Here is a 47,241-nt window from a genome sequence, read left to right on the forward strand (position 1 = left end):
CCGCAAGGTGCTGGGCTCCTTCCTCTTCTCCGGCGACGACGTCGACAAGCCGGCCGGGGTGCTCTCCGGCGGCGAGAAGACCCGTCTGGCGCTGGCCACCCTCGTCGTCTCCTCCGCCAACGTGCTGCTGCTGGACGAGCCCACCAACAACCTCGACCCCGCCAGCCGCGAGGAGATCCTCGGCGCCCTGCGCACCTACAAGGGCGCGGTCGTGCTGGTCACGCACGACGAGGGCGCCGTCGCGGCGCTGGAGCCGGAGCGGATCATCCTGCTGCCGGACGGCGTGGAGGACCTGTGGGGCCCGGACTACGCCGACCTGGTGGCGCTGGCCTGACCGGCGCCGCCGGGCCCGCCCGGCACCCCGTGCCCTCGTCTTGATCGGTCGCCTCCCGATCATTCGGCCGAGTCGTGATCCATCATCTGAGTGAGGGCGGCTCGTACCCCCGCGCCACCGGACGCTCCGGCGCACGCGCTGTGCGAGGTGCGGGGCGCCGTTTGCGCCGGCCGCGCGGGGGGCCCGTCTGACCTGCCCGTTCGCCGCACCACCCGTACGGCCGTACGAGCCGGAAACGAATCGAATCCCCTGTTCCGGGCGCTGTCGTGGCCCGATTGCGCGGCGGTTTCCGCCGGCGGACTTCGGATCGACCTTGCCGAATGGGTGGCCATGACGCGCCCTAGGGGTGATCATGAGAGACAAGAGGCGCATCTCCCATGAGGAGGCACGGGTGGCCGAGACTCTGAAGAAGGGCAGCCGGGTGACCGGCGCCGCGCGCGAAAAGCTCGCGGCAGACCTGAAGAGGAAGTACGACTCCGGTGCGAGCATCAGGGCGCTGGCCGAAGAGACCGGCCGCTCCTACGGCTTCGTCCACCGGATGCTCACGGAATCCGGCGTGGTCCTGCGCGGCCGCGGCGGAGCAACGCGCGGCAAGAAGGCCGCCTCGGTCTGACGCCGCGCATCCCGCAGCAAGCGAGCACAGCAGTCAGGACAGCCCACCCGGTCGGCCGACCGGCCGCCCGGGTGGTTACTGTGCAGTCACCATTACGCGACTGCGGCCCATCCGGAGGCCCTCATGACTGCCCGCACCACCCTGCTCGACCAGGACGGCGTACAGCTCACCGTTGACGACGCGGTTGCCACCGTCACGCTCACCAACCCCGCCAAGCGCAACGTCCAGTCGCCCGCGCTGTGGCGGGCGCTGACCGAGGCGGGCCGGCTGCTGCCGGGCACCGTGCGGGTCGTGGTGCTCAGGTCGCAGGGCGCGTCCTTCTCCGCCGGGCTGGACCGTCAGGCCTTCACGCCCGAAGGCTTCGACGGCGAGCCGTCCTTCCTGGACCTCGCGCGCGGCACGGATGCGGCGCTCGACGCCGAAATCGCCGCCTACCAGGAGGCGTTCACCTGGTGGCGGCGCCCGGACATCGTCTCCATAGCCGCCGTCCAGGGCCACGCCGTCGGCGCCGGCTTCCAGCTCGCCCTCGCCTGCGACCTGCGCCTGTGCGCCGAGGACGCCCAGTTCGCGATGCGCGAGACCAGCCTGGGCCTGGTGCCCGACCTCACCGGCACCCACCCGCTCGTCGGCCTGGTGGGCTATGCGCGCGCCCTGGAGATCTGCGCCACCGGGCGCTTCGTCCACGCGGCGGAGGCCGAGCGCATCGGCCTGGCCAACGTCGTCGTCCCGCTCGACGAGCTCGCCGCCGCCACCGACGACCTGACCGCCGCCCTGCTCGCGGCCCCGCGCGACGCCGTCGTGGAGACCAAGGCCCTGCTGCGCGGCGCCCTCGACCGCACGTACGACGAGCAGCGCGTGGCCGAGCGCGCGGCGCAGGCGCGCCGGCTGCGCGACCTGGCGGGCCTCGGCGAATAGCGCCTCCTTCCGCCCGGGCGGGGTGTAGCAACCCCGCCTAAGGTGGCAGAAGGACTGGAGGAGGATCGAAATGACCGACACCAGCGACCAGAGCCACCCGGGCCGCCCCGCCGCCGTGACGGGCCGCGGCGGCAAGGAACTGCCCGCCCCCGCCGAGCGGGGGCGCACCACGATCGCCGACGGCGTCGTGGAGAAGATCGCCGGCCTGGCGGCCCGCGACGTGCTGGGCGTCCATGCCCTCGGCAGCGGCCTGAGCCGCTCCTTCGGCGCCGTGCGCGACCGCGTCCCCGGCAGCAGGTCGGCCACCCGCGGCGTGAAGGCCGAGGTCGGCGAGGTGCAGACGGCCCTCGACCTGGAGATCGTCGTCGAGTACGGCGTCGCCATCGCCGACGTGGCCCGCGCCGTGCGGGAGAACGTCGTCACCGCCGTGGAACGCATGACCGGGCTGGAGGTCGTCGAGGTCAACATCGCCGTCACCGACGTCAAGCTGCCCGACGAGGACGAGGAAGAGCCCGAGCCGCGGATCCAGTGAGGAGCATGTGATGAGCATGGCCGTGGCCGGCCTCGCCGCCGGCATGGCGCTCGGCTTCGCCGGGTACTTCGGCGGGTTCGGCGCCTTCCTGCTGGTCGGCTCGCTGGGCGCGATCGGCTTCGTCGCCGGCCGCTGCTTCGACGGCGACCTCGAACCGGGGGAGTTCGCGCGCCTGCTGCGCCCCCGCGACCGCGACGGACGCGGGAGGTAGCCGGTGGCCGCACCACGCCCGGTGGAGCCCGCCGACCGCGGGGCCACCCGGATCGCCGACCGCGTCGTCGCCAAGATCGCCGGCCAGGCGGCGCGCGAAGCGCTCACCGGCACCCTGCCCGACGACCACGAACCGCCCTACGCCGCCGTCGACGTGCACGACGGCACCGCCCGCGTCCGCGTCGCCGTCGAGCTCGACTACCCCGCCGACATCGCCGCCCGCTGCCGGGACGTGCGCGCCCGCATCGTCGAAAGGGTCCGCACCCTGGCGGGCATGGAGGTGCCCGAAGTGGCGGTCACCGTCGAACGGCTGCACTCCGTCCACACCTCGCGCACCACCGGGGAGCGGGTGCGATGAGCCGTGGCGACCGGCGCCCGTGGTCCGCCCGCAGGCTGCCCGCGGCCCTGCTCGCCGCCGCGCTCCTGGCCGCCGCCGGCCTGCTGCTCTACGACACCGCCGCCGTACGGGCCGGCCACCCGGCCATGGCCTGGCGCCGCACCCTCGCCCACGACCTGGCCACCGTGCACCTGCGCAACCCCTGGATCGTCACCGGCGCCGTGGCCTGCATCCTCGCCGGCGGCTGGCTGATCGCGCTCGCCCTGACCCCCGGCATGCGCCGCCTGCTGCCGATGCGGCACGACGACGCCGACGTACACTCCGTGCTCGAACGCCGCGCCGCGGCCCTGGCGCTGCGCGACCGCGCCCTGGAGGTGCCCGGCGTGCGCTCGGTGCGCGTCGACGTCGGGCGCCGGGTCGTGCGGGCCCGTGCCGAGGCCCACTTCCGCGACCTGGACGAGGTGCGCACCGACGTCAACTCCGCCCTCGCCGACGGCGTCCGCGCCCTGGGCCTGGTGCGCGAACCCTCCCTGTCCGTGCACGTCCGCCGGCCGCCGAAGGGGTGAGCCCACGGTGCTCAGGACCGTCAACCGGGTACTGCTCGCCCTCGCCGGACTGCTGCTGCTGGCCCTGGGCGCCGCCGTCCTCGTCGGGGCGCTCGACCTGCAACGGCGCTGGGCCGTCCGGCTGCCGGCGGCCTGGCCCTTCGACGGGCCCGACGACGTCCTGCTCACCCGGGCACAGCGGCAGCGGTGGCGGGGACGGTCGTGGTGGTGGCCGGCGGTTCTGGCCGCCCTGGCCGTCACCGTGCTGCTCGCCCTGTGGTGGCTCTGGTCCCAGGGCCGCCGCCGGCGGCTGCGGGAGGTGGCCGTCGTCAGCGGCGGCGGCGAGGTCGACGTCGTGCGCGGCCGGGCCCTGGAGGAGGCCATGGAGGCGGAGGCCGAGGCGCTCGACGGCGTGGACCGGGCCCTCGTCGCCCTGTCGGGACGGCGCACGGCACCGCAGGTGCGCATCGCGGTGGTGCTGGGGGCGCGGGCGGCGCCGGCGGACGCGCTGGCCCGGCTGACCGGCGAAGTGCTGCGGCACGCACGGGCCTCGGCGGGGCTGGGCCGCCTGCCCGCGGAGATCCGCCTCCGCGCGGTGCGGCGCCGCGCGGAGCGGGTGGGGTAGGGGCTGACGCCCCGTCAGGGGCGCGGCCCTTCGTCTGCGGGTGCGTCGTGGCTCGCCGGCCGCCCCCCGCTTACGGGGCGCCGATGGAGCGCGCAGCGCCCCATCAGGGGCGCGGGGAACTGCGCGAGCGGCCAGTGACGGCCCGCAGCCGACACGCCACCCCGGGGGCCGACTGCGGGCGCGTCGTGGCTTGTCGTGCCCACGCGGCGGCAGCCGCAGATCGGCACCGCCCCGCGCCCCTACGGGGCGCCGTGGTGGCGCGTGACGAAGAGCCGCCGCGGACGTCCTAGAACCCGTGCCGGGCCCCGCCGTCCACCGACAGGACGACTCCCGTCACGTACGACGCCGCCGGGGAGAGCAGGAAGGCCGCCGCGCGGCCGAATTCCTCGGGGGTGCCGTAGCGGCCGAGGGGGATCTCCGCCTCGCGGCGCGCCTTCGTCGCCTCGGCGTCGCCCGACAGGGCGTCCAGTTCCTTCAGCCGGTCGGTCGCGATGCGGCCCGGGGCGAGGCCGATCACGCGGATGCCGCGGGGGCCCAGTTCGCGGGAGAGGGACTTGGCGAAGCCGGCCAGGCCCGGGCGCAGGCCGTTGGAGATGGTCAGGCCCGGAATCGGTTCGTGGACGGAGCCCGAGAGGACGAAGCCGATCACGCCGCCCTCGTCCAGTTCCGCCGCGGCCGCCCGGGCCAGTCGTACGGCGCCGAGGAAGACGGAGTCGAACGCGGCCCGCCACTGGTCGTCGTCGTTGCCGAGGGCCGTGCCGGGCGGCGGGCCGCCGACGCTGACGAGGACGCCGTCGAGCCGTCCGAAGTGCTCGCGCGCCGCGCTCAGCAGCCGCTCGGCCGCCGTGGGGTCGGCGTTGTCCGCGCCGATGCCGATCGCGCCGGGGCCGAGCTCCCGTGCCGCCGCCGCGGCGGTGTCCGCGTCGCGGCCGGAGAGCACCACGCGGGCGCCGTCGGCGGTCAATTCGCGTGCGGTGGCGTGGCCGAGGCCGCGGCTGGCTCCGGTCAGGACGTACACCCGGTCCTTCAGTCCAAGATCCATGCCCTCAGTGTGCCGGTCCGGCGCCGTCGAGCAACAAGGCGGTGCCCACGAGGCCGATGTGGCTGAATGCCTGCGGGAAGTTGCCCAGCTGCCGGCCGGCGCCCGGGGCGTACTCCTCGGCCAGCAGGCCGACGTCGTTGCGCACGGCCAGAAGCCGCTCGAAGAGGGCGCGGGCCTCCTTGGGGCGCCCGGTCAGGTGCAGCGCGTCGGCCAGCCAGAAGGAGCAGGCCAGGAAGGTGCCTTCGGTGCCGGAGATGCCGTCCACCGCCGCATGGGCGAGGCCGTCGCCGTAGCGGCGCACGAAGCCGTCGTCGGTGAGCTCGCGCCGTACCGCGTCGACGGTGGACAGGACGCGCGGGTCGTCGGGCGGCAGGAAGCCGGTGCGGGGGATGAGCAGGGTGGCGGCGTCCAGTTCGGTGGAGCCGTAGGACTGGACGAAGGCGCCGCGCCCGGCGTCGTAGCCCTTCTCGCACACCTCGCGGTGGATCTCCTCGCGCAGGGCCCGCCAGCCGTCCAGGTCGCCGTCCAGGTCCGCGTCGGCCTCCAGCGTGCGCACCGCGCGGTCGGCGGCGACCCAGGCCATGACCTTGGAGTGCACGAAGTGCCGGCGCGGGCCGCGCACCTCCCACAGGCCGGCGTCGGGCTCGCGCCAGTGCTCGCGCAGGAAGTCCAGGAAGCAGCGCTGGATGTTCCAGGCGTGCGGCTTGGCGCGCAGCCCGCCCTCGCGGGCGGCGTGCAGCGAGTCGACGACCTCGCCGTAGACGTCGAGCTGCAGCTGGGAGACGGCGCCGTTGCCGGTGCGTACGGGGTAGGAGCGTTCGTAGCCGGCCAGCCAGGGCAGCTCGGTCTCCGGCAGCCGGCGCTCGCCCGCCAGCCCGTACATCGTCTGCAGGTCGGCGGGGTCGCCGGCGACGGCCCGCACCAGCCAGTCGCGCCAGGCGCGGGCCTCGTCCTCGTAGCCGAGGGCGAGCAGCGAGTTCAGGGTGAGGGTGGAGTCGCGCAGCCAGCAGTAGCGGTAGTCCCAGTTGCGTACGCCGCCGATCTCCTCGGGCAGGGAGGTGGTGGGGGCCGCGACGATGCCGCCGGTGGGGGCGTAGGTGAGGGCCTTGAGGGTGAGCAGCGAGCGGACGACGGCCTCGCGGTAGGGCCCGCGGTAGCGGCAGCGGCCGGCCCAGGCGCGCCAGTCGGCGAGGCTGTGGTCGAGGGCCTCGTGGGGGTCGATGAGGGCGGGCCGGGGTTCGTGGGAGGGGTGCCAGGTCAGGACGAAGGCGATCTTCTCCCCGGCGCCGACCGTGAACTCCGAGCGGGTGCTGCGGCCCTCGCCGCGGGTGGGCACCTCCGGTTCGCTGCGCAGCCAGGTGGAGTCGGGGCCGGCGACGGCGACGCGGTGTCCGTCGGTACGGCGCACCCAGGGCACGATGGCGCCGTAGTCGAAGCGCAGCCGCAGCACGCCGAGCATCTCGACGCGGCCGCTGAGGCCCTCGACGATGCGCACCAGGTCGGGGGCGCGGTCGCGCTGCGGCATGAAGTCGGTGACTTTCACGGCGCCGTCGGCGGTCTCCCACACGGACTCGAGGACGAGGGAGTCCTCCAGGTAGGCGCGCCGGGTGCAGGCGCCGGCGCCGGCGGGGGCCAGGCGCCAGTGGCCGTTGTCCTCGTCGCCGAGGAGGGCGGCGAAGCAGGCGGGGGAGTCGAAGCGGGGCAGGCAGAGCCAGTCGATCGAGCCGTCGCGGCCGACGAGGGCCGCGGTCTGGAGGTCGCCGATGAGCGCGTAGTCCTCGATGAGTGCTGCCACGCGTGGCGTCTTCCCAGCTGGGAGGGTGGTTACTCCGTGCCGGGGGCTGTCCGGGCGACCGGTTCGGGTGCGCCGGGCTGCGCGGTCGTCTCCTGCTGTGCGGCCTGCGCGGCCCGGTCGCGGCGCTCACGGCGCACGAGCACGACCCAGCCGACGGGCACGAACGCGGTGAACAGCCACCACTGGATCGCGTACGCCATGTGGTTGCCGATGCTGCTGTGGTCCGGGTCGGGCACGACCTGGGGCTGGCCGGCGGCGGTGGGGGAGATCAGCTCCAGGTAGCCACCGAGCAGGCTGCGGTGCAGCGTGGCGGCCTGGCGCTCGCTGTTGATCCGCATGATCATGCGGGGCGGCAGGCCCTTGGTGTCCTTGATGCCGCTGCTGGCCGTCTCGTCGGCGCGCAGCCGGCCGGTCACGGTGATCGTCCCGGCCGGGGGCGCGGGAACCTCGGGGAACGTCAGCTGACCCGCGTCGGCCGGGATCCAGCCGCGGTTGACCAGCACCGCGCGGCCGTCGGCCAGCACGAGGGGGGTGATGACCATGTAGCCGGACTTGCCGGAGGCGTCCGTGCGGTAGCGGGCGACGACCTCGCCCTTGGCGTCGTAGGTGCCGGTCGCGGTGACCCGGCGCCAGACGGCGTCCTGCGGCACGTCGCGGCCCGGGGCGGTCAGCTCGGTGACCGGCACCGGGGGCCGCGTGAGGCTGCGGGCGATGTGGTCGTTGCGTGCCACCCGGGCCTCGTGGCGATGCAGCTGCCAGAAGCCCAGTCTGATCATCGCCGGGATCAGGGCGAGCCCCACGAGGGTGAGGATCACCCACTGCCGGGTCAGCAGGAAGCGGTACACGCATTTGACGGTACCTGGTGGGATTCGCACCCCGGCCGGTGGGTGCCGCTTGCCGGTCAGACCCGGCTCTCGGCGGGGACCACATGGGACAGGAGCTGGACGAAGGCCGCCTCGTCGATCACGGGGGTGCCGAAGGTGCGGGCCTTGGTGACCTTGGAGGTGGGGGAGTCGGGGTCGTTGGTGACCAGCACGCTGGTCAGCCGGGAGATGCTCGTCGCCACGTGCAGCCCGGCCTCCACGGCCCGGTCCTCCAGCAGCTCGCGGTCGATGGAGGTGTCGCCGGAGAACGCCACCCGCATGCCCTGAATGAGCTGTTCGCCCGGTTTGTAATGGCCGGGGTTGGGATACGGGCACGCCGGACGCTTGCGGCTCGCCCGCCACGTCGAGCGGAACGACGGCTGATAACCGGCCCTCGGCGACGGGACCGGCGCCGGCGAGTCCGACCACTCCGTCAGCGGCTGGCAGGCCAGCAGCGGCAGCCGCAGCCCGCTCTCGGCCGCCCGGTGCAGACTCGGCCGGAACGCCTCCGCCAGCACCCGGGCGTCGTCCAGCGCGTGGTGGGCGCGCTCCTGCACCACGCCGTAGTGCGCGGCGAGCGACTCCAGCTTGTGGTTGGGCAGCGGCAGCCCGAGCTCCTTCGACAGCGCGATCGTGCACAGCCGTTGGCGCACCGGCGCGGCCGAGCGCGCCCGGGCGTACTCGCGGGCGATCATCGACCAGTCGAAGGCCGCGTTGTGCGCCACCAGCACCCGGCCCGCGAGCCGCTCCGCGAACGCGCCGGCGATCTCCGCGAACAGCGGCGCACCCTCCAGGACTTCGGAGGTCAGACCGTGGATCCACACCGGCCCCGGATCGCGCTCGGGGTTGACCAGCGTGTACCACCGGTCCTCGACCCGGCCCCGGGCGTCCAGCTGGTAGACCGCCGCCGACACTATCCGGTCGTCCCGGGCGAGCCCGGTGGTCTCCACGTCGACGACCGCGTACCCCTCGGGATAGGCGGCCGGCCACGGGTCGGGCAGGGGTGTGTCGGTGCGGTCGTCGAGCATGGTCCAAGAGCTTAAGGGCCCGCACTGACAGCGCGGGATCCGGCCGTGCCGAGCGACACCTTCAGGCCAGTGCCGACAGCAGCTCCCCGGCCGTCACCCGCACCGTGCCCTCGCACCCGTCGACGGCGCCCGGCAGCAGCCGGTAGACCGTACCGGTCGCCTTGCGCACGCCCACCGACCCTTCCAGCAGGGCGACGAAGGCGTGCCGGCCCTCGATCGCCGCCGCGGCCAGCTCGTGGGCGTCCCCCACCGGCTCGCAGAAGTCCGGGGGCGCCAGCGCGCGCAGCCGCGCCGCGAAGGCACCGGCGCCCTCGCCCGCCCGGCGCCCGTACCGCCACAGCTCGGCGGCCCCGCCCGGCACGCGCCGGAGCACCGCGACCTCGCCCGCCCGGGCGGCCGCGTGCCAGCAGCCCAGCTCCCACAGGCTCACCCGGGCACCGGAGGAGAAGTAGCCGGTCAGCTCGCGGCCCAGCACGCCCATCGCATTGCCGTGCCGGCCCACGCTGTGCAGGCCGCTGTCACCCGGAAGGTGGACATCGGTCCACAGGGCTCGCCCCTCCGCCAGGTCGACGACCATCGGCACGCAGGCCCGCGACCGCCCGGTCAGATCGAAGCGCTGCCGCACCGTGCGCGGATCGTACGACGCGCCCCGCGCCCCCGTGCCCGGCAGCGTCATGAACCCGGCGAAGGCGTCCGGCAGCTCCTCGAAGGGAATGTTGTTGTAGCTGAAGACCACCGGCACCGCGTAGCGCACGTCCGCCTCCAGCAGGGCGAGCACGTCCAGGTCGACGTACTCGGTCGCGCCGTCGGGCGCCGGCGCGGAGGTGAGGTCGCCGGAGTGCACCGCGGCGTCCTGCCGGAACCGCAGCTTCGTGTAGTCGCACAGCCCGACGCCGTTCCACTCCTCGTCGAAGAAGGCCACCGACAGGTCGAGGTCCACCCGCTCGCCCGCGGGCTCCATCCAGTGCAGGAACAGCCGCAGCACGTCCCCCTCGGGCAGGCCCAGGGTGCTGCCGCGCGGCACCGCCACCAGGGAGGCGGCCGCCGAGTGCTCGGCGAAGGGCACGGCCAGGTCGGCCAGGCCGGAGTCCAGCAGCGCCACCTCGAACGGCGGGGCGGCCGACAGCCGCCGCAGCGCCTCCGCCTCCAGCAGCGCGCACACCCGCTCCACGACCGGCGCGGCCAGCGGCTCGCGCAGGTCCTCCACCGCGTGCACGCGCGTCACCGTGCCGCGGGGGAAGAACACCCGGCGCGCCGATGGCAGGTGCCGGCCCCGCAGGGCGCCCAGCGCTCCCAGCAGTGCCCCCGCTCCCACCGTGGGCAACCCCTGCTCCAGCGCCTCGGCCACCTCCGGCGCGAGCTCGCCGCCGCCGTACAGCCGCAGCACGTGGTCCAGGCGCCGCACCAGCTCGCCGGGCCGCTGCCGCAGCAGCGCCACGGCCGCTGCCGGATCGCCGGCGCGCAGCGCCTCCTCGACCCGCCCCGCCCAGGTGCGCGGCACGATCCGCGTACGGCCGTCGGGCGCCGCCCGCAGCGCCACCGCCTCCGGGTGCCGCTGTGCCGTCGCGAGCAGCGCGCGGGCCAGCGGGCCGGTGCCGCAGACGTCCGTGTCGCGCAGGGCCGCGAAGGCCAGGGCCGCCCGCGGGTGGCGCGCGTGCTGCTCGAAGGGGTGCAGCAGCTCGGCGGCGCGCCGCCACGCGGCCCGGTGCCGCAGCAGGTCCTCGACGAGCGAGGCGGGCTCCAACCCCTCCAGCACGCCCAGCAGTTCGCGCCGCAGCCCGCGCGGCAGACCGCGCTGGCGCGGGGGCTGCAGCAGGTCCGCCTCGCCGCCGGACCACACGCACAGCAGCCGCAGCACGTCGGTGGCGGTCGTCAGCCGCAGCGGCAGCAGCTCGCGCACCGCCGCCACGGTCGCCGGGCCGCCGTCGCGCAGCAGCGTGCCGAGCACCAGTGCCTTGGTCTCGCGCACCGGGACGTCCTGCGGCAGCCATGCGAGGCCGCCGGGCTCGGCGTGCGCCAGCAGCACCTTGAGGTCGTCCCGGTCCTGCGGCGACAGCGGCGTGGTACGGGCCAGCAGCGCGGCCAGCTCCCGGGCGGCGTCCGCGGTGCGCGAGGTCCCCAGCACCAGCAGCTTCAGCGGGCCCGGGGACGGCACGCCCGCGTCCGCCACCGGGCGCGACGGTCGCAGGAAGGGATCGTCGCGGTCGATGCGCCGGTGGCACAGCGGGCACCCGGCGTAATCCGCGCCGTCCCAGCAGGAACGGCACACCAGGTGCGCACACGGCGCGACGGGGTGCACCCGCCCGACCGTCCCGCACAGCACGCACGGCTGGTCCGGCCGCTGCAGCAGCAGGGTGAAGACACGGTCGACGTACAGCGCGAACGTCTCGTGCGGCACCGAGGCGGGGAAGTCGCGGAACAGCGGCATGTGCGTACGGTCCGCCCCCAGCTGCGCGTCGAGCGCGCGCAGCAGGCCGCGTCCGGTGTCGGCCAGTGCCTCGGCCCCGGCGCCCGCCAGCGCCGAGCGCAGCGGCTCGGTCAGCGCGTGCCCGCGCGCGAGCAGCTCGGCCTCCAGGGCCGTCAGTCCCGCGGCCATGCGCGGGTCGCCGGCGGCCGGGCCCGTCGCCGGCTCGTGGTCGATGTGGACGATCTGGGCGCGGCGCAGCAGAACGGCCTGGAGCGTGGACACGAAGAACCCCCCGGAGAAAGCGAAGCGGGGGCGGGAAGTGGGCGCGCTCGTTTCTGTGGAGGAAAGGGAGAAGGAAGCACACCGCGGAGCCGCCCCCGCACCACGATTCTAGGAGCCCGCCGATCACGGTCGCGAACGGTTTTCCCCGGCTCTCCCCGCCCCGGCGACCGCCGGTAACAAAGATTCGGTACCCGGGGGTAACAACCCCTAGCGACAAGGCCGTCGGCGTGCTTATGGTGCGCCCATGCCGCACCTACCCGACGTGGTCCTGTGGTCCATACCCGCCTTCGTCGTGCTCACCGCGCTGGAAGCGGTGAGCTACCGGATCCATCCCGACGACCGCCTGGAGGGATACGCGGCCAAGGACGCGGCGACCAGCATCGGCATGGGGCTCGGCAGCCTCGTCTTCGACGCCCTGTGGAAGATCCCGATCGTCGCGCTCTACACGGCCCTGTACGAACTGACCCCGCTGCGCGTGCCCGTCCTGTGGTGGACGCTCCCGCTGATGCTGCTCGCGCAGGACTTCTTCTACTACTGGTCGCACCGCGGCCACCATGTGGTGCGCATCCTGTGGGCCTGCCACGTGGTGCACCACTCCAGCAGGAAGTTCAACCTCACCACCGCCCTGCGCCAGCCGTGGACGTCGCTGACCGTGTGGCCGTTCTACGTGCCCATGGTGCTCGCCGGCGTGCACCCGGCGGCGTTGGCGTTCTGCTCCTCGGTCAACCTCGTCTACCAGTTCTGGGTGCACACCGAGCGCGTCGGCAAGCTGCCCGGGCCGCTGGAGTTCGTCCTCAACACGCCCTCGCACCACCGCGTCCACCACGCCTCCCAGGGCGGCTACCTCGACCGCAACTTCGGCGGCATCCTCATCGTCTGGGACCGGATGTTCGGCTCCTTCGTGCCGGAGGGCGAACGCCCCGTCTACGGACTGACGAAGAACATCGCCACCTACAACCCGCTGCGCGTGGCCACCCACGAGTACGCCGCGATCGCCCGCGACGTGCGGGCCGCCCGCAGCTGGCGCGAGCGCGCCGGCCGCGTCTTCCGCGGCCCCGGCTGGCAGCCGGGGCCACCGGCCGCCGAGCCCGCCGTGCACGCCGAGCGCCCGGCGGCCGTGCAGCCCGGACGGGCCGCGTGAGGGCCGCCCGGGCCGTGCCGGCGGCCTTCGGCGCCGTCGCCGCGGCCCACCTCGGCGCGCTGCTCGCCCACGCCACGACCCTCGCCCACCTGACCAAACCGGCCCTGATGCCGCTGCTGGCCGCCGCCGTGCTGCTGCACGGCGGCTCCCGCCTGCTCGCCGCGGCCCTGCTGTGCGGCTGCGCCGGCGACGTCCTGCTGCAGGCCGACGGCCGTACGCCGTTCCTGCTGGGCATGGCGGCCTTCGCCGCGGGGCACCTGTGCTACCTCGCCCTGTTCGCCCGGCACGGCACGCCGAGCGGCAGCCGTACGTACCGGCTCGCCGCCGCGTACGCCGCCGCCTGGCTCGCCACGGTGGCCCTGCTGTGGCCCGGCCTGGAGGCCGGCATGCGGCTGCCCGTCGTCCTGTACAGCCTGCTGCTGACCGCCATGGCCCTGGCCGCGACCCGGGCCGGGGCGTGGGCCGCGGCCGGCGGAGTGCTCTTCCTCGTCTCCGACTCGCTGCTGGCCGGCACGCTCGCCGGCTGGCCGCAGGCGCCTGCCGCCCAGTTCTGGGTCATGCTCACCTACGCCGCCGCCCAGGCCCTGCTCGCCTACGGCGTGCACCGGTGCGTCGCGGCGGCGGGGGCCGGCCGGCAGCGGCCGGCCCCCGCGCGGGCGGCGGTCAGTCCGTGACGGCCGCCAGGGCGTCGACGATGCCGTAGCCGTAGAAGCTGTTGACGTGCTTGGTGCCGGTGCACGCGGCCTTCCACTTGCCCGTGCCGTCCGGGTCGTAGCCGGCGGCGGGGCAGCCCGGGTTCTTCGCCTGGGCCTTCAGGAGCCACTGGATCTCCTGCGGGCTGGAGCCCGGGTGGGCGCTCTTGAGCAGCGCCGCCACGCCCGCCACGTGCGGGCTGGCCATCGAGGTGCCCTGCAGGAAGCCCCAGTCGCCGCCGGGCAGGGTGGACAGGATCCGGCCGTCCTTGGCGGGCAGTTCGGGTATCTGCAGCGAGTCGCCGCCGGGGGCGGCGACGTCGATCGCGTTCAGACCGTAGTTGGAGTAGAAGGACTTCCCGGACTTCACCCCGGTCGCGGCGACGGTGACCACGCCGGGCAGGGAGGCGGGCACGTCCAGGCACTGCCGCGGGTCCACCTTGCGCGGCACCGGCTTGGAGTCGTTGGGGCTGGAGGCGTCGTCCAGCTGCGGCGCCGCGAGGTCCAGGTTGGAGTTGCCGGCGGCGGCGACGTTGACCACGCCCTTGTCCTGCGCGTACTTGGCGGCCCGGCCGACCGCCTCGGCTATCGCCTTCTGGTCGCCGTCGTCGGGGCAGTTGAACAGCCACGGGTCGACGTAGTAGCTGTTGTTCGTCACCGACACGCCGTGGTCGGCGGCGAAGACGAACGCGCACACCACGCTCTCCGCGTAGAAGAAGGCGTTCTTGTCGGGCGTGCTCACCTTGATGCCGGATACCTTCACACCAGGAGCAACACCGGAGACGCCCAGACCGTTGCGGGCCGCGGCGATCGTCCCGGCGACGTGCGTGCCGTGGTAGTCGTCGGCCGGGTTGTGCGGGCGCCAGGCGCCCGGGCTCGTGTCGGCCTTGCCGGACACGCAGCTCGCGGACTGCCCGGCGGAGAAGTTCGGGGCCAGGTCGGGGTGGGTGTCGTCCACGCCGGTGTCGATGACGGCGACGGTGACCTTCCTGCTGCCCGCGTTCACCTTCGCGGCCTTGTCGGCGCCTATCGCGCCCAGGTCCCACTGCAGGCCCTCCAGCGGCTCCTTGCCGGCCGCCAGCGACCGGGCGGCGGCCCCCTTCTCCTCCTTCGACAGCTTCAGCCGCTCGGGCTTGCCGTAGTCGGTGGTGGCCGCCGAGGTGATGGGCGCGGTGCGGGTGGCGCCCGCCGAGGACACCCCGGCCACCGACCGCATGGCCTTGGCGAATCCGGCGTCGCGGGAGTGGACGACGATGACGCCGATGCGGTCGTAGGACACCACGATGCTGCCGCCCGCCTTCGCGACGGCCTTCTTCACCCGGGCCAGCGTGCCCCGGTCCGTGGCCGTGTTCACCACGTACGACAGCAGCGGTCCCGTCGCGGTCGCGGCGGCGGAAGGGGAGGCGGGGGCCTGCGGGGCGGCGCTGGCCGCGCCGGGCAGGAAGCCGAGGGAGGCGGTGAGCGCCAGTCCGAGCGGGGCGGCGAGGAGCGCCTGCCGCCGTCTGAGACGCAGATGAGCCATGGCCATGAAGGTCTCCACATCATCCGGGAATCCGCCCGCCGCACAGATGTGCGGGGGCGGTCGCGCATGACGAGTGAAGCTAGCGCCGATCAGCGGCGGCGGGCAATGAATTCACCGAGACTGGGGGGCGCCCCTCCGGCTGATCCGGCCGTCAACCCCGCGCTTGCCCACGGCCGTCCGCAGAGGGACGGCACAACGCCGCCCCCCTGTCGCATACTGCGGTGTCACCCTACGATGCGTGATCCGAGTCACAAGATCCCGGCTCGCGCCCCCATCCAAACCTCGTCAGGAGAGGCCGTGGACCCAGAAGAGGCCGTGGGTGCCCCACCCAGCGCACCCCAGGGGCCGGACGAGCCGCCCCGCGCCGCCATTCCCGCCCAGCCCGACACCTTCGCCGACCTCCAGCGCAGCGCCGAATTCGGGGAACTGCGCCGGGCGCACCGCTCCTTCGCCTTCCCGCTGACCATTGCCTTCGTCAGCTGGTACCTGCTGTACGTCCTGCTGTCCAACTACGCGGGCGGCTTCATGGACACCATCGTGCTCGGCAACATCAACGTCGCCTTCGTCCTCGGCCTGGCCCAGTTCCTGACCACCTTCCTGATCGCCTGGTGGTACGCCCGGCACGCCGCAGCACGCATCGATCCCAAGGCGGAGGCCCTCAAGGCCCGGCTGGAGGCGGGGGAATGAGCACCGAAGCCACCCAACTGCTCGCCGCCGGCGGCGCGGGCGAACACCGCACCCTGATCATCACCCTCTTCTCCGTCTTCGTCGCCGTGACCCTCGGCATCACCGTCTGGGCCGGCCGGCAGACCAAGGACGCCACCGACTTCTACGCCGGCGGCCGCTCCTTCACCGGCTTCCAGAACGGACTGGCGATCTCCGGCGACTACATGTCCGCCGCGTCCTTCCTGGGCATCGCCGGCGCCATCTCGCTCTACGGCTACGACGGCTTCCTGTACTCCATCGGCTTCCTCGTCGCCTGGCTGGTCGCCCTGCTGCTCGTCGCCGAGCCGCTGCGCAACTCCGGCCGGTTCACGATGGCCGACGTCCTCGCCCACCGGCTCGAACAGCGGCCGGTGCGCACCGCGGCCGGCACCTCCACCATCGTCGTGTCGATCTTCTACCTGCTCGCCCAGATGGTCGGCGCCGGTGCCCTGGTGGCCCTGCTGCTCGGCGCCACCGGCGAGGGCTCCCGGCGCTGGATCATCGTCCTGGTCGGCCTGGTGATGGTGCTGTACGTGACCATCGGCGGCATGAAGGGCACCACCTGGGTGCAGATCGTCAAGGCCGTCCTGCTCATCGCGGGCACCGTGCTGATCACCGTGCTCGTCCTGACCAAGTTCCACTGGAACCTCTCCACCCTGCTCGGCCGCGCCGCCGAGGCCAGCGGCAAGGGCCGGGCCTTCCTGGAACCGGGCCTGCAGTACGGCAAGGACGGCACCTCCAAGCTCAACTTCATCTCCCTGGGCCTGGCCCTGGTCCTGGGCACCGCCGGACTGCCGCACATCCTCATCCGCTTCTACACCGTCCCCACCGCCCGGGCCGCCCGGACGTCGGTGAACTGGGCCATCGGCATCATCGGCGCCTTCTACCTGATGACCATCGCCCTCGGCTTCGGCGCCGCCGCCCTCGTCGGTCCCAAGGCCATCACCGCCTCCAACGAGTCCGGCAACACCGCCGCCCCGCTGCTCGCCCAGGAGATCGGCGGGGGAGCGGGCTCCACCGGCGGGGCCGTCCTGCTGGCGGTGATCTCGGCGGTCGCCTTCGCCACCATCCTCGCCGTGGTCGCCGGCCTGACCCTGGCCTCCTCCGCGTCCTTCGCCCACGACCTGTGGGCCAACGTCATCCGCAAGGGGCGCACCGGCGAGAAGGAGGAGATCCTCACCGCCAAGCTCGCCGCCGTCGTCATCGGCGCGATCTCGATCGCGCTGGGCATCTTCGCCCACCGCCTCAACGCCGCCGCCCTGGTGGCCCTCGCCTTCGCCGTCGCCGCCTCGGCCAACCTGCCGACGATCCTCTACAGCCTGTTCTGGAAGCGCTTCACCACCCGGGGCGCGCTGTGGTCGATCTACGGCGGGCTGATCTCCTCCGTCACCCTGGTGATCTTCTCCCCGGTCGTCTCCGGCAACGCCAAGGCGCTCTTCCCCGGCCTGAGCTTCGACTACTTCCCGCTCGGCAACCCGGGCCTGGTCTCCATCCCGCTCGGTTTCCTCCTCGGCTGGGCCGGCTCCCTGGCCTCGAAGCCGGCACCGGACCAGGACAAGCGGTACGCGGAGCTGGAGGTGCGCTCCCTGACGGGCTACGGAGCCCACTGAGCCCCCTCCCGGCGCCCCCTCCCGCGGCCGATCGCGTACGCTGCGATGCGGCGGTTCCACTGTCCAGTCCGCGGGAGGGGGCGTTCGCCGTGCTCATCGACACCTACGGCCGCGTCGCGACGGACCTGCGCGTCTCCCTGACCGACCGCTGCAACCTGCGCTGCACGTACTGCATGCCCGCCGAGGGCCTCGCCTGGCTGCCCAGGCCCGAGCTCCTCACCGACGACGAGATCGTCCGCCTCGTCCACGTCGCCGTCACCCGTCTTGGCGTGCGCGACGTCCGCTTCACCGGCGGGGAACCCCTGCTGCGGCCCGGGCTGGTCGACATCGTCGCCCGCTGCGCCGCCCTCGCCCCCCGGCCCCGGCTGTCGCTGACCACCAACGGCATCGGCCTCGCCCGCACCGCGGCCGCCCTGCGCGCCGCCGGCCTGGACCGGGTCAACGTCTCCCTCGACACCCTGCGCCCGGACGTCTTCGCCACCCTCACCCGGCGCAAGCGCCACCAGGACGTCCTCGACGGCCTCGCCGCCGCCCACGCCGCGGGACTCACCCCCGTCAAGGTCAACGCCGTCCTGATGCGCGGACACAACGACGACGAGGCACCCGAACTGCTGGCCTGGGCCCTGGAGCACGGCTACGAGCTGCGCTTCATCGAACAGATGCCGCTGGACGCCCAGCACGGCTGGCAGCGGGACGGCATGATCACCGCCGAGGAGATCCTCGCCGGCCTGCGCACCCGCTTCGCGCTCACCCCCGAGCCGGACGACGCCCGCGGCTCCGCCCCCGCCGAACGCTGGCTCGTCGACGGCGGCCCGGCCCGCGTGGGCGTCATCGCCTCGGTCACCCGCCCCTTCTGCTCCGCCTGCGACCGGACGCGGCTGACGGCGGACGGGCAGGTGCGCACCTGCCTGTTCGCGCGCGAGGAGTCCGACCTGCGCGGAGCGCTGCGGGCGGGGGCGACGGACGAGGAACTGGCCGGGCTCTGGCGTACGGCGACGCGGGGCAAGAAGGCGGGCTCGGGCCTGGACGACCCGTCCTTCCTCCAGCCGGCCCGGCCCATGTCGGCGATCGGCGGATAAGCCTTGAGGCCGGATGAGCCTTGAGGCCGGGGTCTCAGTCGCCCGCGGGGGCCTGCCGCTCCCACTCCTCCAGCGTCACGACGTCCTTCAAGAACCCCCGCACCGCCAGGAACTGCGACAGGTGCTCGCGGTGCTCCTCGCACGCCAACCACGTCTTGCGCCGCTCGGGCGTGTGCAGCTTGGGGTTGTTCCACGCCAGCACCCACACCGCCGCCTCGCGGCAGCCCTTCGCGGAACAGATCACAGCGGGATGCGCAGCGGGACTCGAAGCAGGATTCGGGGAGTTCACGCCCCGACCTTAACGCGGGACCGCGTGGACACGGCGACGCCGGGCAGCCACGGGGGGAGCCGCCCGGCGTCGGTCTGTCGCTCCGACGGGGGATGCGGAGCGCCTACGAAGTATGTCACGGGGGGCCCGGAACGGGGCACCGATCCACATGATTGATCTGAGGTTTTCTTGAGCTTGTCACACCGCTCCCCCGCCCCTCGCGACGCCTCCCGCCGGCCGCCGACGGTCAGCGCTGGTCGCGGCCTTGATCGCGGCCGGGTGTCTCGCCGGCTTCCGCGACCGGTTCCGCAGGAGCCCCTGCCGGCGTCGCCGGTCCCGTCGTGAGCACCGGCCGGCTCGGCCCGCCGATGAACGCCTTCGGCAGCGAAGGGGCATTCTCCCGGCCGGCGTTGGCGATGACGACGGCCACGTAGGGCAGCAGCGCACCGAGGACCAGCGTCCCGATCGCCACATGGCGCTCCACGTTCCACAGCACCACCGTGAGGATCACGGAGATCGTGCGGATGCCCATCGAGATGACGTACCGGCGCTGGCGGCCGCGCACGTCCTCCGCCAGGCCCTGCCGGGCGCCGGTGATCCGGAAGACTTCGCCTCCACCGTGCTTCCGCATCACGTTCCACCACCCGATTGCCGTGCCGACGCCCCTCGGGCCGCTACGGGATCCACGTTACGCCGCGCCTGTGCCGGGTACGAGACCGGGTCGCCCGCCGCAGGCTCGTGCACGGGCGCTCGACGTGCACATACGGCGTACGGATGGCTCCGACGTGCGCCGTAGGGGGCAACGCCCCACAATGGCGGAGCACGGCACATCGCTCCGTACGAGGAGGCGAAATGAGCTGGTTGTGGGCGATCATCGTGGGACTGGTCCTGGGCCTGATCGCCAAGGCGATCCTGCCGGGCAAACAGCACATCCCCCTGTTGCTGACGATCATCTGCGGTCTGATCGGCGGCCTGCTCGGCAACTGGGCCGCAGCCGCGCTGGGGGTGCACCACACCAAGGGCATCGACTGGATCAGGCACGCACTCCAACTCATCGGCGCTGTGATCATCGTCGGCATCGGTGACCGCCTGTGGGTCGGCCTCAAGGGAGACCGCCAACGAGCGTGACGCACGAGGCGGCCGGTGCGCACATCGCGCACCGGCCGCCTCGTCGTGCCGTCAGGACGGACAGCGCCTACAGGCCGCGCAGCTCCGCGATCCTGCGGCCGGCCTTGAGGTAGACCCCGTCCACCGTGCGCCCGGCCAGCAGCTCCCGGGCCACCTCGCCCAGCGGCCGCAGCGCCTCCGCCTCGGCCAGCACCACGGCCTCCTGGCCCTCGGCCGTCTGGAGGACCAGCCGCAGACCGTTCTGCTTGGCCACCCGGCGCGCGGCCGAGGCGCTCGGCTGGAAGCCCAGCACCTTGCTCAGCACCGCCGTCGCCGGCTCCGCGCCGTGCTCGGCGAGGTCGACCACCGGCGTCTCGACGTCACCGAAGCTCTTCTTGGAGAACTGCGCCACGAACCCGGCCCGCGCCGCCATCGCCGCCTCCACGCCGTACAGCGCGGCCACGACCTCGCCCGCGAGGACCTTCTTCAGGTCCATCGGGTGCAGCGCCTTGTCCTCCAGGCGGGAGAGCACGAGTGCGATCTCCTCGTCCGTCCACTCCGTCCACGCCTTGAGGTAGGGCTCCATCAGCCGGTCCGGCACCGACATGATCTTGCCGAAGACGTCGTCGGCCGGCGCCGACAGGCCCACGTAGTTGCCCTTGGACTTCGACATCTTCGCGCCGGTGCCGTCCGTGCCCTCGATCAGCGGCATCGTGACCACCAGCTGCGGCGTCTGCCGGTGCACCTCCATGAGCTTGCGGCCCATCTGCAGGTTCAGCAGCTGGTCGGCACCGCCGAGCTCGACGTCGCACTCCAGCGCCACCGAGTCCAGCGCCTGCGCGATGGGGTAGAGCATCTCCGTCATCGTCAGGCCCGAACCGGCCGCCAGCCGGTTGCGGAAGTCCTCGCGCTGCAGCAGCTGCGAGACCGGCACCTGCGCCAGGACGCCCAGCAGCTCCGGGAAGGTGTACGGCGCCAGCCACTCGCTGTTCTGCCGGAAGCTGACCTTCTCGAAGTCGAAGAACGGCCGCACCTGGTCCCGGTAGGAGGCCAGGTTCCGCGCGATGTCGTCGTCCGTCAGCGGCGGACGCTCCGCCGTACGACCCGTCGGGTCACCGATCTTCGCCGTGAAGTCACCGATCAGCAGGGTGACGTCGTGGCCCATCCGCTGGAACCGGCTGAGGATGATCATCGGCACGGCGTGCCCCAGGTGCACGTCCGTGCCCGTCGGGTCGATGCCCAGCTTGATCCGCAGGCCCCTGCCCTCGGCGCGGCGCGCCTCGATGCGGTCGGCCAGCTTGCTCACACCCGGCAGCACCTCGACCGCACGCCCGGCGATCAGCTCCGCCTGGTCCTTCGGCGACAGGTCGGACAGGTCCAGATAGCGCCTCGCCTTCGTCTCCGTGAGCAGCTGCTCCACGGCCGAATCGGTGGAGAGGTCCTGCGCCAGCAGGGCGCTGACGCGTGCGACGGAGTCGCCGAGGCGTGTCATCGTGGCGTTCCTGTAGAGGGTTGTCGGACAAAGGACAGGGCCGAGTCTAATTTGCCGGGCGGCCCGGCCGCCCGGCAGTTCTTCCCCGGCCGCTACACGCCCCGGCTCACCGAGCTCATGTTGAAGTCGGGGACGCGCAGCGCCGGCATCGCCGCCCGGGTGAAGTAGTCCCCCCACTCGCGCGGCAGCGTCCGCTCCGTACGGCCCGCCTCCGTCGCCCGCGAGAGCAGCGAGACCGGGGACTCGTTGAAACGGAAGTTGTTGACCTCCGCCACGACCTCCCCCTTCTCCACCAGGTACACCCCGTCCCGGGTCAGGCCCGTCAGCAGCAGCGACGCCGGATCCACCTCGCGGATGTACCACAGGCACGTCAGCAGCAGCACCGGCCCGTCATGGCCACTGGCCGCCACCATCTCCGCCAGCGACCGGGTGCCGCCCGCGTCCAGCACCAGGTTGTCCGTGTACGGCCGGACGGGCAGGCCCGTCAGCCCGGCACTGTGCCGCGTGGTGAGCAGATGGGTGAGCACCCCGTCGCGGATCCAGTCCGTGGCGGCGATGGGCAGACCGTTGTCGAACACCGACGCGTCGTCCCCCGAGGCCCCCGTGAGCACGAACGGCGCACACTGCAGGCCCGGCGCCTGCGGGTCGCTGCGCAGCGTCATCGGCAGCTCCGACAGACGCTCCCCGACCCGGGTACCACCACCGGCCCGCGAGAAGACCGTACGGCCCTCGGCCGCGTCCCGCGCCGAGGCGGACCACTGCTGGTACACCAGCAGATCGGCCACCGCCGTCGGCGGCAGCAGCGTCTCGTACCGCCCCGCCGGCAGCTCGATGCGCCGCCGCGCCCAGCCCAGCCGCTCCGCCAGCTCGGCGTCCAACGCCAGCGGATCGACATCGGTGAAGTCCCGCGTGGCCTGCCCCGCCCACGCGCTGCGCGTACGGTCCGGGCTCTTGGCGTTGAGCTCCAGCGTGCCCGTCGGCTGGTCGTGGCGCAGCCGCAACCCCGCGGAGGTGCCCAGATAGCTGGAGACCACCTCGTGGCGGGCGAAGCCGTACAGCTCCCGCTGCGCCGCCCGCGCCCGGGCGAAGGACTCGCCCAGCGCCGGCGCGAAGGCGTCGAAGACGGCCGAGGACGTCTCGGCGGGCGCCTGCGTGAACGCCGCGTCCTGCGGCACCCCCGTCACCAGCGGCTGCGCGTCCTCCGCCGGCCCGGCCTCCCGCGCCGCCGCCTCCGCCGCCCGCACCAGCGGCTCCAGCTCGTCCACGGTGACCGCCGACCGCGACACGACCCCCGAGGCCGTGCCCTCGGCCCCGTCGACGGTCGCCACGACCGTCACGCTCCGCCCCCGGGTGACCCCGTTGGTCGTCAGGGCGTTGCCGGCCCACCGCAGATTGGCGGTCGACCGCTCCTCGGCGATGACGACGCACCCGTCGGCGCGCGACAGCTCCAGCGCGCGCTCGACGATCTCGTGGGGCTTGTGCTGGCGAGGGCTCACTGACCGGCCTCCTGGGTGGTGTTGAGGATGTTCACGTTCCGGAACAGGGCGGACGGGCACCCGTGGGACACCGAGGCGACCTGCCCCGGCTGGGCCTTTCCGCAGTTGAAAGCCCCTCCGAGCACATACGTCTGCGGGCCGCCGACCGCCTCCATGGAGCCCCAGAACTCCGGGGTGATCCCCTGGTACGCGAAGTCGCGAATCTGACCCGCGAGGCGGCCGTTGCGGATCGCGTAGGCCCGCTGACCCGTGAACTGGAAGTTGTACCTCTGCATGTCGATGCTCCACGACCGGTCGCCGACCACGTAGATGCCCCGGTCCACGCCCGCGATCAGCTCCTGCGTCGACGGCCCGTCGGGGGCCGGCCGGAGGGAGACGTTGGCCATGCGCTGGACGGGGACGTGGGCGGGGGAGTCGGCGTAGGCGCAGCCGTTGGAGCGGCCGAGGTTCATGAGGCGGGCGATGCGGCGGTCGGTCTGGTAGCCCACCAGGACGCCGTCGCGCACCAGATCCCAGGACTGGGCGGCCACGCCCTCGTCGTCGTAGCCGATGGTCGCCAGGCCGTGCTCGGCCGTGCGGTCGCCCGTCACGTTCATGATCTCCGAGCCGTACTTCAGCGTGCCCAGCAGGTCCGGCGTCGCGAACGAGGTGCCCGCGTAGGCGGCCTCGTAGCCCAGGGCCCGGTCGAGCTCGGTGGCGTGGCCGATGGACTCGTGGATCGTCAGCCACAGATTGGACGGGTCGATCACCAGGTCGTACGCGCCCGGCTCCACGCTCGGTGCGCGCATCTTCTCCGCCAGCAGCGAGGGCATCTGCGCGAGCTCCGCGTCCCAGTCCCAGCCGCCGGCGCCGGTCAGGTACTCCCAGCCGCGGCCGGCGGGCGGGGCGAGGGTGCGCAGGGAGTCGAAGCCGCCGCCGTCCTCGTCGACGGCGACGGCGGTCACCTGCGGGTGCAGCCGCACCCGCTGCTGCGTGGTGACCGTGCCCGCCGAGTCGGCGTAGAACTTGTTCTCGTGGACGGTCAGCAGCGACGCGTCCACGTGCGCGACGCCCTCCGCGCCCAGCAGCCGCTCGCTCCAGTCGGCCAGCAGCCCGCTCTTCTCGCCGTCCGGCACCTCGAACGGATCGATGTCGTACGAGGAGACCCAGGTGCGCTCGGAGTGCACCGGCTCCTCGGCCAGCTCCACCCTCTCGTCGGACCCGGCGGCCGCGATGACCTTCGCCGACAGCTTCGCCATGGCCACCGCCTGCGACGCCACGCGCGCGGCCGCGTCCATCGTCAGCTCCACGCCCGAGGCGAACCCCCAGGTCCCGTTGTGCACCACCCGTACCGCGTAGCCCAGGTCCGTGGCGTCGGAGGAACCCGCCGGCCGGGCGTCCCGCAGCCGCCACGAGGCGCTGCGCACCCGCTCGAGACGGAAGTCCGCGTGCTGGGCGCCCAGCGCCCGCGCCCGCGCGAGCGCCGCGTCGGCCAGGGGGCGCAGCGGCAGCGCGAGGAAGGACGGATCGATCTCATGCGGCACGGTCCACGCTCCTTATCGGTGTGATTGCAGTGAACGATGCCGTTAAGGTGTCGTGGCCTGCAACGTCACCCACCCGGCCGCCCACCCGCGCGGCCCCCGGAAGGAAGCCCCACCGTGCCCGCGACGACACCCGACCGGACGGCCCTGCGGGGCGACTGCGGCAACTGCTTCGGGCTGTGCTGCGTGGCCCTGCCCTTCGCCGCCTCCGCGGACTTCGCCGTGGACAAGCCCGCCGGCAAGCCCTGCACGAACCTGCAGCAGGACTTCGGCTGCGGCATCCACGCCCGGCTGCGCGAGAAGGGCTTCACCGGCTGCACCGTCTACGACTGCTTCGGCGCCGGGCAGAAGGTCTCGCAGGTCACCTTCGGCGGCCGCGACTGGCGCGGCAACCCCGAACTGCGGCAGCCGATGTTCGAGGCGTTCCCCGTGATGCGCCACCTCCACGAGCTGCTGTCGTACCTCACCGAGGCGCTGGCCCTGCCGCAGGCCCGGCCCCTGCACGCCGAGCTGCGCACGGCGCTGGAGGAGACCGAGCGCCTGACCCTGGGCACCCCCGAGGAGCTCGCCGCCCTCGACCTCGCGGCCCACCGCGAGGGCGTCAGCGCCCTGCTGCTGCGCACCAGCGAACTCGTACGCTCCGCGGCCGGCCGCAAAACCCGCAACCACCGCGGCGCCGACCTCATGGGCGCCCGGCTGAAGCGGGCCGACCTGCGCGGGGCCAACCTGCGCGGCGCCTACCTCATCGCCGCCGACCTCGGCGGGGCCGACCTGCGCGGCGCCGACCTCATCGGCGCGGACCTGCGGGATGCGAACCTCGCCGGCGCCGACCTGACCGGCGCCCTGTTCCTGACCCAGCCGCAGGTCCACGCCGCCCGCGGCGACGCGGCCACCAAGCTGCCCGCGGGCCTGACCAGGCCCGCCCACTGGACGCCCGCGGGTCGCTGACCTCGGGCTGCTTCCTGCAGAGATTTTCTGTAGAGATCCAACAGCGACCGCCGGTTCCCCCTGTCGCAGGTCGCTTCTCGCTTCGGCGACCTCTACCGATACGTTCGGTGTAGTCCGCCAGGATCCAGGGATACGACAACGGAAGGGTGATCCTTTGAGCCGCTCGGTTCTCGTCACCGGAGGTAACCGGGGCATCGGCCTCGCCATCGCCCGAGCCTTCGCCGACGCCGGCGACAAGGTCGCCTTCACCTACCGCTCCGGGGAGCCGCCGGCCGAGCTCGTGGACCTCGGCTGCCTGCCCGTGAAGTGCGACATCACCGATCCTGAGCAGGTCGAGCAGGCCTACAAGGAGATCGAGGAGAAGCAGGGCGCCGTCGAGGTGCTGATCGCCAACGCCGGCGTCACCCGCGACCAGCTGCTGCTGCGCATGTCGGAGGAGGACTTCACCTCCGTCATCGACACCAACCTCACCGGCACCTTCCGCGTCGTCAAGCGCGCCTCCAAGGGCATGCTCCGCGCCCGCAAGGGCCGCGTCGTCCTGATCTCCTCCGTCGTCGGCCTCCTGGGGTCCGCCGGCCAGGCGAACTACGCCGCCTCCAAGGCCGGCCTGGTCGGCTTCGCCCGCTCGCTCGCCCGCGAGCTGGGCTCCCGCAACATCACCATCAATGTCGTCGCGCCCGGCTTCGTGGACACCGACATGACCCGTGTGCTCTCCGACGAGCAGCGCAAGGGCATCGTCGCCGGCGTCCCGCTGGGCCGCTATGCGCAGCCCGAGGAGATCGCGGCCTCGGTCCGCTTCCTCGCCTCCGACGACGCCGCATACATCACCGGAGCCGTCATTCCCGTCGACGGCGGATTGGGCATGGGTCACTGATCGCCATGAGTGGAATCCTTGCAGGCAAGCGCATTCTGATCACCGGAGTCCTCACCGAGTCCTCGATCGCCTTCCAGGCCGCCAAGGTCGCCCAGAACGAGGGCGCCGAGGTCATCCTCACCGGCTTCGGCCGGCTCTCGCTCGTCGAGCGCATCGCCAAGCGGCTGCCGAAGCCGGCGCCGGTCATCGAGCTGGACGTCACCAACCAGGAGCACCTCGACGGCCTCGCCGACAAGGTGCGCGAGCACCTGGGCGACGGCGTCCCGCTGGACGGCATCGTGCACTCCATCGCCTTCGGCCCGCAGGGCGCCTTCAACTTCCTGGAGGCCACCTGGGAGGACGTCTCCACCGCCGTCCAGGTCTCGGCGTACTCCTACAAGTCCCTGGCCATGGCCCTGCTGCCGCTGATGCCGGCCGGCTCCTCCATCGTGGGCCTGACCTTCGACGCGCAGATCGCCTGGCCGAAGTACGACTGGATGGGCGTGGCCAAGGCGGCCCTGGAGGGCACCAACCGCTACCTGGCCCGCGACCTCGGCCCCAAGGGCATCCGCTGCAACCTGGTCTCGGCGGGCCCGCTGAAGTCGATGGCCGCCAAGTCCATCCCCGGCTTCGAGGAGCTGGCGGACGTGTGGAACCACCGCGCCCCCATCGGCTGGGACCTCACCGACCCGGAGCCGGCCGGCCGCGGCATCGTCGGCATGCTGTCGGACTTCTTCCCCCGTACGACGGGCGAGATCGTCCACGTCGACGGCGGCGTGCACATGATGGGTGCCTGACCCTTCCGCACGCCCCGTACACCCCCGCGCTGCCCGCGCCGGCCGTCCGCCGGCGCGGGCAGCGCGCGTTCCCGGGTCGTGCGGAAGCCGCCGCGACCGCACACTGATGGCGGGAGCCTGGGCCTGCCCGGCGGATCATGCGGTGCCCCGTAAGGGGCGCGGGGCGGTGTCGATATGCGGCTGCCGCCGCGTGGGCGCGATCGGCCACCGGTGGCCTGCAGCCGACATCCGCGGGCGCGTCGTGGCTTGTCGCGCAGTTCCCCGCGCCCCTGACGGGGCGCCGTGGCGTCCCGCGGCGAGGATCCGCCGGACAGACCTGAGGAGGTGGACGGTCATGCGCTTCCCGTTCCGCCGGGCGGCGCTCACGGTGGCGCTGGGCGCCGTCGCCCTGACGGCCGTCACGGCCGCGGCACCCTCGCCCGAGCCGGCGCGCGAGGCGGAGTGCCACACCCGCGTGCGCGGCTCCCACGTCACCGCCCGCTGCTACAACGGCAACGCCACCACCGACCGCGTCCAGCTGCACGTGAGTTGCGCCCACTGGTGGGATCCGGCCATGGACACCGCCGTCGTCGCCGTCGGCCCCGCGGCCCGCGTCGTCCTCGCCCAGCGCTGCTGGCTGCAGGTGCGCCGGGCGTGGGTCACCCACACGCCCGGGTGAGGCGGCAGACGGCCGGGATGGGACACTGGGTGCCATGCCCGTCCTCGAACCGCACCCGGACCCCAAGAAGGGCCAGAAGGCCCTGCTGACCATCCTCGGCGCGATGCTCGGCATCACCGTCGTCATCGCCGTGATCGCCACCTTCGCCGCCGGCTGAGGCGCGACCCCCGCCCGGGGGTGGGGCTGTCCCCACCGTCCCCTAGGGGATGACGCCAGGGTCGCCTGGGTGGCTCACCGGATGGGAGCCGCCCGCCCGGCTCCGTAGCGTCGGAGGTGCACCGCGGCCCCGCGGTGCGTCCGAGCTCCGGAGGCGATACGCGTGTCCCCCAACCGGCTGCCCTGGTGGGCCGTGGCGCTGCCCGTCGTGGTGTTCGTGGCGCTGTTCTGCCTGCCCGCGCTGCGCCCGCCGGCCTCCGCCGTCTCCGCGGACGGCGAGCGCCCGGCCGGCGGCGCGGGTACCGTCGTCGTACAGGTCCTGCGCCTGGCCCGGCAGGTCACCGGGCACCCGGTGCCGTGAGCACCCGCTCGGGCGTCCGCCGTCCGGCGGGGGACGAGGCCGTCAACACCCCGCGCCCCGCCACGGGTTTCATGCGAAGCTGGACGGCATGAGCTCCGAACCGACCCGCAGGATCGTCATCCTCCGGCACGCCAAGGCGGAATGGTCCGACGCCAACGACCACGAGCGCCCTCTCGCCGAGCGCGGCCGCAAGGATGCCCCCGTCGCCGGCCGCTGGCTCGCCGGTTCCGGCATCACACCCGACCTGGCCCTGTGCTCCACCTCGGTCCGTACGCGCGAGACGTGGAAGCTCGCCGTGGCAGAGCTGCCCGAGCGCCCGCGCACCGTCTACGAGGACCGGATGTACGAAGCCTCGCTCGGTGAGCTGATCGCCCTGCTCAACGAGGTCTCCGAGGAGGTGCAGGACGTCGTGCTCATCGGCCACAACCCGGGCATGCACGCCCTCGCCGACGCCCTCGCTGGCGAGGCCGACGGCGACCTGCTCGCCCGGATGAACCGTTCCGGCTTCCCCACGGCCGCCATCGCGGTGCTCGGCTTCTCCGGCTCCTGGAAGTCCGTGGAGCACGGCGTCGGCAGGCTCGTCGCCTTCTGGGCCCCGCACGCCTGAAGCCGGGCCCGGCCGGGCCCGGTGGGGGTCACTCGTGGGTGTTGGCGGCCTCGACCTCTTCGCGGGTGACCCCCAGCAGGTACAGCACGGTGTCCAGGAAGGGCACGTTCACGGCGGTGTGCGCCGCCTCGCGCACGACGGGCTTGGCGTTGAAGGCCACGCCCAGGCCGGCCGCGTTGAGCATGTCCAGGTCGTTGGCGCCGTCACCGACGGCCACCGTCTGCGCCAGCGGCACGCCCGCCTCGGCCGCGAACCGGCGCAGCAGCCGCGCCTTGCCCGCGCGGTCCACGATCTCGCCGGTCACCCGGCCGGTCAGCCGGCCGTCCACGATCTCGAGGGTGTTGGCGGAGGCGAAGTCCAGGCCGAGGCGCTCCCGCAGGTCGTCCGTGACCTGCGTGAAGCCGCCGGAGACGACGCCCACCTGGAAGCCGAGCTGCTTCAGCGTCTTGATCAGGGTGCGGGCGCCGGGGGTCAGGCGCACCTCCGCACGGACCTTGTCCACCACCGACTCGTCCAGCCCCGCCAGCAGGGCCACCCGCTCGTGCAGCGACTCCTCGAAGTCCAGCTCGCCGCGCATGGCCCGGGCGGTCACCTCGGCCACCTCGGCCTCGCAGCCGGCGTGCGCGGCGAACAGCTCGATGACCTCGTCCTGGATGAGCGTGGAGTCCACGTCCATCACCACCAGGCGCTGCGCCCGCCGCTGCAGGCCGGCGGCCACGACCGCCACGTCCACGCCGAGGGCTGCCGACTCGGTGGCCAGCGCCGTGCGCAGCTTCTCCGTCTCGGTGCCGGAGACCGCGAACTCCACGGCCGTCACCGGGTACTTCGCGAGGCGGAAAATGCGGTCGATGTTGCCGCCGGTGTCGGTGATGCAGGCCGCGATGGCGGCCGTCGACTCGGCGGTCAGCGGGTGGCCGAGCACGGTGACGTGGGAACGGCCGGTACCGCGCGGCCTGTTGTCGCCGCGACCCGAGATGATCTCGGTCTGCAGCCGCATCGACTCGGCCCAGCTGTGCACCGTCGCCCGCAGGTTCCCCTCGGCCGGCGCGCCGCCCTCGGGGGCGGTGACCAGGGCGCACAGCGTGATGCGGCCCCGGGTGACGATCTGCTCGATGTCTATGACGTCCACCGCGAAGGCGGCAAGCGTGTCGAAGAGGCCGGCGGTGATGCCGGGGCGGTCCTTGCCGAAGATCTTGACGAGGAGGGTGGGGACGTCGTCGCCGGCGGCGACAGGCGGGGTCTGCGATGCGGCGCTCATGGTGCTTCTACGGTAGCCGCCCCGGGTCGCCACCCCCGTGGCCGGGGCGGCACGGAGTGCCCCGTAGGGGCGCGGGGCGGTGTCGATCTGCGGCTTGCGTCGTGGCTTGTCGCGCAGTTCCCCGCGCCCCTTACGGGGCACTGCGCCAGCCACGGCGCCCCATAGGGGCGCGGGGAACTGCGCGATCGGCCACCGACGGCCCGCAGTCGGCGTGCCACCCCGCGCCCCTACGGGCACCGCATGATCCGCCGGACCGGCCCTAGCGGCCGCTTCGCGGCGGTGGCGGGGGGCCCTCCGGCGGTGGCGGCGGCGCCTGCCAGCCGTACCGTTGCGGCTCGCGCCGTGGCCGCGGCGGCGGGGGAGCCTTCGCCGTCTGTGTCGGTGCCCCGAAGGCACCCCCCTGCAGGTAGGGGTTGGTCTCCTCGCGCGCCGGCCGGTAGCCCGGCGAGGGGTTGTACGGCCCGGGGGCGTACGCCGCGTCCGGGTAGGCCCGCACCGCGTGCCGTACCGCCCGCCGGCCCGCCGCCCCCACCGCGCATGCCAGCAGCGCCCCGGCCGTGCCGGCGCCCAGGCCCCATGCGGCGCCCAGGCCGGCGGCCGCCGGCAGGTCGCCGGTCAGCTGCAGTCCGGCGCCGGCCGCGTCGACGCCCAGGACGGACAGGCCCGCGTCCGCCCGCAGCCGTACCGCGGCCACCAGCAGCACCAATGCCACCGCCGTGACGGCGCCCAGCCACAGGCCGCAGCGCACCGCGTAGGCACCCGCCCGCGCGTCCTCGCGCGGCGTGCGCACCGCGGTGAGCACGCCCGCCGTGAGCATCAGCAGTACGCAGCCGGCCGGCAGCAGCCACACCGCCGGCTCCAGGTCGGCGAGGCGGCCCACGGTCACCGGCAGGTCCGTCCCGGCGCGCAGCAGGTCGTCCAGGGGGTGCGGCAGCATCTGCAGCAGGGAACCGGTGGCCGCGCCGTGGAAGGGCACGAAGAGCCCGAGGGGGACGCCCAGCCACACCCCGTTGGGGGCGCCCAGCAGCGCGGCGCCGAGCACCCGCCGCGGATGGTCGTCGCCGGCGGCCGCGGCCGCGGCGGCGGCGAGGCCGGCGGCGACGGCGAGGAGCAGCACCGTCCGCAGGGCCGAGGCGGCCGGGCGCACGGTGCGGTGGGCGGCCCGCAGGGCGGCCGGCAGGGGGGCCCGGCGGGCCGCGGCGAGGGTGACGAGCAGGACGCCGAGCACCCAGGCCAGCCCGCCGAGGAGGGAGGGGCCGGTGCGGACGGAGAAGCCGACGGACGCCTTGGCGTCGGCGAGCCCGGCGAGCCGGTCCGGCAGGCCCCCGCCGATGTTCCCGATGTCGCCGAGGCCGGGAATGTCCAGCCCTGTGCCGCCCGGTCCCTTGCCGAGGCCGAGCGCGGCGCCGTCGAAGGTGACGGTGGAGGAGCCGGCCCAGGCGAGCAGCCCCAGGACGAGCAGGAAGAGGACGACGACCGCGCCCGCTCGGGCGGCGAGTTCGAGGCCGGGCGCCACGGGGCCCGCGGCGCGCAGCGAGCGGGCCAGGACCCAGCCCAGCAGCAGCGCCCCCACCAGCCCGACGCCCAGCGGGGCGATGTCGATGGTGGTGTGCGCCCCCGCGCCTGTCAGCCCGAATGCTTCGACGGAGCCGGAGGGGCTCAGGGAGCCGCCGACCGCCAGCACCACCACGGCCGCGGTCATGGGGCCGAGCGAGCCGGCCGCGTCCGCGCCCAGCAGGTGCAGCCCGGCCGCCGCGACGCCGGCCATGGCGAGGAAGGCCCAGCTCACCCCGGCCACCGCCGTCAGTACGAGATCGGCGCCGCGCCCCGCACGGCCGCCGCTGGTCATGGTCATCACGGCCCCCCGCCTCCACGCACCGGTTGCCCGGGATGGTCGTGGTCCGTGTGCATCCACCGCATCCGTGGGCGATTCCTACTGTCGGGGCGGGTTCGGCGCCGGTCAACGGGGCCTGTTACAGGGCCGGTACACCTCCGGGGCGCTCCCGACTTTTGGTTGGGGGACTGCGCCTGAAATAGTTCCTCCCGATGTTCGCCATCCCTAGACTCCCCGTGCAGGGGGCTCATCGGGGGACAAGTAGTGGGGCGTGGAGTGCCGGAACTCGTACTGGAATTGAATGGACAGACCTGGGCGCTGGATCCGTCCAGGTCGTACACCCTGGGGCGGGACCCGCAGGGTGACATGGTGCTGGAGGACGCCCGAGTCTCCTGGCGGCACGCCACCATCCGCTGGAACGGCCGCGGCTGGGTCCTGGAGGACCACGGCAGCACCAACGGCACCTATGTGCAGGGGCAGCGGATCCACCAGCTGGAGCTCGGCCCGGGTGCAGCCGTGCACCTGGGCAATGCCACCGACGGCCCGCGGCTGAGCCTGTCGGCCGCAGCGGCTCCGGCGGCGGACATCTACAGCGCCCAGACGGCGATCGCCCCCCCGCTGCACCAGCAGGGACCGCCGCCGCAGCAGTACCAGCAGCCCCAGCACGGCGGTGGCGGCCAGGGCTGGCCGGGCCAGCAGTACCAGCAGCCCGCGCAGGCGCAGGGGGGCTGGCAGCAGCCGCAGCAGCCGTACGTGCCGCAGCAGGCGCAGCCCGAGCAGGGCTCCGCGGGGGCACCGCCGGTCTACGGCGACCGCAGCCCGACGAGCTTCCACCAGATGGCGGTCGGCCGGGTCATGCGCATCGGTCGTGCCCTGGACAACGAACTGGTCGTCTCCGACCTGCAGGTCTCCCGTCACCACGCGGAGTTCCGGGCCACCAACGACGGCCGCTTCGAGATCGTCGACCTCGGCAGTCACAACGGCACCTATGTCAACGGTCAGCCGGTCAGCCGGCAGATCATCGGCCCCCAGGACACCGTCGGTGTCGGTCACTCCACCTTCCGCCTGGTGGGCGACCGCCTCGAGGAGTTCGTCGACACCGGTGACGTCTCCTTCTCCGCCCGCCACCTGACGGTCACGGTCGACGGCGGCAAGCAGATCCTCAAGGACGTCTCCTTCGGCGTCCCGGAGAAGTCGCTGATCGCCGTCATCGGCCCGTCCGGCTCCGGCAAGTCGACCCTGCTCAAGGCGCTGACCGGCTACCGCCCGGCCAACCAGGGCGACGTCCTCTACGACAACCGCAACCTGTACAAGCAGTTCGCCGAGCTGCGCCAGCGCATCGGTCTGGTCCCGCAGGACGACATCCTGCACAAGGACCTCACCATCCGTAAGGCGCTGCGCTACGCGGCCAAGCTGCGCTTCCCCGGCGACACCGCGACCTCCGAGCGCGAGGCGCGCATCGACGAGGTGCTGCGCGAGCTCAAGCTCGACATCCACAAGGACAAGAAGATCACCGCCCTCTCCGGCGGCCAGCGCAAGCGCGTCTCGGTGGCCCTGGAGCTGCTGACCAAGCCGTCGCTGATCTTCCTGGACGAGCCCACCTCCGGCCTCGACCCGGGCATGGACCGTGACGTGATGCAGCTGCTGCGCGGCCTGGCCGACGACGGTCGCACGGTCCTGGTGGTCACCCACTCCGTGGCCGAGCTCGCGCTGTGCGACAAGCTGCTGGTGATGGCGCCCGGCGGTTCGGTGGCCTACTTCGGTCCGCCGGAGGAGGCGCTGAACTTCTTCGGCTACGAGACCTGGGCGGATGTCTTCTCCGCCTTCGAGAACTACCGCGACTACGACTGGGCGGGCCGCTGGAAGGGCTCGCAGCACTACCAGATGTACGCGGCCGACATCGACGCCGTCGCCCCGCAGTCGGTGCACGTGCAGCCCCAGATGGTGCGCCCGCCGGTGCCGCAGAGCTGGATGTCGCAGCTGTGGACGCTGATGCGCCGGTATGTGTCGGTCATCGCCTCCGACCGCGGCTTCCTGGGCCTGATGCTCGCCCTGCCCGCGGTGCTCGGCGGCGTCAGCACGCTGATCCCCTCCGACTTCGGTCTCGGCGCGCCCACCAAGGGACACTTCAACCAGGACGCCGGCACGATCATGCTGATCCTCGCGGTCGGCATGTGCTTCTCCGGCGCCGCCAACTCCGTCCGTGAGCTGATCAAGGAACGGGTCATCTACGAACGGGAGCGGGCCACCGGCCTGTCCCGGACCGCCTACCTGATGTCCAAGGTGATCGTCCTGGGGCTGATCACCGCGGTGCAGGGCGCCATGATCTGCGCCATCGGCTTCTCGGTCCGCAAGCTGCCCGAGCAGGGCCTGGTGCTGAAGAACCTGCCGGCCGTCGAGCTGTGCCTGGTGATCATCGCCCTCGGGTTCACCTGCATGATGATCGGCCTGGTGATCTCCTCGCTGGTGAAGACAACCGAGAAGACCATGCCGCTGCTGGTCATGTTCGCCATCGTCCAGGTCGTCTTCACCGGCATCCTGTTCAAGATCTACAACTCGCCGGGCATCGAGCAGGTCGCCTGGCTGATGCCGGCCCGCTGGGCCATCGCCGGCGCCGGCACCACGCTGGACCTCTCGCACGTCATGGCGCCCTTCGACAAGGGCGACCCCACCAGCCTCGACCCGCTGTGGGCGCACTCGGTCTCCCAGTGGGGCATCGACATGGCCGCGCTCGTGGCCATCGGCGTCGTGTGCGGCTTCGCGGTCGTCCGCCTGCTGCGCCGCCACGAGCCCGAGGTCATGCGCAAGTAGGGACCCAGGAGGGCTCCTGGACACGCCGAAGGGCGGCACCCGCGATGCGGGTGCCGCCCTTCGGCGTTGCGGAAGCGTCAGTACGCGGAGTTGACGTTGTCCATGGAGCCGTAGACCTTCGCCGCGTAGTTGCAGGCGGCGGTGATGTTGGCGACCGGGTCGTAGATGTCCCAGGAGGTGCCCTCGACGTGGTACGCCTTGAAGGTCGGGTCGATCACCTGGAGCAGGCCCTTGGAGGGGATGCCCTTGGCGGCGTTGGAGTCCCAGAGGTTGATGGCCTTCGGGTTGCCGGTCGACTCCCGCATGATGTTGCGGTAGATGCCGTTGTAGCTGCCCGGGATGCCCTTGGCCTTCATGATGTCCAGGGACTGGCGGATCCAGCCGTCGAGGTTGTTGGCGTAGGTCTTGGGGGCCGGGGCGGCCGGGGCGGCCTGGGCGGCCTCGACCGGCTTGCGCTCGGCCGAGCGGCTCGCGGCCTCCTTCTCGGCGCGCTCCTTGTCGGCCTTGGCCTTGGCGGCAGCCTCGGCGTCCGCCTTCTTCTTGGCCTCGGCCTGCGCCTTCGCCTTCTGGGCGGCGGCGTCGGTCTGCTTGTTCAGCTCCTGCTGCTGCGTCTCGCCGAACGCGGCGGCGTTCCACGCGACGGGCTTGACGGCGGCGGCCTGGTCGCCCTCGGCGGCGGCCGGGACGACGGCGTACGCCAGGGCGGCGATGCCGGCGGCGGCGACGCCCGCGGCGGAGAGCTTGTGGACCTTGGTCAGACGGGTATAGCCGGAGATGGGGGAGCGCATGCTGAGCTGAACCTCTTCCAATCGCGTGAGTCGCAGGCCCGTCCTGGCACGGATGTGGCGCGAAAGAAGCGCCGTCCCTCGGTTGGCGGCGCCATGCGACGCGGCAATTCTTAGCGGCCGTAAATAGCGCTGGCAAAGGTCCTTCGTACTATCCGGCTTCGTTGCGGTGCGCACGCCAGAGGCGCCCCCGAAGGGGCGCCCCAGCAGTTGGCAGCGCTTCTTAAGCGCTGTTTACGCGTCCACTATGCCGCTTCGTACGTGATGTGCGTCCCATGAGCGGGCTCACACCGGGAGCGCTCCCGGGTCACCCGGTGTGCCTGTCCCCGCACGATGCGTTTGCGATCAGAAACGCTAGATCAGGAATGCTTGATCAAAATTCCACCAGTACTTGATCCAGGCTCTTGCGCACCAGGTCCGGCACCGTGCAGTCCGGCGCCGGATAGCCCACCGGCACCACCGCGAACGCCTTCTCGTTCACCGGCCGGCCCAGCACCTCCCCCAGGAAGCGCATCGGGCTGGGCGTGTGCACCAGGGCCGCCAGCCCCGCCAGGTGCAGCGCGGAGAGCAGCATGCCCACCGCGATGCCGACCGACTCGTCCACGTAGTAGTGCTTGCGCCGCTCGCCGTCCTCGCCCAGCCAGTACCGCTGCTGGAAGACCACGATCAGGGCGGGCGCGTCCGTCAGGTGCGGCTTGACCTCGTCCGTACCCAGCGGCCGCAGCGCCGCCAGCCACTCCTCGCCCAGCCGCCCCGCGTACGAGCGCCGCTCCTCCTCCTCGGCCGCCTCCCGGATCCGCCGCCGCACCTGCGGATTCTTGACCAGCACAAACGTCCACGGCTGCTGGTGCGCCCCGGACGGCGCCGTCGCCGCGCACGCGATCGCGTCCCGGATCACCTGCTCGGGCACCGGGTCCGGGGAGAACTGCCGCACGGTCCGGCGGCGCCCCATCCGCTCCCTCAGCTCGGCCGCACGGGCCAGCGACTCCTCGGCGGGCATCCGCTCGGGACGGTAGGGCACGGGTCGGTAAGGAGCGCCGTGCGTGGGCGTCCACTGCGTTGGTATAGACATGACCGGAGTCTGCCCGGGGCGACTCCCGGCCACTCCGGCCTAGGCCCACAGGACCAGGACCGGCCCCCCGCAGGCCCGATCCGCGCCCCGCGGCGGCTCGGTACGGTGCGCATATGACCAACGGCCCCCGCTCCGGCCTCACGGCCGTGAGCACCGCACTCCTCGCCATGAGCAGACATCTGGAGGTGCGCGAGGTCCTGCAGACCATCGTCGCCTCCGCCCGCGAGCTCCTCGACGCCCGCTACGCCGCCCTCGGCGTGCCCGACGACCACGGCGGCTTCGCCCAGTTCGTCGTCGACGGCGTCACCGACGAGGAGTGGAAGGCCATCGGCCCGCTGCCCCGCCAGCACGGCATCCTCGCCTCCATGCTCCAGGACGCCACCCCCCAGCGCCTGGGCGACGTCCGCAAGGACCCCCGCTTCGGCGGCTGGCCCGACGCCCACCCCGACATGCGCGACTTCCTCGGCATGCCCGTCGCCGACGGCGAGGAGATCCTCGGCGCCCTCTTCCTCGCCAACAAGAACTGCCCCGACCCCGCCGGCGGCTGCGCCTTCACCGCAGAGGACGAGGAGCTGCTGGGCGTCCTGGCCCAGCACGCCGCCATAGCCCTCACCAACGCCCGCCTCTACGAGCGCAGCCGCGAGCTGACCATCGCCGAGGAGCGCACCCGCCTCGCCCACGAGCTGCACGACGCCGTCTCCCAGAAGCTGTTCTCGCTGCGCCTGACCGCCCAGGCCGCCTCCGCCCTCGTCGACCGCGACCCGGCCCGCGCCAAGGACGCCCTGGGCGAGGTGGCCCGGCTCGCCGCCGAGGCCGCCGACGAACTGCGCGCCGCCGTCGTCGAGCTGCGCCCGGCCGGCCTGGACGAGGACGGGCTCGCCGCCACCCTGCGCGCCCAGGTCAAGGTGCTCGACCGGGCCCACGCCGCGCGCGTCACCTTCGCCGCCCACGGCGTACGCGCCCTGCCGGCCGCCCAGGAGGAGGCCCTGCTGCGCGTGGCCCAGGAGGCGCTGCACAATGCCCTGCGGCACTCGGGAGCCGGCCGGGTGGAGGTCGCCCTCACCCGGCTCGGCCCCGGCGTCGCCCTGCGCGTCAGCGACGACGGACGCGGCTTCGACCCCTCCGCCGTCCGCAGGGCCGGCCGCCACCTGGGCCTGGTCTCCATGCGCGACCGGGCCCACGGGGTGGGCGGCCGGCTGACCGTCGACTCCGCACCCGGCAAGGGGACCACGATCGAAATGGAGGTGCCCGGTGGCTGACACGTCCGGCCGGGAGCCCGGGGGGCGTCCCCCGGGAAAGCACGGCATCAAGGTGCTGCTGGTGGACGACCACCAGGTGGTCCGCCGCGGCCTGCGCACCTTTTTGGAGGTGCAGGACGACATCGAGGTCGTCGGCGAGGCCGCCGACGGTGCCGACGGCGTCGAGCAGGCCGAGCAGCTGCGCCCCGACGTCGTCCTGATGGACGTGAAGATGCCCGGCATGGACGGCATCGAGGCCCTGCGCCGGCTGCGCGAGCTCGGCAACGGCGCCCGGGTGCTCGTCGTGACCAGCTTCACCGAGCAGCGCACCGTGATTCCCGCGCTGCGCGCCGGCGCGGCCGGCTACGTCTACAAGGACGTCGACCCCGACGCCCTGGCCGGGGCCATCCGGTCGGTGCACGCCGGGCACGTCCTGCTGCAGCCGGAGGTCGCCGACGCCCTGCTGGCGCAGGAGGAGACCGGCGGCGGTCAGGGCCGCAGCAACGGGCTGACCGAGCGGGAGCGCGAAGTGCTGGCGCTGATCGCCGACGGGCGGTCGAACCGGGAGATCGCCCGGGCCCTGGTGCTGTCGGAGAAGACCGTCAAGACCCATGTCTCCAACATCCTGATGAAGCTCGACCTCGCCGACCGTACGCAGGCCGCTCTGTGGGCCGTGCGGCACGGAATGGGGGCCTGAGGACGCCCCGGCGCTGCGATCAGCGCGCCGACCGCAGATTCATGCGGTCGTGTGATAACCGGCCCGATGGCGCAACCCGAATGGCCCAGGCCCGTTCTCCATGGCGTAACCGCGGCGGCTGGCCGTGGCGACACTCTGGCAATACACCAGGAAGGTCATAGGAAGAGTGAACAACATCAAGAAGGCCGCTGCTGTCACGCTCGCCGTCGGCGGTCTCGCCCTCGCCGGTGCGGGTGCGGCCTCCGCCCACGGGCAGGCCCAGGCCGAGTCGAAGGGCAACCCGGGCGTGGCCTCGGGCAACGTCGTGCAGGTGCCGGTGAAGGTCGCGACGAACGCCTGCGGCAACACCGTCAGCGTGGTGGGCCTGCTCAACGGCACGCACGGCAACCTCTGCGTCAACGAGTAATCGGCTCCTCCCGCCCCCGGGCGTCGGCTCCGCACCCGGCGGAGCCGACATCCGGGTGGTGGTCAATCGTCCAAAAGAGGGCAAACACCGTCGATGGCCGTGCCGTCGGCGGCTCATTGGCGTTCATCGGTACAGGGCCCCGTGGCAGGGGTCGACAAGGTCAGTCATCAGAAGGAAGACCACCACATGAACAGTGCCAAGAAGGCCGCCCTCGCTCTCGCCGCGGCCGGCGTTGCCCTCGGTGCCACCGTCGTACCCGCCGCCGCCACCGACGACGACTTCAGCGGAGCGGGGGCCTCGGGCGTCGCTCAGGGTTCGCCGGGCGTCATCTCGGGCAACGTCATCCAGATCCCGATCGACATCCCCATCAACCTCTGCGGCAACACCATCGACATCATCGGGCTGCTCAACCCGACGTTCGGCAACACCTGCATCACCAACCCGCCGCGCGAGCACGTCCGCATCACCGAGCACGAGCACCACGGCGGTCACCACGAAGAGGGCCGTCACCACGACCGTCACTGACGGCGGCGCGCGCCACGACGACGCGCGTGCATCACGGCAGGGCCCCGCGGACGGCAGTCCGCGGGGCCTTCCCGCGCCCGCCGTCAGTCCCGGCGCCGCTCCCGCTCCTCCACGATCGCGTTGTACGCCGCCACCCGGGCCCGCCGCGCCGTACGCTCCACCGGCCGCAGCGCCGCCGCCCGCGCCGCGATCTGCGAGGCGCTCACCGCCGCACCGTGCTCGCGGCCCTCGCGGTCGCCGGGCTCGTACGCGATGGCGATCAGCGCCCCCACCCGCTGGGCCAGCTCCAGCACCCGTGCCGCCCGCGGCGGATAGCCCGGCGCCAGCACCTCGCGATTCCGCTCCGCCCGCGCCCGGTACGCCTCCAGGGCCGCCCGGGCCACCGGGCCCGAACCGGCCACGTCCAGCCGGGTGAGCACCTCCGTCGCCTCCCGCAGCGCCTCGGCCAGCTCCCGCTCCGCCTCCGACAGCGTCGGCGTGTCCGCCGGCGGGGTGTCCCGTACGGGCAGGCAGTGCCACTCCACCTCGGTGTGCACATCGCCCTCGGGCCCGGCCTCGCGGACCTCCGGCACCAGGCCCAGCCCGGCGCCGACCGCGATCACCGCCTCCTCGGCCTCCATCGCCCGGGCGTTGAACTCCGGCGGCCCGCTCAGGCCCAGGGGGTGCCCGGGCACCGGCAGCGCGAGCCGCAGCCCCGTCGCCCCCAGGGCGCGCAACCGGCCCAGCGCCAGGGTCAGGCCGACCGGGCCCGCCTCGCCCGGCAGGCCGGTCACGCGGTGGACCGCGTCACGTCCGGTGACGCGGTGGGCGGCGTCGTCCGGTGCGGCAAATCCGGCAAGCAGGGCATTTCCCCACGCGGTGAGGCGTCCTGAGCGGTGTTCGTCGAGCATGGCCACCAGCCTAAGGACTGCCACCCGCGACCAGTGGCGTAGGTTTTCTCTGGGGGTCACCCCAGGGGACTGCGCCGACAGGCGCAAGCGACGACGCGACTGCAATGGGAGACAAGGCGCTCATGAGCGATGTGCTGGAACTGGTGGACGTATCCGTGGTCCGCGAGGGCCGGGCTCTGGTGGACCAGGTCTCCTGGTCGGTCAAGGAGGGCGAGCGCTGGGTGATCCTCGGCCCGAACGGCGCCGGCAAGACCACCCTGCTCAACGTCGCCTCCAGCTACCTCTTCCCGACCAAGGGCACCGCCACCATCCTCGGCGAGAAGCTCGGCTCCGTCGACGTCTTCGAGCTGCGCCCGCGCATCGGCATGGCCGGCATCGCCCTGGCCGACAAGCTGCCGCGCAGCCAGACCGTGCTGCAGACCGTCCTCACCGCCGCCTACGGCATGACCGCCACCTGGCAGGAGGACTACGAGGAGGTCGACGAGCAGCGCGCCCGTGCCTTCCTCGACGTCCTGGGCATGACCGACTTCCTCGACCGCAAGTTCGGCACCCTCTCCGAGGGCGAGCGCAAGCGCACCCTCATCGCCCGCGCGATGATGACCGACCCCGAGCTGCTCATGCTCGACGAGCCCGCCGCCGGCCTCGACCTCGGCGGCCGCGAGGACCTGGTGCGCCGCCTCGGCCGGCTCGCCCGCGACCCGCTCGCCCCCTCCATGGTCATGGTCACCCACCACGTCGAGGAGATCGCCCCCGGCTTCACCCACGTGCTGATGATCCGCCAGGGCAAGGTGCTCACCGCCGGCCCCATCGAGCTCGAGCTCACCTCCCGCAACCTCTCGCACTGCTTCGGCCTGCCGCTGGTCGTCGAGCAGCGCGGCGACCGCTGGACCGCCCAGGGCCTGCCCCTGTCCTGACGGAGCCCGGCGCGGCCCTCGCGCCCTGCCGCCGGGCCGCGCACGCCCCTACCATGACCACGTGGACACGTGGGTGTGGTGGCTCGTCGCCGCCGTAGGGCTCGGCATTCCCCTGGTGGTCACCGCCATGCCGGAATTCGGCATGCTCGCGGTCGGCGCCGTCGGGGCCGCGGTCACCGCGGCCCTCCACGGCGGCGCCGTGGCCCAGTTCGTGGTCTTCGCCGTCGTCTCCGTCGCCCTCATCGCCGTCGTACGCCCCATCGCCAACCGGCAGCGCACCCAGCGCTCCGGACCGGCGATGGGCATCGACGCGCTGCGGGGCCGGCAGGCCGTCGTCCTGGAACGGGTCGACGGCAACGGCGGCCGCATCAAACTCGCCGGCGAGATCTGGTCCGCCCGCTCCCTGGACGCCGAGCGCACCTACGAGGTGGGCCAGCACGTCGACGTCGTCGAGATCGACGGCGCCACGGCCGTCGTCCTGTGACCACCGCCTCCGCGCGACGGCATGCCGACCGGACGCGCCCAACGCCTGCACGACGGCACCGTGTTCTGAAAGACTGATCAAGACCACGCACGACAACCGACGACACAGGCACGGGGAGCTGGAGCCACGATGGAACCGATCATCATCGTCCTGATCATCCTGGTGGTGCTCGTCTTCATCGCCCTCATGAAGACGGTGCAGGTCATCCCACAGGCCAGCGCCGCCATCGTGGAGCGCTTCGGCCGCTACACCCGCACCCTCAACGCGGGCCTGAACATCGTCGTGCCCTTCATCGACACCATCCGCAACCGCATCGACCTGCGCGAACAGGTCGTGCCGTTCCCGCCGCAGCCGGTCATCACGCAGGACAACCTGGTCGTCAACATCGACACCGTCATCTACTACCAGGTGACCGACGCCCGCGCCGCGACCTACGAGGTCTCCAGCTTCATCCAGGCCATCGAGCAGCTCACCGTCACCACCCTGCGCAACATCATCGGCGGCATGGACCTCGAGCGCACCCTCACCTCCCGCGAGGAGATCAACGCTGCCCTGCGCGGCGTCCTCGACGAGGCCACCGGCAAGTGGGGCATCCGCGTCAACCGCGTCGAGCTCAAGGCCATCGAGCCGCCCACCTCCATCCAGGACTCGATGGAGAAGCAGATGCGCGCCGATCGCGACAAGCGCGCCGCCATCCTCACCGCCGAGGGCATCCGCCAGTCGCAGATCCTCACCGCCGAGGGCGAGAAGCAGTCGGCCATCCTGCGCGCCGAGGGCGAGGCCCGCGCCGCCGCACTGCGCGCCGAGGGCGAGGCCCAGGCCATCCGCACGGTCTTCGAGTCCATCCACGCCGGCGACCCGGACGAGAAGCTGCTGTCCTACCAGTACCTCCAGATGCTCCCGAAGATCGCCGAGGGCGACGCCAACAAGCTCTGGATCGTCCCCAGCGAGATCGGCGACGCCCTCAAGGGCCTCAGCGGAGCCGTCGGCAGCTTCGGCTCCCGCCCCGGCCCCACCGGCGGCGGGGACGGCCCCCGGCCCGCCAAGGAGAGCCCGCGCCGCGAGCAGCCGCCCATCGACTGAGGCCCCGCCCTGCGGCAAGATCAGTGCGGCCCCCCGACCGGGCGACGGCGGGGAGGCGACACACTGATCGAAGGAGATGGCCTTGTCCATCTGGGAAGCCCTCGCGGTCTTCACCGCCGGCATCGGCGCCGGCACCATCAACACCATCGTCGGCTCGGGCACCCTGCTGACCTTCCCGGTGCTCCTTGCCACCGGCCTGCCGCCCGTCACCGCGAACGTCTCCAACACCCTGGGCCTGGTCACCGGGAACATCAGCGGCGCCATCGGCTATCGCCGCGAACTGCGCGGCCAGGGCCGCCGCATCGCCCTCTTCGGCACCACCGCACTCGCCGGGGGCCTCACCGGCGCCGCCCTGCTGCTCGCGCTGCCCTCCTCGGCCTTCGACGCGATCGTCCCCGCGCTCATCGGCCTCGCCCTGGTGCTCGTCGTCCTCCAGCCCCGCCTCGCCCGAGCGCTCGCCCGGCGCCGGGAACGCAACGGCACCGCGGCCCCCACCGACGGCGGCCCCGCCCTCCTCGCCGGCCTGCTGCTCTCCAGCGCCTACGGGGGCTACTTCGGCGCCGCACAGGGCGTGCTCTACCTCTCCCTCATGGGCGTCCTGCTCCACGACGACCTGCAGCGCATCAACGGCCTCAAGAACATCCTCGCCGTCGTCGTCAACGGCGTCGCCGCCCTGTTCTTCGTCTTCGTCGCCCCCGTCGACTGGACGGCCGTCCTGCTCATCGCCGTCGGCTCCACCCTCGGCGGACAGCTCGGCGCCCGGCTCGGCCGCCGCCTGCCGCCCACCGCGCTGCGCGCGGTCATCGTGGTCGTCGGCATCGTCGCGATCGTCCAGATGCTGCTGCGATAGCCACAGCAGCAGGCCACAGCAGCAGACCACCGAAGCAGACCACCGAGAAGGAGAACGCTCCGGGCCCTTTCCCCCGTGTCGAACAGGGCCCGGAGCGTTACGGCAGTGGGCGCGGCCGCCCGGCGTCGAAGCCGGACTCCGGCAGACGGCCGGCGCCACACACCTGCGCGCCGAACCGCCCCCGCCACTGCGGTACCCACTGCCCGACGGCGACGTGAGAAGCCGTCAGTCAGCAGGAACACTGTGCGATCCCGGGACGGTGCGGCGCAACGGAATTTCCGGCCCGCCCCGGCTCAGCCCCGGGCCGGGTTCTCGTACTCGCCGACCAACTGCGCCCGCCCCAGCGCGTGGAAGCGCAGGTGGAAGCCCACCACGGCCGGCGAGGCGGCCTCGTCCGGCCCGAGCTTCTCCTGGTCCACCGCATACACCGTGAACACGTACCGGTGCGGCCCGTCCCCCGGCGGCGGCGCGGCCCCGCCGAAGTCACGCGTCCCGTAGTCGTTGCGCACGTGCACCGCGCCCGCCGGCAGCCCCTTCATCCCACCGCTGCCCGCCCCCGCCGGAAGCTCCGTCACGTCCGCCGGGATGTCGAACAGCACCCAGTGCCAGAAACCGCTGCCCGTCGGCGCGTCCGGGTCGAAGCACGTGACGGCGAAGCTCTTCGTCCCCTCCGGGAAGCCCTCCCAGCGCAGGTGCGGCGAGACGTTGCCGGCCGAGAGCACCTGATCGTCCTTCAGCCGCGCCCCGGGAGCCACATCGTCGCTCACCACCTGGAACGAGGGCACCGGCGGATGAAAATCGTGAGGGAGCGGCCGTCGCTTCTGCTCGGACACCAGAAGACCTCCAATACACGCACGGACTGAAGGCGCCAGCCTAACGAGGGCCGGGCCGCACGCACTGCGACCATATGGAGCGTGCTTCATGTACTTCGACAATTCGGACGACGCGTCATGCGCCCGCTGACCGTCCTGCTGACCGCCCTACCGCTGCTGCTCCTGCCCGCCTGCTCGTCGGGCGGTCACCACAAACCGGAGCACCCCAGAACCCCCGCCGCCGGCGCACCGGCCCCGGCCGGCACGCCCTCCTGGGCCAAGGGCATGAAGACCGTCTCCCGGTCCGAGCTGCCCCCCGAGGCACGCCGTACCCTCGAACTCATCGAGAAGGGCGGCCCCTTCCCGTACGACAAGGACGGCACGGTCTTCGGCAACCACGAGAACCGGCTCCCCAAACAGGCCCGCGGCTACTACCACGAGTACACCGTGCCCACCCCCGGCTCACGCACCCGCGGCGCCCGCCGCATCATCACCGGGGAGCACACCGAGCGCTACTACACCAGCGACCACTACCAGACCTTCGAAGCGGTGGTGCAACCATGACCGGCACACTGCCCGCCCCCGGCCTCCCGGCCCTCCTCGCCGGCACCACACCCCCCGGCGTCTACCGCCTGCCGCCCACCGAGGCCCCCGCCGACGCCCTCGCCCTCGCCACCGAGGCCGACTGGCGCGGCGCCCACCTGCGCCTCGACGGCGTCCACGACAAGGCCGCCTTCCTCGACAGCTGCGCCCGCGACCTCGACCTGCCCGACTGGTTCGGCCGCAACTGGGACGCCCTGGCCGACTGCCTCACCGACCTCTCCTGGTGGCGCGAGACCGGAAAGCCGCACGGCTACCTGCTGCTGGCCGAGGACTGGGGCACCTTCCGCAAGTCCGCCCCCGCCGACGCCCGCACCGCGGAGGCGATCCTCACCGACGCCGTCGACTACTGGGCCGAGAGCGCCTCCCCGCTGGCCGTGCTCCTCGCCTGAGCCGCCGGGCCGCCGCGACCCGGCGGCCCGGCCCCGCGATCACAGCCAGTTGCGCTTGCCGCCCACCTCGGCCAGCCACTGGTGCAGATAGGCCGCCCAGTCCGTCTGCCCGTACGCCTGCAGGTCCACCGTGAACGAGCGGTACGTGTCGCTGCCCGAGCCGAACAGCCCCGGTTTCTTGTCCATCTCCAGCACCACGTCCATCTGCCGGTCGTCGGCCACGAACGACAGCTCCACCTCGTTCAGCCCCCGGTACTGCGCCGGCGCATGGAACTCGATCTCCTGGTAGAACGGCAGCCGCTGCCGCGTCCCGCCGATGTGCCCCCGCTCCAGGTCCGCGGCCTTGAACGCGAAGCCCAGCTGCCCGAAGGCGTCCAGGATCGCCTGCTGGGCCGGCAGGGGGTGCACGTTCACCGGATCGAGATCACTGGAATCCACCGCACGGGCGATGGCCAGGTGCGTGGTCACCCCCACCTCCATCCCGGTCAGGTGCCGCCCCAGGAACACCGTCACCGGCGTCTCCCACGGCACCTCCAGCGCGAACGGCACCGCGTGCACCGCACCCGGCTGCACCTCGAACGCCCCGCCCAGACGCACCCGGGTGAACTCGACGTCCTGCTTGTACTCCCCGTCGTCGCCCTCGACCTCGACCCGGGCCTGCAGCCCCACCGACAGGCTCTCGATCTGCTGTGCGACCGTCCCGCCCTGGATGCGCACCTCGCCCTGGACCACGCCGCCGGGCACCACGTTCTCCTCGAACAGCACCGTCTCGACGGACGCGCCGCCGGCCCCCAGGCTCGCCAGCAGCTTCTTGAACACCATCGTCATCCCTCCCGGAACCGTTTCCCGGTCCCTTCCACTACGCTCGACCGGCATGATCTGCGCGCCTGACCGTATGCCACTGCCCCGGGAGTTCTTCGACCGTCCCGTCCTGGAGGTCGCCCCCGAGCTGCTCGGCCGCACCCTCGTCCGCACCCTGCCCGAAGGCCGCATCGAACTGCGCATCACCGAGGTCGAGGCGTACGCCGGCGAGGCCGACCCCGGCTCCCACGCCTTCCGCGGCCGCACGGAGCGCAACGCCTCGATGTTCGGCCCGCCCGGACACGCCTACGTCTACTTCATCTACGGGATGTGGTTCAGCCTGAACCTCGTCTGCGGCCCCGAGGGCCACGCCAGCGGTGTCCTGCTGCGCGGCGGCGAAGTGATCGAGGGCCTCGACCTCGCCCGCAGCCGCCGCCCCAAGGCCCGCCAGGACCGCGACCTCGCCCGCGGCCCCGCCCGCCTGGCCACGGCCCTCGACGTCGACCGCACGCTCAACGGCACCGACCTGTGCGCCGGCGACGACGCCCCCCTGTCCGTCCTCGCGGGCACCCCCGTCACCCCCGACCAGGTGCGCAACGGCCCCCGCGTGGGCGTCGGCGGCGACGGCGCCCACCACCCCTGGCGCTTCTGGACCGACGGCGACCCCACGGTCAGTCAGTACCGCCCCCACGTGCCCCGCGACCGGTCCCGGACACGCGGCAAAGCCGGAGCTTGACTCTGCCGCGGCGACGGCCTAACGTAGGCAAGCCGCTTGAGACGGAGCCGCGCCGTGGGTGCGGACCGTTGGACGGCACAACCACTACTCCACGAGGACTATCCCGGACCGGGATGTGTTCCGCTGCGTCGAAAGCCGCATCGGAATACGTGCCGATCGACTCCGATTAGGAGCCGCCGGAGAAAGCCGCTAAAGTAGTGGACACCCCGCCGACAGGGGATTCGGAAAAGCTTTTCGAGCCGGAAACGGAACGGAAAACGATCTGATAGAGTCGGAACACGAAATACCGAAGGGAAGCGCCCGGAGGGCCCGGTGAAACGGGACCGAAGGAAGCGTCCGTTCCTTGAGAACTCAACAGCGTGCCAAAAGTCAACGCCAGATATGTTGACACCCCGTCCATCATCACGATGGATGAGGTTCCTTTAAAAGTCCTTCCGCGAGGAAGGCGCACAGCGAGGACGCTGTGAATGTCGAGCTTATTCCGCTCGATGTTCCGCTCTCGTGGTGTCGACC

At 72.9% G+C, this 47,241-nt stretch carries 52 protein-coding genes (1 of these 52 running past the window's edge); 33 read left to right on the plus strand and 19 right to left on the minus strand.

The window, feature by feature from the left end:
- The 8 genes from AC27L3_RS19395 to amaP all read left to right on the plus strand — a co-directional run.
- Window positions 1–334: the end of an ABC-F family ATP-binding cassette domain-containing protein gene (locus AC27L3_RS19395; protein ID WP_487235295.1), read on the plus strand. 1,265 nt of this gene lie to the left of the window's left edge; only the last 334 of its 1,599 coding nucleotides appear in the window; its start codon lies off the left edge, out of view; the stop codon is at window positions 332–334.
- A 391-nt stretch (window positions 335–725) separates the two neighbouring features.
- On the plus strand, window positions 726–947 hold the full coding sequence (locus AC27L3_RS19400; protein WP_344436970.1) for a helix-turn-helix domain-containing protein: 222 nt from the start codon (window positions 726–728) through the stop codon (window positions 945–947).
- Between the two features lie 123 nt (window positions 948–1,070).
- Window positions 1,071–1,862: an enoyl-CoA hydratase/isomerase family protein gene (locus tag AC27L3_RS19405; protein WP_487235296.1), complete on the plus strand. Its 792-nt coding sequence runs from the start codon at window positions 1,071–1,073 to the stop codon at window positions 1,860–1,862.
- A 70-nt stretch (window positions 1,863–1,932) separates the two neighbouring features.
- A complete protein-coding gene (locus AC27L3_RS19410; protein WP_487235297.1) occupies window positions 1,933–2,394 on the plus strand; it encodes an Asp23/Gls24 family envelope stress response protein in 462 nt (153 codons plus the stop codon).
- A gap of 10 nt (window positions 2,395–2,404) precedes the next feature.
- Complete coding sequence (locus AC27L3_RS19415) at window positions 2,405–2,605, plus strand: hypothetical protein (protein WP_487235298.1); 201 nt, start codon at window positions 2,405–2,407, stop codon at window positions 2,603–2,605.
- 3 nt (window positions 2,606–2,608) lie between these two features.
- On the plus strand, window positions 2,609–2,962 hold the full coding sequence (locus tag AC27L3_RS19420) for an Asp23/Gls24 family envelope stress response protein (RefSeq protein WP_487235299.1): 354 nt from the start codon (window positions 2,609–2,611) through the stop codon (window positions 2,960–2,962).
- Complete coding sequence (locus AC27L3_RS19425) at window positions 2,959–3,507, plus strand: DUF6286 domain-containing protein (RefSeq protein ID WP_487235300.1); 549 nt, start codon at window positions 2,959–2,961, stop codon at window positions 3,505–3,507. Before AC27L3_RS19420 ends, AC27L3_RS19425 begins: the two co-directional genes overlap by 4 nt.
- A 7-nt stretch (window positions 3,508–3,514) precedes the next feature.
- On the plus strand, window positions 3,515–4,111 hold the full coding sequence (amaP, locus tag AC27L3_RS19430; protein WP_487235301.1) for an alkaline shock response membrane anchor protein AmaP: 597 nt from the start codon (window positions 3,515–3,517) through the stop codon (window positions 4,109–4,111).
- A gap of 286 nt (window positions 4,112–4,397) precedes the next feature.
- Here the strand turns inward: amaP and AC27L3_RS19435 are convergent, their stop codons facing one another.
- The 5 genes from AC27L3_RS19435 to AC27L3_RS19455 form a co-directional block, all read right to left on the minus strand.
- Window positions 4,398–5,153: an SDR family oxidoreductase gene (locus AC27L3_RS19435; protein WP_487235302.1), complete on the minus strand. Its 756-nt coding sequence runs from the start codon at window positions 5,151–5,153 to the stop codon at window positions 4,398–4,400.
- Window positions 5,154–5,157: 4 nt separating this feature from the next.
- A complete protein-coding gene (locus AC27L3_RS19440) occupies window positions 5,158–6,948 on the minus strand; it encodes a glycoside hydrolase family 15 protein (RefSeq protein WP_487235303.1) in 1,791 nt (596 codons plus the stop codon).
- A 29-nt stretch (window positions 6,949–6,977) separates the two neighbouring features.
- Window positions 6,978–7,793, minus strand: coding sequence for an SURF1 family cytochrome oxidase biogenesis protein (locus tag AC27L3_RS19445; protein WP_487235304.1), 816 nt, complete (start codon window positions 7,791–7,793; stop codon window positions 6,978–6,980).
- 56 nt (window positions 7,794–7,849) lie between these two features.
- Window positions 7,850–8,839: a DEDDh family exonuclease gene (locus tag AC27L3_RS19450; RefSeq protein WP_487235305.1), complete on the minus strand. Its 990-nt coding sequence runs from the start codon at window positions 8,837–8,839 to the stop codon at window positions 7,850–7,852.
- 61 nt (window positions 8,840–8,900) lie between these two features.
- Window positions 8,901–11,528: an MXAN_6230/SCO0854 family RING domain-containing protein gene (locus AC27L3_RS19455; protein ID WP_487235306.1), complete on the minus strand. Its 2,628-nt coding sequence runs from the start codon at window positions 11,526–11,528 to the stop codon at window positions 8,901–8,903.
- A 244-nt stretch (window positions 11,529–11,772) separates the two neighbouring features.
- Between AC27L3_RS19455 and AC27L3_RS19460 the strand changes: the two genes are divergently transcribed.
- Together AC27L3_RS19460 and AC27L3_RS19465 are read left to right on the plus strand one after the other, a co-directional pair.
- Complete coding sequence (locus AC27L3_RS19460; protein WP_487235307.1) at window positions 11,773–12,669, plus strand: sterol desaturase family protein; 897 nt, start codon at window positions 11,773–11,775, stop codon at window positions 12,667–12,669.
- Window positions 12,666–13,343, plus strand: a complete 678-nt coding sequence (locus AC27L3_RS19465) for a lysoplasmalogenase family protein (RefSeq protein ID WP_487235308.1) — start codon at window positions 12,666–12,668, stop codon at window positions 13,341–13,343. The genes AC27L3_RS19460 and AC27L3_RS19465 overlap by 4 nt, the downstream gene beginning before the upstream one ends.
- Here AC27L3_RS19465 and AC27L3_RS19470 read toward each other — a convergent pair.
- Window positions 13,333–14,883 carry a S8 family serine peptidase gene (locus tag AC27L3_RS19470; protein WP_487235309.1) on the minus strand — a complete coding sequence of 517 codons (1,551 nt, stop codon included), beginning with the start codon at window positions 14,881–14,883 and terminating at the stop codon, window positions 13,333–13,335. The two genes, AC27L3_RS19465 and AC27L3_RS19470, sit on opposite strands and share 11 nt — an antisense overlap.
- A gap of 369 nt (window positions 14,884–15,252) precedes the next feature.
- Here AC27L3_RS19470 and AC27L3_RS19475 point away from each other — a divergent pair, with 369 nt between their 5' ends.
- The 3 genes from AC27L3_RS19475 to moaA all read left to right on the plus strand — a co-directional run bounded on the left by AC27L3_RS19475 (window position 15,253) and on the right by moaA (window position 18,277).
- On the plus strand, window positions 15,253–15,570 hold the full coding sequence (locus AC27L3_RS19475; protein WP_487235352.1) for a DUF485 domain-containing protein: 318 nt from the start codon (window positions 15,253–15,255) through the stop codon (window positions 15,568–15,570).
- Window positions 15,567–17,198, plus strand: coding sequence for a solute symporter family protein (locus AC27L3_RS19480; protein ID WP_487235310.1), 1,632 nt, complete (start codon window positions 15,567–15,569; stop codon window positions 17,196–17,198). Before AC27L3_RS19475 ends, AC27L3_RS19480 begins: the two co-directional genes overlap by 4 nt.
- 89 nt (window positions 17,199–17,287) lie before the next feature.
- The gene (gene moaA / locus AC27L3_RS19485) at window positions 17,288–18,277 is read left to right on the plus strand and encodes a GTP 3',8-cyclase MoaA (protein ID WP_487235311.1); all 990 of its coding nucleotides are present in this window, start codon (window positions 17,288–17,290) and stop codon (window positions 18,275–18,277) included.
- Window positions 18,278–18,311: 34 nt separating this feature from the next.
- Here moaA and AC27L3_RS19490 read toward each other — a convergent pair whose 3' ends face one another.
- Complete coding sequence (locus AC27L3_RS19490) at window positions 18,312–18,566, minus strand: hypothetical protein (RefSeq protein WP_487235312.1); 255 nt, start codon at window positions 18,564–18,566, stop codon at window positions 18,312–18,314.
- Window positions 18,567–18,792: 226 nt separating this feature from the next.
- A complete protein-coding gene (locus AC27L3_RS19495; protein WP_487235313.1) occupies window positions 18,793–19,176 on the minus strand; it encodes a DUF3099 domain-containing protein in 384 nt (127 codons plus the stop codon).
- A gap of 221 nt (window positions 19,177–19,397) precedes the next feature.
- On the opposite strand from AC27L3_RS19495, the gene AC27L3_RS19500 reads away from it, so the two are divergent.
- Window positions 19,398–19,673 (plus strand): GlsB/YeaQ/YmgE family stress response membrane protein, encoded by a 276-nt coding sequence (locus AC27L3_RS19500; RefSeq protein WP_487235314.1) that lies wholly within the window; start codon window positions 19,398–19,400, stop codon window positions 19,671–19,673.
- A 67-nt stretch (window positions 19,674–19,740) separates the two neighbouring features.
- Here the strand turns inward: AC27L3_RS19500 and tyrS are convergent, their stop codons facing one another.
- From tyrS to AC27L3_RS19515, 3 genes are all read right to left on the minus strand, one after another.
- Complete coding sequence (gene tyrS, locus AC27L3_RS19505; RefSeq protein ID WP_487235315.1) at window positions 19,741–21,144, minus strand: tyrosine--tRNA ligase; 1,404 nt, start codon at window positions 21,142–21,144, stop codon at window positions 19,741–19,743.
- Between the two features lie 92 nt (window positions 21,145–21,236).
- Entirely contained in the window at window positions 21,237–22,640 is a 1,404-nt protein-coding gene (locus tag AC27L3_RS19510) for a metallopeptidase TldD-related protein (protein ID WP_487235316.1), read from the minus strand.
- Window positions 22,637–24,163, minus strand: a complete 1,527-nt coding sequence (locus tag AC27L3_RS19515; protein ID WP_487235317.1) for a TldD/PmbA family protein — start codon at window positions 24,161–24,163, stop codon at window positions 22,637–22,639. Before AC27L3_RS19515 ends, AC27L3_RS19510 begins: the two co-directional genes overlap by 4 nt.
- A gap of 114 nt (window positions 24,164–24,277) precedes the next feature.
- Between AC27L3_RS19515 and AC27L3_RS19520 the strand changes: the two genes are divergently transcribed.
- The 7 genes from AC27L3_RS19520 to AC27L3_RS19550 all read left to right on the plus strand — a co-directional run bounded on the left by AC27L3_RS19520 (window position 24,278) and on the right by AC27L3_RS19550 (window position 28,540).
- Entirely contained in the window at window positions 24,278–25,108 is an 831-nt protein-coding gene (locus AC27L3_RS19520) for a pentapeptide repeat-containing protein (protein WP_487235318.1), read from the plus strand.
- 154 nt (window positions 25,109–25,262) lie between these two features.
- Window positions 25,263–25,982 (plus strand): 3-oxoacyl-[acyl-carrier-protein] reductase, encoded by a 720-nt coding sequence (fabG, locus tag AC27L3_RS19525; RefSeq protein WP_344436943.1) that lies wholly within the window; start codon window positions 25,263–25,265, stop codon window positions 25,980–25,982.
- 5 nt (window positions 25,983–25,987) lie between these two features.
- Window positions 25,988–26,758, plus strand: a complete 771-nt coding sequence (gene fabI, locus AC27L3_RS19530) for an enoyl-ACP reductase FabI (protein ID WP_487235319.1) — start codon at window positions 25,988–25,990, stop codon at window positions 26,756–26,758.
- A gap of 334 nt (window positions 26,759–27,092) precedes the next feature.
- Window positions 27,093–27,416: a hypothetical protein gene (locus AC27L3_RS19535; protein WP_487235320.1), complete on the plus strand. Its 324-nt coding sequence runs from the start codon at window positions 27,093–27,095 to the stop codon at window positions 27,414–27,416.
- Between the two features lie 34 nt (window positions 27,417–27,450).
- On the plus strand, window positions 27,451–27,573 hold the full coding sequence (locus tag AC27L3_RS19540) for an SGM_5486 family transporter-associated protein (RefSeq protein ID WP_344436940.1): 123 nt from the start codon (window positions 27,451–27,453) through the stop codon (window positions 27,571–27,573).
- Between the two features lie 162 nt (window positions 27,574–27,735).
- Window positions 27,736–27,933: a hypothetical protein gene (locus AC27L3_RS19545; protein ID WP_487235321.1), complete on the plus strand. Its 198-nt coding sequence runs from the start codon at window positions 27,736–27,738 to the stop codon at window positions 27,931–27,933.
- A gap of 88 nt (window positions 27,934–28,021) precedes the next feature.
- Window positions 28,022–28,540: a SixA phosphatase family protein gene (locus AC27L3_RS19550; protein ID WP_487235322.1), complete on the plus strand. Its 519-nt coding sequence runs from the start codon at window positions 28,022–28,024 to the stop codon at window positions 28,538–28,540.
- 28 nt (window positions 28,541–28,568) lie between these two features.
- Here the strand turns inward: AC27L3_RS19550 and serB are convergent, their stop codons facing one another.
- Together serB and AC27L3_RS19560 are read right to left on the minus strand one after the other, a co-directional pair.
- On the minus strand, window positions 28,569–29,798 hold the full coding sequence (gene serB, locus AC27L3_RS19555; protein ID WP_487235323.1) for a phosphoserine phosphatase SerB: 1,230 nt from the start codon (window positions 29,796–29,798) through the stop codon (window positions 28,569–28,571).
- A gap of 259 nt (window positions 29,799–30,057) precedes the next feature.
- Window positions 30,058–31,653 carry a streptophobe family protein gene (locus tag AC27L3_RS19560; RefSeq protein WP_487235324.1) on the minus strand — a complete coding sequence of 532 codons (1,596 nt, stop codon included), beginning with the start codon at window positions 31,651–31,653 and terminating at the stop codon, window positions 30,058–30,060.
- Between the two features lie 255 nt (window positions 31,654–31,908).
- Here AC27L3_RS19560 and AC27L3_RS19565 point away from each other — a divergent pair, with 255 nt between their 5' ends.
- Window positions 31,909–34,443 carry an ABC transporter ATP-binding protein/permease gene (locus AC27L3_RS19565; RefSeq protein WP_487235325.1) on the plus strand — a complete coding sequence of 845 codons (2,535 nt, stop codon included), beginning with the start codon at window positions 31,909–31,911 and terminating at the stop codon, window positions 34,441–34,443.
- A gap of 77 nt (window positions 34,444–34,520) precedes the next feature.
- Here the strand turns inward: AC27L3_RS19565 and AC27L3_RS19570 are convergent, their stop codons facing one another.
- Together AC27L3_RS19570 and AC27L3_RS19575 are read right to left on the minus strand one after the other, a co-directional pair.
- Complete coding sequence (locus tag AC27L3_RS19570) at window positions 34,521–35,231, minus strand: transglycosylase SLT domain-containing protein (RefSeq protein WP_487235326.1); 711 nt, start codon at window positions 35,229–35,231, stop codon at window positions 34,521–34,523.
- 370 nt (window positions 35,232–35,601) lie between these two features.
- A complete protein-coding gene (locus AC27L3_RS19575) occupies window positions 35,602–36,300 on the minus strand; it encodes a nitroreductase family protein (protein WP_487235327.1) in 699 nt (232 codons plus the stop codon).
- Between the two features lie 113 nt (window positions 36,301–36,413).
- Between AC27L3_RS19575 and AC27L3_RS19580 the strand changes: the two genes are divergently transcribed.
- The 4 genes from AC27L3_RS19580 to AC27L3_RS19595 all read left to right on the plus strand — a co-directional run bounded on the left by AC27L3_RS19580 (window position 36,414) and on the right by AC27L3_RS19595 (window position 39,166).
- Window positions 36,414–37,559 (plus strand): GAF domain-containing sensor histidine kinase, encoded by a 1,146-nt coding sequence (locus AC27L3_RS19580; protein WP_487235328.1) that lies wholly within the window; start codon window positions 36,414–36,416, stop codon window positions 37,557–37,559.
- Entirely contained in the window at window positions 37,552–38,235 is a 684-nt protein-coding gene (locus tag AC27L3_RS19585) for a response regulator (protein ID WP_487235329.1), read from the plus strand. The genes AC27L3_RS19580 and AC27L3_RS19585 overlap by 8 nt, the downstream gene beginning before the upstream one ends.
- 166 nt (window positions 38,236–38,401) lie before the next feature.
- Complete coding sequence (locus AC27L3_RS19590; protein ID WP_344436925.1) at window positions 38,402–38,641, plus strand: chaplin; 240 nt, start codon at window positions 38,402–38,404, stop codon at window positions 38,639–38,641.
- Between the two features lie 186 nt (window positions 38,642–38,827).
- On the plus strand, window positions 38,828–39,166 hold the full coding sequence (locus tag AC27L3_RS19595; RefSeq protein ID WP_487235330.1) for a chaplin: 339 nt from the start codon (window positions 38,828–38,830) through the stop codon (window positions 39,164–39,166).
- An 83-nt stretch (window positions 39,167–39,249) separates the two neighbouring features.
- On the opposite strand, the gene AC27L3_RS19600 is transcribed toward AC27L3_RS19595, so the two are convergent.
- Window positions 39,250–40,056, minus strand: a complete 807-nt coding sequence (locus AC27L3_RS19600) for a hypothetical protein (protein ID WP_487235331.1) — start codon at window positions 40,054–40,056, stop codon at window positions 39,250–39,252.
- 122 nt (window positions 40,057–40,178) lie between these two features.
- On the opposite strand from AC27L3_RS19600, the gene AC27L3_RS19605 reads away from it, so the two are divergent.
- The 4 genes from AC27L3_RS19605 to AC27L3_RS19620 all read left to right on the plus strand — a co-directional run bounded on the left by AC27L3_RS19605 (window position 40,179) and on the right by AC27L3_RS19620 (window position 43,387).
- The gene (locus AC27L3_RS19605) at window positions 40,179–40,970 is read left to right on the plus strand and encodes an ABC transporter ATP-binding protein (protein WP_344436922.1); all 792 of its coding nucleotides are present in this window, start codon (window positions 40,179–40,181) and stop codon (window positions 40,968–40,970) included.
- A 61-nt stretch (window positions 40,971–41,031) separates the two neighbouring features.
- The gene (locus AC27L3_RS19610) at window positions 41,032–41,454 is read left to right on the plus strand and encodes an NfeD family protein (RefSeq protein ID WP_487235332.1); all 423 of its coding nucleotides are present in this window, start codon (window positions 41,032–41,034) and stop codon (window positions 41,452–41,454) included.
- Between the two features lie 129 nt (window positions 41,455–41,583).
- Window positions 41,584–42,537 carry an SPFH domain-containing protein gene (locus tag AC27L3_RS19615; protein ID WP_487235333.1) on the plus strand — a complete coding sequence of 318 codons (954 nt, stop codon included), beginning with the start codon at window positions 41,584–41,586 and terminating at the stop codon, window positions 42,535–42,537.
- 82 nt (window positions 42,538–42,619) lie between these two features.
- Complete coding sequence (locus tag AC27L3_RS19620; RefSeq protein ID WP_487235334.1) at window positions 42,620–43,387, plus strand: sulfite exporter TauE/SafE family protein; 768 nt, start codon at window positions 42,620–42,622, stop codon at window positions 43,385–43,387.
- Window positions 43,388–43,680: 293 nt separating this feature from the next.
- Here the strand turns inward: AC27L3_RS19620 and AC27L3_RS19625 are convergent, their stop codons facing one another.
- Window positions 43,681–44,220, minus strand: a complete 540-nt coding sequence (locus AC27L3_RS19625; protein WP_487235335.1) for a YbhB/YbcL family Raf kinase inhibitor-like protein — start codon at window positions 44,218–44,220, stop codon at window positions 43,681–43,683.
- 117 nt (window positions 44,221–44,337) lie between these two features.
- Here AC27L3_RS19625 and AC27L3_RS19630 point away from each other — a divergent pair, with 117 nt between their 5' ends.
- On the plus strand, window positions 44,338–44,763 hold the full coding sequence (locus AC27L3_RS19630) for a guanyl-specific ribonuclease (RefSeq protein ID WP_487235336.1): 426 nt from the start codon (window positions 44,338–44,340) through the stop codon (window positions 44,761–44,763).
- Window positions 44,760–45,191 carry a barstar family protein gene (locus tag AC27L3_RS19635; RefSeq protein WP_487235337.1) on the plus strand — a complete coding sequence of 144 codons (432 nt, stop codon included), beginning with the start codon at window positions 44,760–44,762 and terminating at the stop codon, window positions 45,189–45,191. The genes AC27L3_RS19630 and AC27L3_RS19635 overlap by 4 nt, the downstream gene beginning before the upstream one ends.
- Before the next feature lie 39 nt (window positions 45,192–45,230).
- Here the strand turns inward: AC27L3_RS19635 and AC27L3_RS19640 are convergent, their stop codons facing one another.
- Window positions 45,231–46,013 carry a sporulation protein gene (locus AC27L3_RS19640; RefSeq protein WP_487235338.1) on the minus strand — a complete coding sequence of 261 codons (783 nt, stop codon included), beginning with the start codon at window positions 46,011–46,013 and terminating at the stop codon, window positions 45,231–45,233.
- Window positions 46,014–46,065: 52 nt separating this feature from the next.
- On the opposite strand from AC27L3_RS19640, the gene AC27L3_RS19645 reads away from it, so the two are divergent.
- Window positions 46,066–46,728: a DNA-3-methyladenine glycosylase gene (locus AC27L3_RS19645; RefSeq protein WP_487235339.1), complete on the plus strand. Its 663-nt coding sequence runs from the start codon at window positions 46,066–46,068 to the stop codon at window positions 46,726–46,728.
- Between the two features lie 166 nt (window positions 46,729–46,894).
- Here AC27L3_RS19645 and AC27L3_RS19650 read toward each other — a convergent pair.
- Window positions 46,895–47,241: hypothetical protein (locus tag AC27L3_RS19650; RefSeq protein WP_487235340.1), on the minus strand; the 347-nt coding region annotated here is incomplete at its 5' end.

Source organism: Streptomyces sp. PKA51 (genome assembly GCF_057552455.1).

Coding starts and splice junctions, on each gene's coding strand:
- AC27L3_RS19460 (WP_487235307.1), top strand. CDS start 11,773: ATGCCGCACCTACCCGACGTGGTCCTGTGGTCCATACCCGCCTTCGTC.
- AC27L3_RS19615 (WP_487235333.1), top strand. CDS start 41,584: ATGGAACCGATCATCATCGTCCTGATCATCCTGGTGGTGCTCGTCTTC.
- AC27L3_RS19600 (WP_487235331.1), bottom strand. CDS start 40,056: ATGCTCGACGAACACCGCTCAGGACGCCTCACCGCGTGGGGAAATGCC.
- AC27L3_RS19410 (WP_487235297.1), top strand. CDS start 1,933: ATGACCGACACCAGCGACCAGAGCCACCCGGGCCGCCCCGCCGCCGTG.
- AC27L3_RS19605 (WP_344436922.1), top strand. CDS start 40,179: ATGAGCGATGTGCTGGAACTGGTGGACGTATCCGTGGTCCGCGAGGGC.
- AC27L3_RS19470 (WP_487235309.1), bottom strand. CDS start 14,883: ATGGCTCATCTGCGTCTCAGACGGCGGCAGGCGCTCCTCGCCGCCCCG.
- fabI (WP_487235319.1), top strand. CDS start 25,988: ATGAGTGGAATCCTTGCAGGCAAGCGCATTCTGATCACCGGAGTCCTC.
- AC27L3_RS19595 (WP_487235330.1), top strand. CDS start 38,828: ATGAACAGTGCCAAGAAGGCCGCCCTCGCTCTCGCCGCGGCCGGCGTT.
- AC27L3_RS19415 (WP_487235298.1), top strand. CDS start 2,405: ATGAGCATGGCCGTGGCCGGCCTCGCCGCCGGCATGGCGCTCGGCTTC.
- AC27L3_RS19480 (WP_487235310.1), top strand. CDS start 15,567: ATGAGCACCGAAGCCACCCAACTGCTCGCCGCCGGCGGCGCGGGCGAA.
- AC27L3_RS19630 (WP_487235336.1), top strand. CDS start 44,338: ATGCGCCCGCTGACCGTCCTGCTGACCGCCCTACCGCTGCTGCTCCTG.
- AC27L3_RS19435 (WP_487235302.1), bottom strand. CDS start 5,153: ATGGATCTTGGACTGAAGGACCGGGTGTACGTCCTGACCGGAGCCAGC.
- AC27L3_RS19640 (WP_487235338.1), bottom strand. CDS start 46,013: ATGGTGTTCAAGAAGCTGCTGGCGAGCCTGGGGGCCGGCGGCGCGTCC.
- AC27L3_RS19535 (WP_487235320.1), top strand. CDS start 27,093: ATGCGCTTCCCGTTCCGCCGGGCGGCGCTCACGGTGGCGCTGGGCGCC.
- AC27L3_RS19645 (WP_487235339.1), top strand. CDS start 46,066: ATGATCTGCGCGCCTGACCGTATGCCACTGCCCCGGGAGTTCTTCGAC.
- AC27L3_RS19570 (WP_487235326.1), bottom strand. CDS start 35,231: ATGCGCTCCCCCATCTCCGGCTATACCCGTCTGACCAAGGTCCACAAG.
- AC27L3_RS19575 (WP_487235327.1), bottom strand. CDS start 36,300: ATGTCTATACCAACGCAGTGGACGCCCACGCACGGCGCTCCTTACCGA.
- AC27L3_RS19500 (WP_487235314.1), top strand. CDS start 19,398: ATGAGCTGGTTGTGGGCGATCATCGTGGGACTGGTCCTGGGCCTGATC.
- AC27L3_RS19560 (WP_487235324.1), bottom strand. CDS start 31,653: ATGACCATGACCAGCGGCGGCCGTGCGGGGCGCGGCGCCGATCTCGTA.
- serB (WP_487235323.1), bottom strand. CDS start 29,798: ATGAGCGCCGCATCGCAGACCCCGCCTGTCGCCGCCGGCGACGACGTC.
- AC27L3_RS19580 (WP_487235328.1), top strand. CDS start 36,414: ATGACCAACGGCCCCCGCTCCGGCCTCACGGCCGTGAGCACCGCACTC.
- AC27L3_RS19550 (WP_487235322.1), top strand. CDS start 28,022: ATGAGCTCCGAACCGACCCGCAGGATCGTCATCCTCCGGCACGCCAAG.
- AC27L3_RS19635 (WP_487235337.1), top strand. CDS start 44,760: ATGACCGGCACACTGCCCGCCCCCGGCCTCCCGGCCCTCCTCGCCGGC.
- AC27L3_RS19450 (WP_487235305.1), bottom strand. CDS start 8,839: ATGCTCGACGACCGCACCGACACACCCCTGCCCGACCCGTGGCCGGCC.
- AC27L3_RS19495 (WP_487235313.1), bottom strand. CDS start 19,176: ATGCGGAAGCACGGTGGAGGCGAAGTCTTCCGGATCACCGGCGCCCGG.
- AC27L3_RS19540 (WP_344436940.1), top strand. CDS start 27,451: ATGCCCGTCCTCGAACCGCACCCGGACCCCAAGAAGGGCCAGAAGGCC.
- AC27L3_RS19405 (WP_487235296.1), top strand. CDS start 1,071: ATGACTGCCCGCACCACCCTGCTCGACCAGGACGGCGTACAGCTCACC.
- AC27L3_RS19425 (WP_487235300.1), top strand. CDS start 2,959: ATGAGCCGTGGCGACCGGCGCCCGTGGTCCGCCCGCAGGCTGCCCGCG.
- tyrS (WP_487235315.1), bottom strand. CDS start 21,144: ATGACACGCCTCGGCGACTCCGTCGCACGCGTCAGCGCCCTGCTGGCG.